Origin of the sequence: Lactiplantibacillus brownii (assembly GCF_031085375.1) — a bacterium.
Classification (GTDB): domain Bacteria; phylum Bacillota; class Bacilli; order Lactobacillales; family Lactobacillaceae; genus Lactiplantibacillus; species Lactiplantibacillus brownii.
Window position 1 is genome coordinate 1 of the sequence record NZ_JAVCWF010000001.1, and the last position, 57,671, is coordinate 57,671.

The following is a 57,671-nucleotide window of genomic DNA, read 5'->3' on the forward strand; positions in this document are numbered from 1 at the left end:
CTGGAACGTAATGACTTATGGAATATCATTAAGTTCTCCATGAAGGGTGATCTTTCATCGATCACTTTTCAGACGTTTGTCGAGCCGGCGAAACCACTCCAACTTAATAATCTACAGATGACAATCGAAGTCCCAACAAAATTGCATCGTGATTATTGGGAAAATAACTTGGCAGCAAAATTTACCGATTATGCCTTTCAAGCTACTAATGAGCAGATTACGCCAGTGATGATAACTGAAGAAGAACGTCAGCAGCTTACGAAAAAATCGCAAGCAACTACCGGTAACGTTGCATCCGGTGAAACGACCGCTGCAACTACCCCCACATTTATGCGGGAAACGAAACTCAACCCAAAGTATACATTTGAAAGTTTCGTCATCGGCAAGGGCAACCAAATGGCTCATGCCGCGGCGTTAGTGGTGTCCGAAGAACCGGGCACGATGTATAATCCGTTGTTTTTCTATGGGGGCGTCGGGTTAGGTAAGACCCACTTGATGCACGCTATTGGTAACAAATTATTAGAGACTGACCCGAGTCGCAAGGTCAAATACGTGACGAGTGAAGCTTTCACCAATGATTTAATTAATGCCATCCAAACTGGGACGCAAGAATCATTTCGTGAAGAGTATCGTAACGTTGATCTCCTGTTGGTCGATGATATTCAATTCTTTGCTAATAAGGAAGCAACGCAAGAAGAGTTCTTCCATACTTTCAATGCTTTATATGAAGATGATAAGCAAATCGTCCTCACTTCTGATCGCTTACCAAACGAGATTCCAAAATTACAAGATCGCTTAGTTTCAAGATTCAAATGGGGCTTATCCGTTGATATTACCCCACCGGACCTCGAAACACGGATTGCTATTTTACGGAACAAGGCTGATTTAGAGAATATCGATATTCCCGATGACACGTTAAGTTACATTGCGGGTCAAATCGACTCCAACGTGCGTGAACTTGAGGGCGCCTTAGCGCGAGTTCAAGCTTATTCGCAGCTAAACAACTCAAAAATCACGACTAGTTTAGTCGCTGACGCCTTGAAGAGTCTCAATTTAAGTAACAAATTGTCGGAAGTTTCTATTCCGGTCATTCAGGAAAAGGTGGCTAAATATTACCATGTCACCATGGCCGAACTAAAGGGTAAAAAACGTAATAAACAGATTGTCACTCCGCGGCAAATCGCCATGTATCTATCTCGCGAACTAACGGATAGCTCATTGCCACGCATCGGGAATGAATTTGGCGGCAAAGATCATACCACCGTCATTCATGCTTATGATAAAATTGCGGCAGCACTAAAAACTGATCCTGATTTACAACAAGCCATTGGCGATTTGAAAAGTCAGCTCAAAGCCTAGTGTGGATAAAAGCTAATAACTCGAAAAGTTTTCCACAACTTATGCACATGTGGAAAACTAATCAGCGCTAGCCTTCAGCGAACTTTTCCACATTACCCACTGCCCTACTATTACTACGATCTTTTAGTACTTAATCTATATATAGACCCGCATCACGAAGAAGAGAGGATTTATCTATGAAGTTCACGATTAACCGATCTGCATTTATTAAAGAATTAAATAACGTGCAACGCGCTATCTCATCAAAAACAACAATTCCAATTTTGACTGGGTTAAAGTTGGATGTTGCTACTGAAGGCATTACTTTAACTGGTAGTGATGCTGATATTTCAATTGAAACCACGATTCCAGCTGACGATGACAACAATACGTTAGTCGTTGAAGATGCTGGTTCAATCGTTTTACCCGCTCGTTTTTTCAGTGAAATCGTTAAGAAATTACCTGAAGATACGATGACCATTGCCGTAACAGATGGTTTTCAAACGCAAATCACTTCTGGCGCGGCTTCGTTTACGATTAATGGCTTAGATCCGGAAAATTATCCGCATCTTCCAGAAATCGACACGACCAATACGATCACGCTAGCCGGTGATGTTTTTAAAGAATTGATTGGTCAAACGGTTATTGCGGTTTCTAGCCAAGAAAGTCGTCCCATTTTGACCGGGGTTCATTTCATCCTTGCAAATGGGGAATTCTTAGCTGTCGCAACGGATTCACACCGTTTGAGTCAACGAAAAATTAAGTTACCAGAAGCGAATAACGCCGACTATGACGTAATTATTCCTGGGAAAAGTTTAACTGAATTATCACGGATGATTGGTGATGGCAATCCTGACGTTCAGATGCGATTGTCCGAAAACCAAGTACTCTTCAAGCTTGGTAACACCTCGTTTTACTCACGATTACTAGAAGGAAACTACCCAGATACATCACGTTTGATCCCTAAAGAATCAAACACCACGGTAGAAATTGAAGCACCAGCATTATCAGCGGCTATTGAACGGGCTTCTTTACTTTCACATGAAAGTCGGAACAATGTGGTGCGTTTTTCAGTCAATCCAACCGATAAAACGATTACGATTTTTGGGAATTCACCTGATGTTGGGGAAGTTACCGAACAGTTGCAACCCGCTGAGTTAGACGGCGACGAACTCGAAATTTCGTTTAACCCTGATTACATGAAAGAAGCGCTCCATTCATTCGGTCAAGCCATGATCAAGATTTCGTTTACGATGGCATTGCGCCCATTCACCTTAGTTCCAACTGAGGAAGGCGAAAACTTTATCCAATTAATCACGCCAGTTCGAACGTTCTAGTTAACTGAATAAATATACAATTGCTAGTAAAAGACCGTTGATTCGTTATGAATTGGCGGCCTTTTTTGTTAGCACTAAAGGCGCGCAAAACAGTAATTAATCAGCGTTACAAAATGGTGAAACTTTTGAAGTTACGAAACATATTTAGTACTCATGCATTTATACATTTAGTTAAAATCAAGCCCTTTTGAACAGAATCGTTGTTGTGTAGTTATCATATTTACTAAAACAATGCATTAATTGTCCGTCTCCGTTGACCAGCTCATTTGCTGTGAGGCAGACCTGCAGCCAAAGAACGGTCTGCAGGGCGCTTTCAAGCCAAAGTACACGTCTTAAAAGTCGGCCAGACACTCACCTGGGTAAAACCACCCAGCTAAGTGTCTCGACACGGCAAACGGGCTGGTCAACTCCGACGTTAAATAGTGATTGTAATCAAAGCATTAGTCATCTTAATATCTCCAAAACTCAATTCATATCATATTGAGATTACTGATTAGTGCAGGGCGGGCTGGATGATGCTCAGTGGTGAAATTTTCCTTTGCTGGTGAACTTCCAGCTTAGGAAAAGCCCGGCTTGTGAGACCGTACTTTGGCTCACAAACGTGGCCACCACGTTCTAGCATCAGTCTAGACCAACCGGAACGGCAAGCTAAACGGATACTTAATAGGACAGATATGATAGCTACGATGTTGGCAGCAACCAAAGTTTTTCAGCACGATTGCGTCAAATTTGATGGTAAGATTGGTATCTAATGGGGATTAGCAACTGTTTGAACGGGAGTAAAAGTTGGGATGGGTCATGCAATCGAACCGATGAAAATGGAATCCAAGCGATTTTTGATGTAAAAAAATAAGCAATTTCGCGAAAATCCGTAAATATTTCGAATTCTAGCAAATTTACCCCTAGGCAAGTACCCCGACATTAGTTTTACTTAAATCGTCTTAAAATGGCTCTGAGCGCGGTTATAAATTGAATTTTCATAGAAAAACAGGTATAATATAAGCTGTTGAGGAGTGTGCAAAAGCACTCGTGCACACGTTTGATAGCTTGTAATTGAAAGTTAGGCAGGTGACATTTTGAAACAGCCAGTACAGATTGACACACCCTTTATTACCTTAGGGCAGATGTTAAAAGAAGAGGCCATCATTAGTTCCGGTGGTCAAGCTAAGTGGTTTTTGCGTGAAACAAAAGTCTTAGTTAATGGTGAACCCGATGATCGGCGCGGTCGCAAGCTCTATCCCGGCGACACGATTGAAATTGCGGATAACGGGTCATTTTTTATTCGCTCAAATCGGACAGAAACGACTGATTAGATGTACTTAGAAAATTTGGAGCTGCACGACTTTCGGAATTACGAGCAGTTAGCGGTGACCTTTAGTCAGGGCGTTAATGTCTTGTTAGGAGAAAATGCGCAAGGCAAAACGAACCTGCTAGAGGCCATTTATGTTTTGGCGCTGACGCGAAGCCACCGGACTGCCAATGATAAAGAATTGATTCGTTGGCAAGCGACGACAGCAACTCTGAAAGGGCGGCTACATAAAGCAACAGGTAGTCTGCCATTAGAGTTGGAGTTAGGCAAAAAAGGCAAGCGGGCCAAAGTGAACCATCTTGAGCAAGCCAAATTGTCGCAGTATATTGGCAATCTTAATGTGATTGTCTTTGCGCCGGAGGATCTATCAATCGTGAAGGGAGCCCCGGCAATTCGGCGGCGCTTCATGGATATGGAATTCGGCCAGATGAGTCCCAGATACCTTTATAACCTTAGTCAGTATCGGGCGATTTTAAAGCAGCGCAATCAGTATTTACGCCAACTCAATCACCATGAAGCTAAGGATAAAGTGTATCTTGGTGTGCTGTCAGACCAATTGGCGGCGTTTGGTGCGGAAATTATTGCTAAACGGCTCGAGTTATTGAAACAACTCGAACATTGGGCACAAGTGGTTCACGCTGAAATTACGCAAGATCAGGAACAACTGAGCTTTCATTATCAGACCCAAGTCGCTGACGAAAATTTGACGTCAGTTGATCAGATTTATCAAACTTTGCAAAAGATGTACGCCCAGCAGCAAGCTAAGGAAATTTTTCAAGGGACCACGTTGCTTGGGCCGCATCGTGATGATTTGCAGTTTAGTGTCAACGGCAAAAATGTGCAGACGTTTGGGTCGCAAGGCCAGCAACGGACCACGGCACTCTCGGTCAAGTTGGCTGAAATTGATTTAATGAAGGCTGAAACGGGTGAATATCCGGTCTTACTATTAGACGATGTGCTATCAGAATTGGACGCTGCGCGGCAAACACATTTGCTGACAGCGATTCAAAATAAAGTTCAAACTTTTTTGACAACCCCAAGCTTAGATGGTGTTGCAAGAAAATTGATCAATGAACCGAAAGTATTTGAAGTTAACCATGGCATTTTACATGAGGAGGAACCGCATTGACCGAAAACGAAAAAGAAACCAAGCTTGAACGCGCTCGTGAATATGACGCCAGCCAAATTCAAGTTTTGGAAGGTCTTGAAGCTGTCCGGAAACGTCCTGGGATGTATATCGGGACGACCAGTAGCCAGGGACTGCATCATTTAGTCTGGGAAATTGTCGATAACGGGATTGATGAAGCGTTAGCTGGTTTTGCTGACAAAATTCATGTGACCGTTGAAAAAGACAATAGCGTTACCGTGACTGATAATGGTCGGGGAATTCCAGTGGGGACGCAAGCCAAAACTGGGAAACCTGCTTTGGAAACTGTTTTCACGATTCTTCATGCCGGTGGTAAATTTGGCGGTGGCGGCTATAAAGTTTCTGGTGGGCTACATGGGGTTGGGGCTTCGGTCGTCAACGCCTTGTCCTCAGAACTAGACGTTAAGGTCTACCATGAAGGCAAAGTTTATTACATGGATTTTGCTCGCGGCAAAGTTAAAACGCCAATGAAAGTCATCGACACTTGTCCTGAAGATGCACATGGGACGGTCGTTCATTTCTTGCCAGATCCAGATATCTTCCAGGAAACCACGACTTATGATATTGATATTTTAACGACTCGGATTCGTGAACTCGCTTTCTTGAATAAGGGATTACAGATTTCGATTCGTGACGAACGGCCTGAAGAACCTACCGAAAAAGATTTCTTGTATGAAGGTGGGATTCGGCACTACGTTGAATTCTTAGATAAAAATAAGACTGTCTTGTTCCCAGATCCAATTTACGTGGAAGGCGAACAAAATGGCATCACCGTTGAAGTTGCTTTGCAATATACGGATGATTATCACAGTAATTTGATGACGTTTACTAACAATATCCATACCTATGAAGGTGGGACCCATGAAGAAGGGTTCAAACGGGCCTTGACGCGGGTTATCAATGATTATGCGCGGAAGAATGGGATGTTGAAGGATAACGAAGCCAATTTATCTGGTGAAGATGTCCGTGAAGGGATGACGGCGGTTGTCAGTGTCAAACATCCGAACCCTCAATTTGAAGGTCAAACGAAGACTAAATTAGGAAACTCGGATGCCAGAGCAGCGGTTGATCACTTATTCTCTGAACACTTTAGCAAGTATTTGATGGAAAACCCTAGCATTGGCCGTAAAGTGGTCGACAAAGGGGCACTAGCTTCCAAAGCACGGGTTGCTGCAAAACGTGCGCGGGAAGTGACGCGGAAAAAGAGTGGCCTGGAAATCAGTAATTTGCCTGGTAAATTAGCTGATAACACCAGTAAAGATCCTGCAATCAGTGAATTATTCATTGTCGAAGGAGATTCCGCCGGTGGGTCAGCCAAGCAAGGCCGTTCACGATTGACACAAGCCATTTTACCGATTCGGGGTAAAATTTTGAACGTTGAAAAAGCCAGCATCGATAAGATCTTGGCTAACGAAGAAATTCGGTCATTATTTACCGCGATGGGAACAGGCTTTGGTGGCGACTTTGATTTAAGCAAGGCCAATTATCACAAATTGATTATCATGACCGATGCCGATGTCGATGGTGCCCATATTCGGACGCTGTTACTAACCTTGTTCTATCGCTATATGCGGCCATTAGTTGATGCCGGTTTCGTGTATATCGCCCAACCACCGTTGTATCAAGTGCGGCAAGGAAAATTCGTTAAATATATTGATTCCGACGAAGAATTGAAAGAAGTCGTTGGTCAATTAGCGCCGTCACCAAAACCAGTTGTTCAACGATACAAAGGGCTTGGTGAAATGGATGCGGAGCAATTGTGGGAAACCACGATGGATCCCGACAAGCGGCGGTTACTTCGAGTACGTGATGATGACGCGGCGGATGCCGATAGCGTCTTCTCAATGTTGATGGGTGACCAAGTTAAACCGCGGCGTGAATTTATCGAAGATAACGCGGTGTTCGTTAAGGACTTAGATGTCTAACAAATCAGGTCAATGATAACGTTCGCTTTGCCGTTCATTAGCCACCGTGACGGGCTGGAACGCTGTGAACACGACTTGAAGCCGTAACCCACGTCTTCAAGCTCGGTTTTCCCTAAGTCACTAAATCGTGACTAAGGGAATTCCACAGCTGAGCCCCGGTGGCTAGTGAACTAATATCCAGTGATGACTTAGGTTGTTGTTCAAAAACCGGTTGGTGAAAGCGACATTCAAAGATAACGACAAAAAATAACGAATTTAAAAGCGAATTGGCAAACACAGATGAAGGAGGATACAAGACTTGGCTGAATCAGATTTACCAAATCGAATAACCGATGTGAACTTGTCCAAGACCATGCGGACGTCATTCTTAAGCTACGCAATGAGTGTTATTGTGGCGCGGGCTTTACCTGACGTACGAGATGGCTTGAAACCTGTTCACCGGCGGATTCTTTACGGTATGAGTGAACTTGGGGTAACTCCCGATAAACCGTACAAGAAATCGGCCAGAATTGTTGGGGACGTCATGGGGAAGTATCATCCTCATGGTGACTCAGCGATTTATGAATCCATGGTTCGGATGGCCCAAGACTTTAGTTATCGCTACATGTTAGTGGATGGTCATGGGAACTTCGGCTCAGTCGATGGTGATGGCGCTGCCGCAATGCGGTATACCGAAGCACGATTGAGTAAAATTGCGGTCGAAATGTTGCGTGATATCAATAAAGATACCGTTAATTGGCAACCTAACTACGATGATACCGAACGGGAACCAGAAGTCTTACCAGCTCGTTTCCCTAACTTATTAGTTAATGGGGCGACTGGGATTGCTGTTGGGATGACCACTAATATTCCACCGCATAATTTATCTGAAGTGATCTCGGCAATTCATTTATTGATGAAAAACCCGGATGCGACAACCGCAGATTTGATGGAAGCTGTTCCAGGGCCTGATTTCCCAACTGGCGGGATCGTCATGGGTAAATCCGGGATTCGAAAAGCTTATGAAACTGGCCGCGGGAATATTATCATTCGCGCCAAGGTGGATATTCAAGAACAAAAGAACGGTAAGCAACGGATCATCGTGACTGAATTGCCATATATGGTCAATAAAGCCAAGTTGATTGAACGTATCGCATCGTTAGCTCGGGACAAAGAAATCGAAGGTATCACGGATATCAACGATGAAAGTGACCGAGAAGGGATGCGGGTCGTCATTGATGTGCGGCGTGATGCCAGTGCATCAGTTATTCTGAATAATCTTTACAAGATGACGTTGATGCAAACTAATTTTGGCTTTAACATGTTGGCCATCGTTAAGGGCGCACCAAAAGTCTTAAGCTTGAAGCAAATCTTGATTTATTATTTGGAACATCAAGAAGATGTCATTCGGCGACGGACGCAATTTGACTTGAAGAAGGCTCAAGCGCGGGCACATATTCTAGAAGGCTTGCGGATTGCGCTGGATCATATTGATGAAATTATCACGATTATTCGCCAATCACAGACGAGTGATATCGCCAAGAATCAGTTAATGGATAACTATGGGTTATCTGACAAACAAGCTCAAGCAATCTTAGATATGCGACTTGTTCGTTTGACTGGTTTGGAACGCGAAAAGATCGAAAGTGAATATCAAGACTTGCTGAAATCAATTGCGGATTACAAAGCAATTTTGGCCAGCAAAGAACGGATTAACCAGTTGATTTACGAAGAACTACTTGAGATTCAACGTAAATTTGGTGATGCGCGTCGGACTGAATTAATGGTCGGCGAAGTCTTGAGTATTGAAGACGAAGACTTGATCGAAGAAGAAGAAGTTGCCGTTACCTTGACGCATAATGGCTACATCAAACGCCTGCCAACGACTGAATTTAAATCACAACATCGTGGTGGTCGTGGGATTCAAGGGATGGACGTTCATGATGATGACTTCATTGAGCATTTGTTGACGACTTCAACACATGATGTGCTGTTGTTCTTCACCAATGCTGGTAAAGTTTACCGGATGAAGGCTTACGAAATTCCTGAATACGGTCGGACTGCTAAGGGGATTCCAGTTATTAATTTGCTGGGAGTTAACTCTGGTGAAAAGATCCAGGCCGTCGTCAATGTCTCTGGTGATGCCAGCGATAGCGACAAATTCTTGTTCTTCACCACGGTCAAAGGGGTCGTTAAACGGACCCCAGTCCAAGAATTCTCGAATATCCGGAGTAATGGTCTCAAGGCTATTACGTTGAAAGATGACGATGAATTGATTGGTGTTACCATCACCGATGGCTCACAAAACATGATCATTGGGACGCATAATGGTTATGCCGTTAGCTTCGATGAAACCACGGTTCGCTCGATGGGTCGGACAGCTGCTGGGGTACGCGGAATTCGATTACGCGATGATGATTTTGTCATTGGGTTCGACATTCTTAAACCTGACAGTAACGTCTTTATCATTACTGAAAAAGGTTATGGTAAGCAAACGCCGGCTGCCGAATACCCAATCAAGGGTCGTGGCGGTAAAGGGATTAAGACGGCTAATGTGACTGAAAAGAATGGTCATTTGGCTGGCTTAACGACTGTCAGTGGGACTGAAGATATTATGGTGATGACTGATCAAGGGGTTATGATTCGCTTTAATATTGCCACTGTTTCGCAAACTGGACGAGCAACCTTAGGGGTCCGGTTGATTCGCTTAGACGATAAAGGCAAGGTTGCCACTATGGCGAAGGTTGATCCAGAACCTGAAACCGATGATGACCAAACTGCAGATAGTCAAGCGGCTGAGACTAGCACCATTGCTGATCCAGCCAGTGAAGCAACTACCGCTGAAGGCGCAACTAATGATTCAGCAGATCAAACACATCCAGATTCAGAATAGGAACTAACGAAAAAGTCGTCACCAGGTTATTTTCACTGGTGACGACTTTTTTTCAGAAATAAAAAGATTTTCCTGAGCAATCGGCGTAAATAATAGGTGTAACGTGATTGGGATTTTTTGTTTTGTCGGCTGCGCCAAACCTTGCAACAAACTAAGTTAGATGTTATACTTTTACTTCGTGAGTATCTAAGCTTGATTAGATTACTTTCCTTGCTCTTTCAAAAGAAGGGGCCTGAAGTCCATAAGGAGGTGCAAATTTCATGAGTGAATCAAAGAAATATGAAATTACTTACATCGTACGTCCAGACATCGATGATGCTGCTAAGACAGCGTTAGTTGATCGTTTTGACAAAATCTTAACCGATAACGGTGCTGAAGTAATTGATTCAAAAGACTGGTCGAAGCGTCGTTTCGCATACGAAATCGGCGGGTTCAACGAAGGTACTTATCATATCGTTAATGTAACGACAACTGATGATGCCCCATTGAACGAATTTGATCGGCTTTCAAAGATCAATGATGACATTTTACGTCACATGATCGTTCGTCGCGAAGACTAATTAATTCGAAATAATTTACGAGAGGAGCACTTCTGTCTATGATTAACCGTTCAGTTCTTGTTGGCCGACTAACAAGAGATCCCGAATTACGATACACTTCTGGTGGTGCCGCGGTGGCATCGTTCACTTTGGCCGTTAACCGGAGTTTTACTAATCAAAATGGGGAACGTGAAGCTGATTTCATCAATTGCGTCATTTGGCGTAAGGCTGCTGAAAATTTTGCAAACTTCACCCATAAAGGGTCACTTGTTGGGATTGATGGCCGGATTCAAACCCGGAACTATGAAAACCAACAAGGGCAACGAGTTTATGTTACAGAAGTGGTCGTTGACAACTTCTCATTATTAGAATCACGCGCAGAATCTGAGCGTCATCAGACTGCAAATGGCGGTAACGGCAGTAGTAATAATGCTGGTTACAATAATAACAATGGGTACAATCGTCAAGACCAAAATGCAGCTCCTCAACAATCTTCATCGAATAACAATAACAATCCTTTTGGTAATGGTAATCCGGCAAGTGCTGCGAGCTCAAATGCGCCAGCTGGTAATGGTAATAATGGTGCCCCAACGAGTGGGTCCAATAATAACCAAGCCGATCCATTTGCCAATAATGGGGATCAAATTGATATTTCGGATGATGATTTACCATTCTAGTAGCTTAGCTACGGATATCGAGGAGGGAAATACCAATGGCACAACAAAGAAGAGGTGGCCGTCGTCGTCGTAAAGTCGACTTCATCGCCGCTAACCATATCGAATATATCGATTATAAAGATACTGATTTATTACGTCGTTTCGTTTCAGAACGGGGCAAGATTTTGCCACGTCGTGTAACGGGTACTAGTGCTAAGAACCAACGTTCTTTAACTATTGCAATCAAACGCGCACGGATCATGGGCTTATTACCATTCGTTTCAGAAGAATAATTCAAGCCAACTAAAAACCACAGAATTCTGTGGTTTTTTATTTTGGCCTAAAATTTGAGTAAAAGCCGGTTAACAACGCTATGTTGCAAGCCAAGTTTGTCTAAAAAATCGTGTGGTAAAAGGAAATTGATTTTACGATCAGGGATAAAGGGTAGTTACGATTGGCTCATGCAGCAGTTGACACTGAATCAATAGACTTTGCCTGAGGCTAATCAATGGCGCCTGATCGTATTTAATTGCCAAAAATTATCGGTTAGCGTGGTTGTGGGCCTTTTCGAGGACAACGCTGAAACGCTACCCTGGTTTGTGATAAAATATAACTATTACTGAGAATACTTGAGGGAATTTCAAATGAAAAAATTTTTTTCGCGCGAAAACATTCCATTTTTCTTACAGAATCAACAATTACGCCTGTTAGCTTTAGTTATTTTGGGCTTGTCGTTGATTACTTTGGTGACCGGTTATTTAATGAATTGGATTTTTGGCACGGTGGTGCTGGTCCTAATTATTATGGCCGGTTTCATGTCGTACAATACGTTAATAGAATTGAGTTCGAGCGCCAATGAGTATATTTCTGACCTGTCATATCGAATTAAACGTGGTGAACAAGAAGCCCTGATTCAAATGCCGATCGGGGTGCTCATCTTTAACGCCGACCAGACGATTGAATGGGTCAATCCGTATTTACAACGTTATTTTGGGAACCAAGATGTCATTGGTTATCGGTTGGAAGATGTTGACGAAGAGCTCGCAGCGGCCGTGAGTGCCAATTCAGAGACGCCCGCGACGATTCGTTGGCAAGATTACCAGTTTGATTTACGCGTCCAACAGAGCACGAATACCCTGTATATGATGGACGTGACTAAATACGCCGAGTTAGCCGACCAATTTGAAGCTGAAAAACTCGTGATCGGGCAGATTTTCTTGGATAACTATGATGAAATCACGCAATCAATGGCCGACACGGATATTTCAAATTTAAATAATTATGTGACCAACGAATTATCTAAATGGACGCAAATGTTTGGGATGTACCTTAAACGATTAGATGATGATCACTTTTTCTTACTTGGCTATGCCAGCAGTTTGCAACGAGTTGAAGCGAATAAGTTCCGCATTTTGGATCGTATTCGTGAATCGACTTCAAAACAAAACTTCCCGTTAACTTTGAGTATCGGGATTGCCTATGGTGAGCGTAACATGAATACGTTGGCCGATCTGGCGCAGAGTAATATGGATTTAGCACTTGGACGAGGCGGGGATCAAGTCGTCGTTAAGGCCGAAGATGAGCCTGCTCGTTTCTATGGTGGTAAAACGAATCCAATGGAGAAACGGACCCGGGTTCGTGCTCGGATGATTAGTCAAACGCTACAAGAGTTGATGAATCAATCCGATCAAATCTTCGTGCAAGGTCATCATCAACCTGATATGGATGCGGTCGGAGCCTGTTTAGGGATTCGCCGGATTGCAGAAATGAATGATAAACAATGTTGGATCGTCTTAGATGAACAAAATCTACATTCGGATATTCAACGGTTATTAGATCAGTTGAAATCAGATGAAAAGATTGAAGCTTCAATTATTTCTCCAGCGGAAGCGTTGGAGAAGGCGACGGATCAAAGCTTATTGGTTATGGCGGATCACTCGAAGCCTAGCATTTCAATGTCCAAGGAACTCTATGAACGTCTTGAAAATCGTGTGATGATTATTGATCATCATCGACGGGGCGAAGAATTTCCGGAAAACCCAGTTTTGGTTTATATTGAACCATATGCTTCTTCAACCTGTGAGTTAATCACTGAAATGTTTGAATATCAATCACATGATGCTGAACCAATCAATAAAATCGAAGCAACCGCTATGTTGACGGGGATTGTCATCGATACGAAGTCCTTCTCGTTACGTTCAGGTTCGCGGACTTTTGATGCCGCCAGTTACCTGCGTTCTGCGGGGGCCGACAGTTTGCTTGTTCAACAGTTCATGAAGGAAAACGTTGATAGTTATTTACAACGGAATCATTTGATTGAATCGGTTGAATTTGTTAATCAGGATATGGCATTATGTGTTGGTGAAAATGATCAAGTCTATGATCCGGTCACGGCCGCACAAGCTGCGGATTCGTTACTCTCGATGTCGGGAGTGGACGCGTCCTTCGTGATTACCCGACGTGAAGATGGCCGAATCGGGATTTCAGCGCGATCTTTAGGTGAAATTAACGTCCAAGTCTACATGGAAAAATTAGGTGGCGGTGGGCATTTGTCGAATGCCGCGACCCAAATTGAAGGTCAATCGGTCGAAGCGGTCAAACAAACTTTGATTGATTTATTGACAGTACCAGATGATAAAAATCCAGAAGCTAATTAGGAGTGAGCACACATGAAAGTTATTTTCTTAGATGATGTACGCGGTAAGGGTCAACGAGGCCAGATCAAGAATGTGCCAGATGGCTATGCCACCAACTTTTTGATTAAAAAGGGTTTGGCTAAAGAAGCCACTAAAACGGCTATTAATACGTTGAAGGCCGAACAAAAATCAGAAGCTGCGCGGGCTGCAGAAGAATTAGCCAACGCGCAGACGACCAAAGCTGCTTTGGAATCTGACGAAACGGTGGTTGAATTAGCAGCCAAGGCTGGGACCGATGGCCGGTTGTTTGGCTCGATCCCTAGCAAACAAATCGCAACGGCATTAGATGATCAATACCAAGTTAAGTTAGATAAACGTAAGATCGAATTACCAGAACCAATTCGGGTTTTAGGTTACAGCAATGTGCCAGTTAAATTGCACCCCGAAGTAACGGCGAAGATTCGCGTCCACGTTGTCGAAAAATAAAAGGACGGACCGCGCATGAACAATGATGGGCTAGATCAAACCCCACCACAAAATATTGAGGCTGAAAAAGCCGTTTTAGGGGCTATTTTCCTAAATAGCGATGCTTTAGTTGAAGCGATGGAATTCGTGGAGTCACAAGACTTTTATCGACGAGCACATCAGATCATTTTTGCCAGCATGGTAACGTTAAATGACCGTGATGAAGCCATTGATGCGGTGACTGTTAGTGATTTATTAACGGCTCAGAATCAATTGGAAGATGTTGGCGGCATGAGCTACATTGCTGAGTTAGCTGGGTCAGTACCCACCGCTGCGAATGCTGGGTATTATGCCAAAATCGTGGCCCAAAAAGCGACGGTGCGGCGGCTGATTAAAACTGCCACAGAAATCACGACGAAGGCTTACACCGAAAATGATGATGTTACCACGTTGTTAGATGACGCTGAACGGGACATTATGAATGTTTCGGAACAACGTAATCAGAGTGGTTTCAAGTCGATCTCAGATGTTTTAAATGCTTCGATTGAAGAAATCGATCGTTTATATCAAAATGATGATGATATTACCGGGCTACCAACTGGGTTTACCGAACTCGATAAGATGACGGCCGGATTGCAACCAGATAACTTGATTATTTTGGCCGCCCGACCAGCCGTTGGGAAAACGGCTTTTGCCTTGAACATTGCCCAAAATGTGGCAACCAAGACGGATACGACCGTGGCTATTTTTAGTTTGGAAATGGGTGCCGAATCGTTGGTCAACCGGATGCTTTGTGCAGAAGGTAGCATCGATGCCGGACATTTGCGAACGGGGCAACTCGATGAAGAAGAGTGGGAACACTTGGTGGTGGCCATGGGGAGTCTCTCTAAAGCCAGCATTTTCATTGACGATACTCCTGGGATCAAAATGTCAGAAATTCGTGCGAAGAGTCGACGATTGGCGAAAGAGCAAGGCAACCTGGGCTTGATCGTCGTCGATTATTTACAGCTGATCGAAGGTGGCAACACTGAAAGTCGGCAACAAGAAGTTTCTGAAATCTCGCGACAAATGAAAAAACTCGCCAAAGAGCTTGGTATTCCTGTTATTGCGCTATCACAGTTGTCACGTGGTGTGGAACAACGCCAAGATAAACGACCAGTATTATCAGATATCCGTGAATCTGGATCAATCGAACAAGATGCCGATATCGTTGCGTTCCTTTATCGTGAAGATTACTATCGCGATGAAGACGGTGACGATGATAACGGCGGCGGTAATTTTGGTGGCAATAGTGGTGGCGGTGACTTCAACGGCGGTGATCCACGTGATGAGGATGACCAAGATGTTGGTGAAGTCGAAGTCATTATTGAAAAGAACCGGGCGGGTGCCCGTGGGACCGTTAAGTTATTATTTGTAAAACCATTTAATAAGTTCTCGTCGGTTTCATATGCCCAAGAGCCACAAGGGTAAGTGTCATAATAAGGATTGAATGATAAGCTGAGTTTGGTTTGCTATAGCCATGACTCAGCTTTTTTTAGTGTTTAACTAAAGGTTGGAAGACTCAAAAGCATCACAAATGTTGTCGTACCGGTAACCTATAAGCCTAAAGTAGACTCACCTAAATTTAGCGCTCCGTCAGTCAAAATCGGTGTGCTGTGGGGGACGGCGCCAGCCAAGGTACGGTCTGACGCCTCAATTCCAAGCCGACAAAACACGTCTTTGAATTGCCCCGCGAGATTAGTCAGCAAAGAACGCCGATTAATCTCGCCGACACTGCACACCGATTTTGATTGACTCCGCTAAGCGTAAATAACTACTGACTTAGCTGGAGGTTGTTGCTGATAGCATCGGACGTGCAGGTAGTGTTTGACCGGCGTTCTTTTGCCGGCCTTACACCACGGACGGTCCGGGAGATTTGCGGCTTTGGCAAAGCTTCCGGACGAGGTTCAAGACGTTTCTATGGCTTGAACCGGTCCCTCGTCCGCATGTTATCGGCAACAACCGGAAGCGGCAGTAGTCGACTAGTTTTCATTACCTGATTGTTGACGTGGTGGCCACGTTTGTGAGCCAAAAGACGGTCTCACAAGCCGGGCTTTTCCTAAGCTGGAAGTTCACCAGCAAATGTGCTGATTCACGAAGTCGGGAAATTAAAGACATATTTTAATAAATATGAACGTTACGGTGCATTAGCAACTGTTATTTTTATTTAATTTTGCTATGATGAAATTAGTGTTTTAAAAAAGGTGGCGATGTAATGGGGCGAAAACAAACGATTGGCATTCCTTGGTTAATCGTGGGACAGTTTATGAATAACATCGGAATGAGCTTTATTTGGCCGTTGACGACGATCTACATGCATAATGTGTTAGGGAAGTCGTTGACTGAAACTGGGGTCGTTCTGATGCTCAATTCCATCGCTAATGTCTTGGCTAGTACAATTGGTGGGCGTGTTTTTGATCGTAGTAATCCCTACATACTGCTATTGATGGGAATTTTGATCAATGGGGTGGCTAACTTTAGTTTGATCTTCTTGCATGGTTGGCCCATGTATCCGCTGTTGCTAGTCGTGACTGGTTTTGCAAGCGGCTGGTTAAATACGATGTTTAATGCCCTCGCGGCGAGTGTGCCACATGATAAAGTCCGCCGAACCTTTACTTTTATGTATTTGGCGGCTAATTTAGGTGTGGTCTTCGGTACCATGTTTGTTGGGATTGTTTATAGCATGGGGATGGCGTTATTATTCAGTATGGTGACCGGCTTGTATGTGATTTTCCTGGTCATTGCTTTTCTGGAATATAACGTCGATTCGTCAGGGGTGACGGGGGTCGATCCGCGTCAAGCCCGGCATATTCCCTTACCTAAAGCGAATGCTCGGATGGTCTGGACTTTCTTTATTAGTTTATTTGTAATTTGGCTATTATATGAACAATGGGTCAGCAATTTATCCGTTCACATGACTGATTTAGGGATGCCCTTACGGAATTACAGTTTCTTGTGGACGATTAATGCCGGGTTACTTGTCATTATTCAAAGCATTCTAAGTTTACTTGGTGATCGGATTAAAAATTTATATTATCAATTTTTCTTTGGCATGTTATTTGTAGGGTTATCATTTTTATCACTCGTAAGTGCACACGACTATTTGCATTTCATTTTTGCGATGGTCTTGTTGACGATTGGAGAGGCGACTTGGTCGCCGGCGATGCCGACACTGGTTAGTCAACTCTCACCGGTCAGTGCTAAGGGACGTTACCAAGGATTAGTGCAAGCGTTCAGTGCACTTGGTCGATCATTAGGCCCGCTATTTGGTGGGGTCGTGATTGATCAATGGTCCTATAAGGCCTTGTTCTTACTAGCCTTTGTGGTCCTATTGATTGTTTTAGTGGTCAACATCGGTGTCGTCCACGTCAACCAACAGCATGCCAAGAATTATTTGAATACTGAAATCAAACAAGAGTGATTGTTTCACGTGAAACAAAATAACGAAAAAGTTGGTGCAAATTTTGAAAGTCATGCGAAAATTGAAGGCTAAGCGAGTCGTCATTAAGGTTGGGACCAGTACCTTGGTTTATCCGGATGGCGCCATTAATTTACGAGCTATCGACCAGTTAGCCTTTGTCATTAGTGCGATGCGTCATCGTGGTCGAGAAGTGGTACTCGTTTCTTCAGGAGCCATTGGCGTTGGCTTGAATTATATGGGATTGAAGCAGCGCCCTAAAGCTATTCCAGAGCAACAGGCGGTCGCAGCAATTGGTCAGACCGAGTTAATTTCGATTTACAAAGAACGTTTTGCGGTTTATGAACAAAAGATCGGCCAATTATTATTGACTCGCGATATTTTCGTTTATCCGAAGAGTCATCATAATGTGCTCAACACGTTTGAATCGTTGTTGGCGCAAAATATTGTCCCAATCGTAAACGAAAATGATACGGTGGCAGTTGATGAGTTGGATCATGAGACGAAATTTGGGGATAACGATCAGTTGTCGGCCATTGTGGCAACGAATATTGGTGCGGACCTATTGATCATGTTGTCAGATATTGATGGCTTTTATGATGGTAATCCGAATGGTGATGCGCAAGCGAATTTATTACCTCATATTGCGCAAGTCGATCAACACACGTATGACTTGGCTGGTGGTAGTGGCAGTCGCTTTGGCACTGGTGGCATGGTGACCAAGTTGAAAGCTGCGGAACGGATGCTAAACGCTGATGGTCAGATGATTTTAGCGAATGGCGCCGATCCAACAATTATTTTTCAAATTTTAGCAGGCGAACCAATTGGCACCCTATTCGGCTAAGACAGTAATCACAACGAGGAGGAAACAACATGGATGTGGCAAGTACGACGTTACAACAGCTCGGTCAACAAGCCCAAACGGCGAGTTATGAGCTAGGTTTATTAAGTACAGCAAAGAAGAATGCCGTGTTATTAGCAATGGCTACGGCGTTAATTGACCAGCAGGCTGAAATTTTAGCCGCAAATGCGGTGGATCTTAAAAATCCGCAGATTGAATCAAAGTTTATTGATCGGTTAACGTTAACGGCCGACCGAATTCAAGCGATGGCGACCGGTTTGAGACAAGTGGCGGCTTTGCCAGATCCAATTGGTAATGTTGATCGGGCTTGGCGGAATGAGGCCGGATTGATGATTGCCAAACAACGCGTGCCGCTAGGCGTTATTGGCATGATATTTGAAGCCCGGCCAAATGTGACCGTTGATGCGTCTGCATTATGTTTCAAAACCGGCAACGCTGTGATTTTGCGCGGCGGAAAAGAAGCTTTACAGTCTAATCAAGCACTGGTTAAGGTGTTACGGACGGCATTAGTTGCGGCTGACGTTGATGAAAATGCGATTCAATTGATTCAGGATACTTCGCATGAAACTGCGGCTAAATTTATGCAATTGACGGACTATATTGATGTGTTGATTCCAAGGGGAAGTGCGCGTCTGATTCAAACGGTGCTTGCAAAAGCAACGGTACCAGTTATTGAAACTGGCGCGGGCAATTGTCATGTTTATGTCGATCAAGCAGCGCAATTACCAATGGCGACCGCTATTGTGGTTAATGGGAAAGTCCAACGTCCCTCGGTCTGCAATGCGACCGAAAAACTGCTGATTCATCGTGCAGTGGCGGCTGATTATTTACCAACCATAATTACTGCGTTGCGTGATCAAGGCGTTGAGGTTCGTGGCGATGCCGCTACCCAAGCAATTGTTCCTGATGTGGTGCCCGCAACCGAAGCTGACTGGGGCACGGAATATAATGATTTGATCATCGCAGTCAAAGTCGTTGATTCTGAAGCAGCGGCCATTCAGCATATCAATCACTACAACACGCAACACTCAGAAGCAATCGTGACTGATAATTATCAAGCTGGCAAATTGTTCCAACAACGCGTTAATGCAGCCTGTGTCTACATTAATGCGTCAACGCGATTTACGGATGGTTTTGAATTTGGCTTTGGTGCCGAAATTGGGATTTCTACTCAAAAATTACATGCGCGGGGACCAATGGGCTTGGCCGAACTGACCTCATATAAGTATGTCATTGATGGCAATGGTCAAGTGCGAAAGTAATTAAAATAGTTATAAAGTGATCGATAACCGGCAGTGAGCTGCGGTGTTATCGATCACTTTTTTATTCCGGAGCGGCAACGCAAACGAATAGCTGTAAATGTAAGCGCTACAAAAAGCTAAGCTATCACATTTAACCTTTGTAAGGATATTGAACGAATCACCTCAAAAAAGGCCCTTATAAAGGGTCTTTTTTTGGTTTAAAGAGATAAGCGTTAAAACCCTTATCAAGACCGAGTTCCTGTGAATAGAGTCCTGGCAACAGTTTGCAGAATTCGGCCCCAAAACCGACAGGAATACTATTAGACCGGCATTCATTCAAAAATTTTGCCTTTAATAAGGCCACCTTATCAAGGATAGTAAAGGGCTGAAACTGGCCGTATACTAAGGTTAAGTTATGATTGTTCAATGTATCACATGCAGGAGGTGGGATTATTTTGGCAGAGACAGAACTAACCACAACTGCCACGCAAAGTTATTTATTCAATACGGGACAGGGGTTTCAAAGTCAGGATTATTTAGGCTGTCACGTGGAAGCAGACGGTCGAGTGAGTTTTCGTGTCTGGGCGCCGCAAGCCCAAGCGGTCGGGGTTGTTGGGACGTTTAATCAGTGGAAGCCAACGGCGTTAACACCGGTTGGTACGACCGGTATCTGGGCCGGGGAGTTAACACAAGTCAAAGTGGGTGAGTTATATAAATTTGAAATCACGAGCGCTGACGGGGCCAAGCAACTTAAAGTTGATCCATTCGCACAACAGTTTGAACGTAAACCGGGTGATGCGGCTGTGGTGCTCGCGCCTATCACGAAGCAATGGCATGACAGCTTATGGCTGGCGCGCCGGAAAAAATCCAATCCAGCCAATCGCCCCATCAATATTTACGAAGTTCATCTGGGATCTTGGCGACGACATTCAAATGGGGATTATGACACGTATGCCGAATTAGCGGCTGAATTAATTCCGTATGCTCATCAAATGGGTTATACACATTTAGAACTCATGCCGGTAATGGAACACTTATTGGACGCCTCTTGGGGCTATCAGCAGTTTGGTTATTTTGCGCCAACGAGTCGTTTTGGCAGTCGCGAGGATTTCTTGAGTTTCATCGATCAATGTCATCAAGCGAATCTTGGCGTCATTGTGGATTGGGTGCCAGGCCATTTTATTCGCAATTATGATGCCTTATATCACTATGACGGCACCCCGACTTACGAATATGCAGATCCCGATCAGGCTGACAATCATCGTTGGGGCGCGTGGAATTTTGATCTCGGTAAAACTCAAGTTCAAAGCTTTCTGATATCGAGCGCTTTATATTGGCTTGGAACGTGTCATTTGGACGGACTACGCGTCGATGCCGTCTCAAACATGCTGTATTTGGATTACGACGAAGGTCGTGAAGGCCAAGTCAATCAATATGGCGACAATCGTAATTTAGCCGGCATCGCGTTCTTACAAGCCTTGAATACCGCCGTTTTTGAGCGGCATCCTGATGTTTTAATGATTGCTGAAGAATCATCCTCGTTTCCACAAGTTACTGGTCCCGTTGCCCAAGGCGGATTGGGCTTTAATTACAAGTGGAATATGGGCTGGATGCACGACACTTTGGATTTTTTTGAAATGGATCCCTTATATCGGCATGATCATTACAAATTGCTCACATTTGCGTTTGTTTATATGTTTGACGAGCAATTTATTTTACCGTTCTCACATGATGAAGTGGTTCATGGCAAAAAATCGTTGATGCACAAAATGCCAGGTGATCGGTATAACCAATTTGCGAATTTACGGACGATGCTGACTTATATGGCGGCATTTCCAGGCAAACAGTTGAACTTTATGGGATCAGAATGGGGGCAATTTTTAGAATGGCGTGATTGGGATCAATTGGAATGGGTCGATTTGAAGGACCCGCTCAATCGGCAGATGCAACACTTTACTGCTGCCTTGAATCAAGTCTATACGGCCAATCGACCGTTGTGGGAACTGGATCATGAACCGCGTGGCATCGTTTATAGCAATACGGATGACGCGGCGAGTTCGACGCTAGGCTTTATTCGTCAGGCCAAACGGAAGTATAGTTTCGTCATCGCTGCTTTTAATTTCGTCCCGGTGGAGCGGCGTCGATACCGTATTGGCGTCCCGTATTCTGGGGAGTACGAACTATTGTTAAACACTGAAGCTAAAGCATTTGGTGGGACTTGGACCAAGCTGGAGACGACTTTTATTGCAGTTAACCGACCGCATAAAGGTCAGCCGGCCAGCTTCGAAGTGACGCTACCCGCGATGGGCGCTTTGCTGATTCGGCCACGTCAAGTGAAAAGGGAGTCGAAAAAATGAATGAGGATATGTTAGGCATTATTTTAGCTGGGGGTCAGGGGACTCGTTTAGGTAAACTGACAAAGGGCACGGCGAAACCTGCAGTCCCATTTGGTGGCCGTTACCGGATTATTGACTTTACCTTGAGTAACTGCGCCAACTCCGGCGTCAAAACGGTCGGTGTAATCACCCAGTATCAACCGTTGGAACTCAACGCGCACATTGGTAATGGGTCCAGTTGGGGACTAGATGGTTTAAATGCTGGTGTGACGGTTTTGCAGCCCTATTCATCAACTGAAGGCGAGAAATTTTTCGCTGGGACTGCGCATGCCATTTATCAAAATATTGAGTATATTGATCAACAAAATCCAAAATATTTATTAGTTTTATCTGGTGACCACATTTATAAGATGGACTACGATGCCATGTTGGATTATCACAAAGCTAAAAAAGCGTCGTTGACTGTCGGGGTGATTCCTGTCACCAAGCAAGAAGCGCAACGGTTTGGGATGATGAATACGGATGAGACCGACCGCATCATCGAATTCGAAGAAAAGCCGGAACATCCTAAGAGCGACAAGGCCTCCATGGGGATTTACATCTTTAATTGGCCAACCCTTCGGAAATATTTAGTGAATAGCTATGCCACGGACAAATCAATGGAAGACTTCGGTAAGAATGTCATTCCAGCTTATTTAGCACACAATGAGTCAGTGTATGCCTACGCATTTAAGGGTTATTGGCGAGATGTGGGGACAATTCAGAGCTTGTGGCAAGCGAATATGGAATTCTTGTCACCACATAACCGCTTGAATATTGGCGATAACAGTTGGCGTATCTATTCGAAGGCCCAAGTTTTACCGCCGATGTTTTTGACCGAGACGAGTCAAGTCAATAATTCGATGATTGTTGACAGCTGTTATGTTGCTGGTGAAGTTGATCATTCAATCTTGTCGCAACGAGTCTCCGTTGGGATGGGTAGCCGAGTGGTCGATAGCATGGTGATGCCGGGTGCCACGATTGGTAAAAATGTGGTGATCGATCACGCGTTGATCGGTGAAGAAGCGATTATTGGTGATGATGCAGTAGTGAAAGGGACCGCGACAGATATTGCGGTCGTTGGCTATGATGAAGTTGTGGGGGTGGAGAAACCATGAAGCGAGGCAGTGTCAGTGCAATTATTAATTTGGTGGAACCTTGGGAAGCATTAGAACCTTTGACGACGAATCGACCCGTGGGGATGTTGCCATTTGGTGGCCGTTATCGGCTATTAGATTTTCCATTATCGAGTGTGATCAATGCCGGCATTCAAAATGTGATGGTCACGTCGCCGCGGTCTGGGCGTTCTGTTTCCGACCATTTGCGGAGTGGTCGTGACTGGAATCTCGATACGATTCGGGGTGGCTTGTTCATGTATCCGTACAACGACTTAAAGTTAGTCGCCCCCGAGAAACGTGCAACGTTGATTCATCATTATTATGATAATTCGATTTTATTTTTAAAACGCAGCCATAGTGAATATTCCGTCATTATGAGTACGCGAAATGTGGGAAACATTGATTTGAAGGCGTTACTCAGATATCACGAAGAACGTGACAACCCAGTGACGACCGTGTATAAACGGGTGGACCCACAAGTATTGGCACCACAAAATACCGTCTTACAATTGACGGATAAAGGCATGGCAACCGCAGTGATTCAAAAAGCCCAAGCAAAAGTGCCTAAGACGGCAACGACTGTGGCGAAGAATATGGATATTTATTTAATGAGTACTGTGGACTTAATTGAAATTTTACAAGAAGCTAATCGGCGTGGTGACTTGATTGGTTTGGAAGAATTGATGAAACAAGCGGTCATTCAGCATAATGCAAATGCGTTTGAATATACTGGTTTTCAGGCTAATATTCATGACTTATCCAGTTACTTCGCTGCGAATATGGCAATTTTAGACGAAGCTAAATTCCGGGCACTTTTCTATAGTTCGCGGCAGATCTATACGAAGGTCAAAAATGAGGTGCCAACATTTTTTGCGGAAGGCTCGCAATTCCGAGCAAGTTTATGTGGGACTGGTGGCTATATTGAAGGTCAAGTGGCTCATTCCGTCATCTTCCGCAATGTGCTCATTAATCGCGGCAGTCAGATCAAGGATTCAGTGATCATGCAAGGAACTCGTATTGGCGCCGGCACGAAGGTGGAGAACGCCATCGTGGATAAGAACGTGGTCATTGGCCCTAATCTGATTTTGAAAGGAACCCCAACGGAACCATTAGTGATTGGTAAGGGGCAACATATCTTTCGCCAAACGGAGGTGGTCGCCAGTGTCTAAAGTCTTATTTGCTGCTGCGGAAGCCGCCCCATTTTACAAAAGTGGGGGTCTAGGTGATGTGAGTCTGGCGTTACCACGGGCGTTGAAGGCCGCGAAAACCACGGTGCGAGTCGTCATTCCTTATTATGAAAAATTATTTCCAGCGCAATATCGCGACCAAGTCAAAGACGTCTTGCACTTTACCGTCCAAGTTGGTGACACCCCGCGCTATTGTGGGATTAAAACGATTAAGCTGGCCGGCCTGACGTATTATCTGATCGATAACCAAGATTATTTTGGTCGCGAGAACATGTACGGCTATTGGGATGACGGCGAACGGTTTGCCTTTTTCCAAATGGCAATCTGCGAAATGATGGAACGGGTGGCCTATATTCCAGATGTGCTGCACCTGAATGACTGGCACACTGCCTTTATTCCAGTTTTACTGAAAGAAAAATATTATTGGATTCAGGCCTACCGGCAGATCAAAACGTTACTGACGATTCACAATCTACAATTTCAGGGTATCTATGATCCGATTATTTTGGACAGCTTGTTTAAGATCGGGTGGCAAACTTTTAACGAAGAAGGCATCGCCTTTTATGGTCAGGTCAACTTTTTAAAGGCTGGGATCAATTTTGCGGATGCGGTCAATACCGTGTCACCCACTTACGCGCAAGAGATTCAAACGCCACAGTTTGGTGAACGCTTAGACGGGGTGTTACGGGCTAATCAAGGTAAACTGAGCGGAATTATGAATGGTATTGAGACACAACTCTATGATCCAGCGACGGATGCTGCCTTAGCGGCGACTTATACGGCTAAAGACTTAGCACCCAAAAAAGTCGATAAAGCCGCACTTCAACAGGCTGTTGGGTTGCCGACTGCGGATGTGCCAGTATTGGCAGTGGTTTCTCGTCTAACAACGCAAAAAGGCATGGAACTCTTATTGGATGCGTTAGATGACTTCTTGAAAGTTCAGTCCGCGCAAGTCATCATTCTAGGGACTGGTGATCCAACTTTGGAACAGGCCTTTAGAGTTTATCAATCGGCTTATCCAGATCAAGTAGCCGCGCAAATTAAATTTGATGTGACATTAGCGCAACAAATCTACGCCGGCAGCGATATCTTTTTGATGCCGTCTGCGTTTGAACCATCTGGCTTGTCACAAATGATGGCGATGCGCTATGGAACCTTGCCACTCGTTCATTTAGTGGGTGGTTTGAAAGATACCGTTGTGCCGTATAATCAATACACTGGTGCAGGGACCGGTTTTGGCTTTGAAGCTTATCAACCAGACGTGTTACGGCAAATCATGACAATGGCCGTGACCCTCTATGACCAGAACCCGGCTGCTTGGCAGCAATTGCAGCAGCAGGCGATGGCCCCAGATTTTGGTTGGGAGCGGTCAGCCCAAAAATATCAGCAAATTTATACGACGATCACGAGTTAGGATTTAGGGGGGACGAGCCTTGAAGTTAACACGGGCACAATTTAAAGAAGATTTTTTAGCGGAAATTAAGACGTTGTATGCGACAGATTTAAGTGATACCTCGGCACTCAATCAGTTCATCGCACTCGGTCACCTGGTACGCCGCTATGATGGGTCAAATTGGAAGCAAACTGGTGACCGCTATCGGCAACACGATGACAAACAAGTTTATTATTTTTCAATTGAATTTTTGCCAGGTCGATTATTAAAATCAAACTTACTCAATTTGGGATTACTAGACACGGTGCGCCAAGGCCTGACTGAACTCGGCTTAGACTTTGCGGCAATCAGTGCGGCCGAACCCGATCCAGGCTTAGGCAATGGCGGCCTCGGGCGATTAGCAGCCTGTTATATGGACTCGATGGCAAGCTTAGGCATCGCCGGTAATGGTAACGGGATTCGTTATCGTTACGGTCTCTTCAAGCAAGTATTCATGGATGGCTATCAGGTGGAATTGCCTGACGATTGGTTACGAAACGGGAACGTCTGGGAGATCCGGCGAGAAAATAAAGCCTGTCTGGTTCGTTTTGGTGGGAATGTCTGGATGCAACCACAACCGGACGGCAGCTTAAAGGCCATATCTGAAAATACCGATGACGTCTGGGCGGTTCCTTACGATGTCGGCATGGTCGGCTACCACAACGATGTCACGAATACGTTGCGGTTATGGTCGGCAGAGTTACCGCCTAGTGCGGATAATACCACCTTTTCACAAGCACGGCGAGATCGGATTGACGACATTACTAAGGTCCTCTATCCAGATGATTCGAACTCTGAAGGGCAAGCATTGCGGCTACGGCAAGAGTATTTCTTCTCATCCGCTGGGGTCCAAAGTATCATCCGCCATTTTGGCTTGCATCATCAAGGGGTCAAAGAACTCGCGAATAAGATCGCCATTCATATCAATGATACACATCCGACGTTAGTCATTCCTGAAATGATGCGGTTGCTGATGGATGAACATCATTGTTCTTGGGAGGTTGCTTGGGCGTTGACGACGCAAGTCATGAGTTATACGAACCATACGATTATGCAAGAAGCGCTCGAAACATGGCCAATTGAGATGTTCAAAGGATTATTACCACGGCTCTATCAAATCGTGGCTGAAATCGACCGTCGTTACCGAGTTGCTAAAACACCGATCTTTGGTGAGGAGCTGGTTAATCGGACGGCGCCACTTGGAAACGGACAAGTACGGATGGCCTTTTTAGCGGTCATTGGCAGTCATAGCGTCAATGGCGTGGCACCGCTGCACACGGAATTACTCAAAGAAGATGTTTTGCGCGACTTATATCAAGTTTACCCAGAACGCTTTAACAATAAGACTAATGGGATTGCGACGCGGCGTTGGGTGCAATTGGCTAATGAACCTTTGGCCAATTTGATCGATTCGAAGATCGGGTCAACTTGGCGCCAGCAACCGAATGAGTTGAAGACGCTAACGGCTTATCAGCACGACGCGAAGTTCTTAAAACAGTTAATGGCGGTCAAAGTGCAAAATAAGGCCGCACTAGCGGCGTATATCAAGCAGACGCTGGGCATCGACATCAGGACGGATGCGATTTTTGACGTTCAGATCAAGCGACTCCACGCCTACAAACGGCAACTGTTGCATGTTTTTGAGATTATTCGTGAGTATTTAGCAATCAAAGATCAGCCTGAAGCAGTGGAACCAGCGCGGGTGCATATTTTTGGCGCTAAAGCCGCTCCCAGCTATCATTACGCGAAGTCGATTATTAAATTGATCAATGCGCTGGCTGATCTCGTCAATCACGATCCAGCCATTGGAGACCGGTTGAAGGTAGCGTTTATCCCGAATTACGGCGTTTCCTTAGGTGAGTTGATCATTCCTGCCGCGGACGTCAGCGAACAGATTTCGACGGCCTCTAAAGAAGCCTCCGGGACGAGCAACATGAAGCTGATGGCTAATGGGGCCGTTTCCCTGGCGACACTTGATGGTGCGAACATTGACATTATTGAGGCTGCGGGTGAAGCCAACGAATACGCCTTTGGGCTGACGGCTAAGGCGGTCTACGGTTACTATCAGCGCGGTGATTATCAGGCCGCGGACTTTTACAATGCGGACCCTGAATTGAAACGGATTTTGGACACGCTAATTGATGGCACGATTCCGGGGATCAGTACTGAGGGTCGTGAAATTTACGATTCCTTGTTAAAGTATAACGACGAATTTTTCGTACTAGCCGATTATGAAAGCTATGTCCAGCAACAACGGCAGATCGCTCATGATTATGAAGATCAAACGCAGTGGCAAGGTAAAGCCTTAGCCAATATTGCGGCATCTGGCGTTTTCTCGGCTGATTTAGCGGTGGCTCGCTATAGCGATGATATTTGGCAAGTGCCACACGCTAAATTAGGCCAATAAAAAAGGGGTGTGGGCAAGTGCAACTTGATTATGATTCTTTTCAACATCAATACAAAACCCCCTTTGGTGCGGTAACACAGCACACCCCGGTGCACTTTTCATTAGCCGTTAAAGCCAATGCGGCGATTCGACAGGTGATCTTGTGCATGGTACAAGACGGGCACTGGGATGAAGAACAACCTTTAACGATGACGCGGATTGAACCGACCCGCTATCAAGTGACGTTCAGTCCCACTGACGCCGGACTTTACTTTTACTATTTTTGCGTCGTCACTGATAACGATACAGTCTTTTATGGCTGTGTAGATGGCGGTTACGGAGGCCCAGGCGTCCAATATGCACGGCGTGAACAAGTCCAAATGTACCAGTTGACGATTCTGGCTGCTGTTGAGAAATTACCGCGTTGGTATCGTGAGGGCGTGGCCTATCAGATTTTTGTGGATCGTTTTTATAATGGCAATGCAGATGGGCACGTCAATGCGCCTAAACCGAATAGTTTTATTTATGGGCGAACGAGTGATCTGCCCATGTATATTCGCGGCGCAGATCAAGCTATTTTACGCTGGGATTTCTATGGTGGTAATTTGCGCGGGATTGAAGCCAAAATTCCGTATCTGAAAAAGTTAGGCGTCACGATCTTGTATCTAACGCCCATCTTTCAAGCAACGAGCAATCATCGTTATGATACCGGCGATTATTTGAAAATTGATCCCATTTTGGGTGATTTAGCTGATTTTGACCATTTAGTCCACGCCTTGCATCATGCGGGCATGCGGCTGATCTTAGACGGCGTCTTTAACCACGTTGGGGTGGAATCACGGTATTTTAATCGCAGTGGTCACTACGATACGGTGGGGGCCGCACAATCACGGACGAGCCCGTATTATCCTTGGTTCACCTTCACTAATTACCCGAGCGACTATGACAGTTGGTGGGGCGTTGGCGATCTACCAACGGTTGATAAAACCAATCAGAGTTATCGTGAGTTTATTTTTGGCTCCTCAGAGTCAGTGATTGATTATTGGACGGCTCGTGGTGTGGATGGTTGGCGGCTAGATGTCGCGGATGAGTTACCGGATGACTTTATTGCCGGTATTCGTCAAGCACTGGATCACTATGCGGATAAAGTATTAATCGGTGAAGTCTGGGAAGATGCTTCTCACAAGCTCGCTTATGGTCAACGCCGGCATTATTTAGAAGGTGGTGGGCTGCAAGCAGTGATGAATTATCCGTTACGGCAGTTAATTATCCATGTTTTAACGGGGACCATGGCGCCGGCTGATTGGTGGCGCGAGTTGATGACGCTGAAAGAAAACTACCCGCAAACGACGTTCCAGTTTAACTTTAATAATCTTGGTAGTCACGATACGCCGCGAATTTTGACGATGTTGCAGGACGACTTGGCGCGGTTACGCCTAGCATTCGGCATGCTACTGACATTGCCCGGCGTGCCTTGTCTCTATTATGGGGATGAAGCGAAGATGACTGGTGGCAAAGATCCCGACAATCGGGCGTTTTACCCGTGGGCGCGAGCTGATCAAGCTGAGATTCAAGTCGTTTCGCAATGGACTCATTGGCGACAGAATCATCCGTGGCTCAATACCGCAAATTTTGCGCCATTCTACTTGGCGGATTACGGCATTGGCTACGTGTATTGGCAAGGCCATGCTCAAGTGTTGGTGGTCATCAATGTCACGACGATGACCCAGCAAATGACTGCGGCCGACTGTGAACTTGAAGTGGTACCAGACCAACTCGCCACTGCGATCAAACAGCAGTTAGTTGGAAAAAAGTTGCCGGGCAGTCAGCTACAAGTTATTGAAAACTTTACTTGAAGTTTACATGAATGCGATAGTTCGGTATGACGGGGTTCGCTATATTATAACTGTACTTCTTAATCAGCACCCCGCGATTATGTCATTAAGAAGTATCCCCGTCGATCCTTAAGAGACGTAGAAAAAGCCATGACTTTCCTTGATTTAGTCATGGCTTTTTTGAGTTGTCTAGTTTTTCAGAAAACACCCCAATGTTTCAAACCCGATTTTCATGGTTAGTTAAGTTACGCGGTATAATGAGAACAGAGAGAACTAGTGCATTGTCATGATTTATGCTTAACTTGCCGCTTCGGTTGGTCTGGACTGATGCTGGAACGTGGTGGCCACGTTTGTGAGCCAAAAGGCGGTCTCACAAGCCGGGCTTTCTCTAAGCTGGAAATTCACCAGCCAAGAGAAATTTCACCACTGAGCATCATCCAGCCCGCCCTGCGCTAAATCAAAAAGTCTAATATCAATTGGCTTTCATAAAACACTATTTAATGTCGGAGTGGACCAGCGATATTTTTTTGGCGTATGAACACAACAATGTGCTGATGGTTCATGGAGATGAAGCATTGGCCAATTTAGTTTAGTGCTTCAGGCAATTTGAATAAGTATTAGGAGGTAATCGAGTGTATCAAGCAGTAGTATTTTTCGACCTTGATGGCACTTTGATGCGTGATGACAAAACAGTCGCACCAAGTAGTGTCGCGGCGATTAAACAATTAAAAGCCAATCAAGTTTTACCGGTCATTGCAACGGGTCGTAATGTGTTTGAAGTTGCCGATATTATGCGGCAAACGGGCATCGATTCGATTGTGAGTGCGAACGGGAGTTACGTGCAATATAAAGGAAAATTTTTAGCAGCACATGAGATGGATAAGGGCTTACTGGCCGATATTACCCACTATGCGAATCAGCATCAGGATGCGTTGGCATACTATAATAACGCCGGTTTTGCGTTGAGCCATCGCGATGCATTAACCGTGGCAAATTATCGTGGGTTACATCAGTATGCGCGTGTTCAACCGGATTTCTATCGGCGTCAACACATTAATTTCCTGCTGACGTTTGATCCGATTAGCGCCGAGAAGTATCAATGGCGTTATTATGGTCAATTAACGTTTGTCCGCAACAATCCGCGGGCTTTGGACACCATGATCTGGGGTGTTTCTAAAGCAACCGGGATTCATGATATTCTAGTCAATGCTGGTTTAACAGGCATTCCAACTTATGCTTTTGGGGATGCGGCTAACGATCTTGAAATGTTTCAGATGGTCGATAAGCCGGTTGCGATGGGAAATGGCTTAGCCAGCGTGAAACATTTAGCGGCGTACATTACTGCCGATAACATGCACGATGGTATTAAAAAAGGCTTAGCCCATTTTGATTTAATTTAAGCAAGTAAAAATCAATTTAATTGAAGATTGTAAAGCAGTCGCGATGACCTGATCCGAATTTTGGGTTCAGGGCATCGCGGCTTTTTATAAGACAAAACTTTGAGTGGCAATGTCAAAGTTGGTCACGATTGCTATAATTAAATAAAGGGGATGCCAGCATGAAATTAGTCGTTTTACGTGGAAATTCTGGTGCGGGAAAGACGACAACCGCGAAAGCCTTGTTACGAGCTTTAGGGCCGACAACGTTACTGCTCAGTCAGGATACCATTCGACGCGTCATTTTACAGGCGCCTGATCATGTGGGGACGCCGGCTATTCCACTCATGCAGGCGTTGATTGTTTGGGGACAAGCGCAACAATTTGAAACGATTCTGTTAGAAGGTATTTTGAAGAAGTCGGTTTATGGCCCCATGTTGGCGGATCTCAAACACCACTGGCAGTCACAAATGATCACTTGTTACTTTGAATTACCATTCGAAACGACTTTTAACCGCAATCAAACGAAGTCCGGCGCCTTTGATCGAGCGACTTTAGCCAGCTGGTGGCAGGCTGATGACTTGTTGGGGTATGAAGACCTCTGTTTTGATCAAACGGCTAGCCTTGAAACACAAGTCAATCAAATTACGATAGCCTTGACTAAAGCTTAAGTCTTGGGCGATATCAGCACGACAAAACGGGCCTGGAAAAATCCAGACCCGTTTTATCATGCTAATTACTGTAACTGAGCACTTAGTTCAGTGCTTTTTTGATATTGGCTAAGGTCAATTGTGCGGTTTCAGTGAAGTTGATCGTAGCGGCTGCGAGGACCTTAGGATCACCAATCCCGATTGAAGTTTCGCCCGCGCCATTGATTGATTGAACGCCCGCGGCAGCATCTTCGACCCCGATACATTGTGCTGGATCTAAGTTGAGAATTTCTGCACCTCGGCGGAAGATTTCTGGATCTGGCTTGCCGTGTTTCAAGCTAGCTGGGTCAACTGACTTTGTGAAATAGTCGCCGAGACCAAGATGCTTGAGCACTAATGGTGAGTTTTTGGAAGCGGAAGCTAAGGATAACAAGTAACCTTGAGCTTTTAAATCGTCCAAGAAAGCTTGGATCCCTGGCAAAATGTTAGCTGGGGTCATTTGAGCCACCAACTTTAAATAATTATCGTTTTTTTCGGTTGCTAAAGCTTCTTTTTCAGCTGTTGTGAAATCATTTTCTTTATGATCTTTGGCTAAAATTAAGTTTAGTGAATCCATCCGGCTAATGCCTTTCAAAGCATCCGCCAAGCTATCATCCCATTTAACGCCGACCTTATCGGCAACTTGGTGCCAGGCTTGGCTATGAAAAACGGACGTATCCGTAATGACCCCATCTAAATCAAAAACAAATCCTTTAATATCTGCAAATTTTGCCATTTGTAACGTCCTCCTAGTTAGATGCATAGGCCACTGTGAGTGGCTTTTTAGCTTGTAATTGATGTTTCTTACCAGCAATTGTAATTGACCGTTTTTGGTCAGCCGTGACCGTGATCTTTTCATGATTAATCACAAACGTATATTGGGCGCCGCGGAATGTGTGCTTGAACTTCAGTGACTGCCAATGCGCTGGTAGCTGTGGGTTGACTTGTAACTGATCGGCTAACGCACTGACTCCACCAAAGTTGCGGGTCTCAAGTAAGAGTGTGGCACACATCACGCCAAGATGGATCCCTTCGGCGGTCGTTCCACCCTGAATGTCGTAATAGTCTGAAAACAGCGCTTCTGAGAAGAGTGACCAAGCTTGATCGTAGTTTTCATCCAGTTGATTTAAAACGGCGTACACGATGCGTGACAAGGTTGAGCCGTGGGTCGTCCGTTCCAAATAATACTGGATGTTATGGGTCAAATATTCCTTTGGTAGCTTATAGCCCAGCTTTTCAATCAGTTTTTGAACGGTAGGGACGTCGAAGTTATAAAAGGCCATCAACGTATCCGCTTGTTTTGCCACTTGATAGGCATCCGGCGTTTTACCTTCCGCTTTGAGAATACGATCCATCCGTGAAATATCACCATATTTTTGACGATAAGCTCGGAAATCGAGAGTCGGTAAGTTGAAATAACCTTCAAATTGAGCGATAATCCCACTCTGGTTAATGTCCAAGGTCAACTTGTGACTGATATCAACCATTTTATTGGCTAACTCGGTATTGAAATTGGCGGCCGCCGCGGCTTTTTGATAATCCGCATTAGCCAACTTTTCCCGTAACTGTGCAATGATATCGAATAACCAAGCCACCATCATATTGGTGTAGGCGTTATTCTTTAAACCCGGCGTTTTACTATTAGGGTAGTTTTCATGGAACTCATCTGGGCCCATGACCCCGGCGATACTATAGCGGCCAGTTGCTTTATCAAAAGTGGCCTTACTGATCCAAAATTCGGCAATTGACAGTAACATTTCCATGCCGTATTTTGCTAAGAACTCGCCATCTTGCGTCACGTGGGTGTAAGTCCAAATATCATAAGCGATATCCAATGACACGTGGCGTTGCAAGCGACTGTTATCGGGATCCCAAGCTTTGGTGATCGGATTCAAATGGGTAAATTGCGCCTGTTCGTCACCCTTTTGTGCAGATTGCCAAGGATACATGGCCCCTGCAAAACCAGCCGCCTTCGCGTTGGCCCGGGCCGCTGGTAGGCGACGATACCGATACAGTAACAGTTGTTTAGCTAATTCTGGTCGGTGTAGCACGTAGAATGGCAACATAAACATTTCATCCCAAAAAACGTGTCCGCGATAAGCTTCGCCATGTAAACCACGTGCCCCAGCAGAAGCGTCTAGTTGACCACTTTCAAGTGCGGCAGCGGAAACCAAGCTATGAAAGATATTCACACGAGTCAGTCGTTGACTTGTTAAGTCTCCATGAATCTTGATGTCTGCGTCATGCCAAGCCTTTGTCCAATAAGTTTCGCTAGTCTTAACGGTATCTTTGAAGCTGGACTTGGCTAGTTCGGTATCCACGTGACTCAGTAAGTCATCGTTTTTAACGTTACTCGTGGCAATGACGACATCCTTATCAAAGGTATAAGTTTGACCGGCTTTAACGGCGAGTGAAAGGGTCTGTTGAACGCCTTGAGGCTGATTCTTCAAGTCAATCAGCTGGCTAGTATCACAATCTGGGCTCGTTAATTTGGCCCCAAACGTATAGTTGATCTTAGAAGTCTTCGTTTGACCGGAAAGATACATCGCATTCGCACAAGATTCCATGCCCAACGTTTGTAAATGATGCTGGTCAAAAACATTATACCGACTAACGTTGCCGTTGACAACGCTTCCATCGATTTCGGAGTAGATTTGCAATGAACCAGAAAAGTTAATTGGTGTGACCGTGTAGCGAATGCTGAAGCGATGCCAAGCTTGCATATTGGCAATTTTTTGGGATTGGACTTGAAGCATATGTCCGGATGGCAATTGAATGAGCATGGTCGTTGTCAGTAGACCAGTTTTTAAATTGAGACTTCGATAAACATCTTGAACGTCACGTTCATTGATGCTGAAAGGTTGCTGATGATCCACACCAAAAGTCATGAACTGTGCATTAGGAAGGTTGACTAAATCTTCGTTAACGACGGCGTGATCTTTAATCGTCGTGGTTTCCTGATCAAAGACGCCAGCGACGTAAGTTCCAGGATAATCGTTTTTATCGGCATGTGATTCAACATAGGCGCCACGGATGCCAAAGTAACCATTCCCAACGGTTAACATGGCTTCTTGTCCGTTATTACGGACGCCTTGATATTGACCATAGTAGTCAAGGTGCCAGTTTAAATAAGCTTTTTTAGCTTTAATGGCGGCAGTGAGGCCATCGCGATCAACGGCTGCGCGACTCACAACCGGAATGTTAAGCAGGTTTGTTAACGCGAGCCCCACGTCGATCCGATCATAATTGACCCCCACAATGGTGTCGGAAAACGCGTAGTCTAAACCATTTTCAAGGATGGCGGCATCAAATTTTAAGCCGGCCAACCTCACTTTAATATTTTCTAGATTATCATTGATCGATTGGTCAGGATTGTAGGCAATCGCGTAATGAGTCGTTGCAGGCTCGTCTGCGACTGGGTAGTAAGCAATGTCCATGGCATCGTTTTCAATTCGTAATTTAATCAGTTGCATCGAATAACCACTCCTTAGTTAGTTGACTAAAAAAATGTCATAAATAGGTAGAAAATACTTATCCCACTTTCAAGCCTAGACCAGATTTTTACGTGATACAAATATTGTCACCGTAAGCGTTGTTATACTTGCGAAAAGATTAAATTAATAATTAAGTTGAATAAACTAGTCCTTTTACTTGCTTTTAAGGTAGGTTTTCCGGACAATTTGGTAGCGTGTTAGGCGTGAAAATTAGCACCTTTGGATTGTTGAATGCGCCGCCAGCCAGGATCAGGGTGCCATGGGGACCGGTCCCAGCCACAATGCGGTCTGGAACCTCGCTTTGAAGCCTAAAAAGCAAGTCTTCAAAGTCGTCCCGCAAAGTCAGGTGGCAATGGTGCGCCACCTGACTTTGCCGACACGGCACCCTGATCCTGGCTGGCTCTGCTTGGCCGTATATTCAAATGAAGCTAACTATTTAATGAGGACAAGGAATTTTACTTGCTACTGTGATTAATCATTAATAATAGCTTGAAAAGGGTCGTTTCGATGGCTATATTTTTGTGTTCAGGTTCACTAATCGAAAGCGTTTGGCGTTTTATTTGTTGGCAAGTGATCAACTTAATCTAAGTCTTAGTGGTAGTTTGTTGCGCGGAGCCAGTTAGGTTGAGAGTCCCGTGGCGGTGAGGTTAGCCAGCGTTTTGAGCTGGCTTAGCTCACGGGGCGACCTTAAAGACGTGAAGTTTCGGCTTTGAGGCGAGGCTTCAGACCGCTTTATGGCTGAAGCCGGTCCCCACAGGACACCCGACCTAACTGGCGGAGCGGAACCCATCTTTAAACAGTAAAAAACGCCTGAATATAATCGCCAGACGTTAATTAGGGGCTTATTCACTTGATTCTGGTAAAAGTTCTAAATGATCCATAGCCATCATTTCTCGGATCTTAATGCTGCTGGTTTGAAATTTTAAGATGACGGGATCGTGATAGTTTAAACGGCGTTGGAAAGGGCTGAGCTCCTTACGCCAATCAGTGGTGAACTCCTCATGACCAACTAAAGTGAGATGTCCCTTTAACATTAAGGAAGCGTAGTCGGCAAGGTGGTAACAAAACAGCGTTGCGCGGTTGCAACGCTGAATATTTTTTACCGTTGTTGTTTGTCGACTAGTGTAGAAGAAAAGTTGTTCTAAGTTACGATCTAAAGGCAAGGGGCTTAACGCTACCGTGGTTGGGAAACCACTGGCATCAATCGTGGCAACGGTGAACACCGCCGTCGTTTGAATCATATGTAGCGCAGCCTGACGCGTTGTGTGTTGCATGTTAGCCACCTTCTTTTAGGTCTAGTATGCCGGATAAGGAAGGGCCTTGTCACCTGTTATGCTCAAAAAGGAAATTAGCCGTTTTTTAGATACAAAAAAATCAGCTCTCACGGTGGATTATCACGGCGTGAAAACTGATTAGTGGTTTGGTTATAGATGGGCAGTCAGGGGATCGAACCCTGGACCCACGGATTAAGAGTCCGTTGCTCTGCCAGCTGAGCTAACTGCCCATAACTCAACAAAAAATATAATATCATGAAACGAAGCCCGTGACAACACTATTTTGCGTTTTTTTTCAAAAAAAGTGACTTTTTCTGTAAAAAGCTTGTTTCATGATGGTTTCAAAACGAGATTTAGTCGCCGTTAAAACGCGGTGTCATGCGGATTGGCAATCAAAGAAAGCCAAGGTTATTTGTGATATACTAAAAATAGTGCTGAAAAGATTTTTCAGCCGTCCAGACGCGGGTCAAGCTTCAGCGGACCCGTATTAATCGAAGTTTACTAAAATTGACTGCAACCTGTTTTCCCCTAAGGAGGAAGAAGCGTTATGAAAAAAATATTAGTTGTTGATGATGAGAAACCAATCTCAGATATTATGAAGTTTAATTTAACCAAGGAAGGTTACGAAGTCCACGTCGCCGCTGATGGTGAAGAGGCTTTGCAAAAAGTGGATGAAGTTCATCCAGACCTGATTCTCTTAGACTTAATGTTGCCGAAAATGGATGGGCTTGAAGTTGCCCGCCAAGTTCGAAAAAATTATGACATGCCAATTATTATGGTTACCGCCAAGGATTCTGAATTGGACAAAGTGCTTGGTTTGGAACTTGGTGCGGATGATTATGTCACTAAGCCATTTTCAAATCGTGAATTAGTGGCGCGGGTTAAAGCAAACTTACGCCGCCAAGGGACTCCAGCGGCACAACCTGCTGAAGAAGAAACCAATTCAGATATTGAAATTGGTGATTTGGTGATCCATCCAGATGCTTATATGGTCTCCAAACGGGGCGATAACATTGAATTGACCCACCGTGAATTTGAATTACTTCATTATCTTGCTCAGCATATTGGCCAAGTGATGACTCGTGAACATTTATTGCAAACGGTTTGGGGTTATGACTATTTTGGCGATGTGCGAACCGTTGATGTGACGGTGCGGCGTTTACGTGAAAAAGTTGAAGATAATCCTAGTCATCCGAAATGGTTAGTGACACGGCGGGGTGTCGGGTATTATCTCCGCAATCCTGAAAATGAGTAGAGGTTAAATCGCGTTGAAACTTAAGCGAAAGAATTTTTTTAAGTCGATTAATTTTAAAATTGCGCTCGTTTTTGCGTTGCTACTGTTAATTACGCTGGAAATTGTTGGCGCAATCTTTGTCCGGCAACTGGAAACTGAAAATTTGCAGCAATTTAAAACGCAAGTTCAGATTCCGACTTATATTGATAATTCGTTGGCAGAACAACTCTCAGGAAGTAACACGACCAAAGCCAATGCCCAAATTAAAACGATGTTATCGGATATCAATAATTCAAATATTGACGAAGTCCGGGTCATCGATAGTAAAGGGACGATTCGTGGGACTAATGATGTGAATGATCAAGCCGTAGTTGGTCAAAAAACAACGGATCGTAATGTCAAAAATGCGATATATAATAATCGTTCTTATACTAAGAATACGTATGATACGTCGAATAATAGTCAGTACTATATTTCAATCGTGCCATTGTATAGTTCTAACACAACGGGGAACAACAGCCAGTTAGTCGGGGTGTTATACGTTCGGGCCAACATGAAGTCGGTCTATAACACGATCAATTCAATTATGAAGATTTTCGCGGTCGCTTCGTTGGTGGCAATGGCCTTAGGATTAGGGATTGCCATCATCATTGCCCGGGCAATTACGCGACCAATTGAAGAAATGAAACGTCAGACACAACGGATCGCGCGCGGCGATTATGCTGGGCAAGTTCGTGTTTATAGTGATGATGAACTGGGTCAATTGGCTGGTGCCATTAATAACTTGTCGATTCGCGTTGAAGAATCACAAGAATCGACCGAAGCGGAACGCCGTCGGTTAGACAGTGTCCTTGCCCACATGAGTGACGGGGTCATTGCGACGGATCGTCGTGGGAATATCACGATTATTAATGAAACAGCTTCAGATTTTGTTGATGTGACCGCTGAAAAGGCGATTGGTAATTCAATTTTGGATATGTTGCAGATTCGTGATGATTATTCCTTACGTGATCTGATTGAAAATCAAGATGAACTCACTCTGGATTTCTCATCGAATGAACGAGATTTAATTTTAAATGCGTATTTCTCATTGATCCAACGTGAATCTGGGTTTATCAGTGGCTTAGTCTGTGTTTTGCACGATGTCACGGAACAACAAAAGATCGATAATGACCGTAAACAATTCGTTTCCAACGTGTCGCATGAATTGCGGACACCGTTGACCAGTCTGCGGAGCTATATTGAAGCCTTGAGTGATGGCGCCTGGAAAGACCCTGAAGTCGCCCCAGGTTTCTTAAAAGTTACGCAAGAAGAAACGGACCGGATGATTCGGATGATCAACGAGCTTTTAAGCTTGTCACGAATGGATTCTGGGACGACTCGGGTGGACATGGAGTTGGTCAATATCAACGAAATGTTTAACTATGTTTTGAATCGGTTTGATATGATCCTGAAAAAAGATGACAATCCGGCTAAATACTACACGATTAAACGGGAATTTACGAAACGCGACCTTTGGGTTGAAATTGACACCGATAAATTCACGCAGGTTTTAGATAACATTATGAATAATGCAATCAAGTATTCGCCCGATGGTGGGGTCGTAACTTGTCGCCTACTAGAAACGCATAACCAAGTCATTATCAGTATTAGTGATCAAGGTCTTGGGATTCCACGGGCTGACTTGACGCACGTTTTTGACCGGTTCTTCCGAGTCGATAAGGCGCGTTCACGAGCTCAAGGTGGGACTGGCCTTGGTTTAGCGATTTCTAAGGAAGTCGTGCAAATGTTAGGTGGTCGTATCTGGGTCGATAGTGTTGAGGGTCAGGGCTCGACTTTCTACATCTCGTTGCCATATGAACCTTATGAAGAGGAGGATCTTTGGGATGACGACTCGCAAGCTTAGACACCTCATTTTACCCATTACCCTGACCCTACTAATCTTCCTCAGTGTGGGCTTGTCCATGTATATCTGGACCAATCCATCACGTTATGAACGGGAAAATAAGGTTAGTACCGCTTCTTCAAACTCAACTTTGGCGACGCGCACGATCGATGATATTTATTTGCCAACTCAATTGGTACACACAGATTCGGCTGGCAAACAAACGTTATTAATTAATAAAAATGTCAGTCTGGTCAGTCAATTTAAAGAACAGATTAGTCGATGGCAGGCGACGAGTATCGTAAAGGTTCGCGTCACCTCAGCTAAAAGCTACGAGGCCTTGTTGAATGGGCAAGATTCGTACGTGCTGAATTTTCCTGATAGTGTCACAGTAGCGATGTTTAACACAATTTTTAATCAAAATTTGAAGAACTATCGCTCCTCTGAATTCAGTCGGATTGTCGTGCCAGTCAATGACGTTGATCACTTATATTTACTCAATGATAGTAAGCATCAGATTTATAGTGTCCGACTAAAAAAGAAGTCGTTAAAGTTGATGCGTAAGGTTTTACAGGCTAACAAAGTCACGGCGATTGCGGTGAAAATGACCTATGAAGCAAATGAAACGTATCTGGATTACACCCAACCAGTGACGATGCAACATTATAGCTATTTAATGAACGAGCAATCAGCTAGCGAACTCGCGAACCGTTTATTAGATGCGGATGGGAATTCGTCCGTGTCCGTCCGAACGCATAATGGTGAACAGATTTACACGACTGGGGCGTTTAAACGGATGACGGTCAACAATAAACTGGGGACGGTTTATTTTGAAGATTACAGTGATTCTGGTGACACGCGGCAAATTTCATTTACCACGCAGCTGCAGAAGAGCTATAGCCATCTGGTCAGTCTCGGCGTGCCGATGGATAATATTCGCTACTATGGCTATGACACGACTAGCAGTAGCGTCATTTACCGCAGTTACGTTGAAGGTTTTCCAATTTTCAATCAAACGGAAAATGGCGATGTTCGTATTCAGATGACGTCTAATGGACTGGATCGTTACTACTTCTCACTGGATAGTTTACAAGTGCCAGTACCAACGACCGGTAAGCAAACGGCGGTGACACTACCAAGTTCCACTAGTGTCCTCAAGCAGCTTATTGCCGCTGGTTATAAAGATAATAAGATTGGTAGCATCGAACTCGGTTATCAGTGGTCGCAAAATAAGTCGTCCAAACTCGTGATTGACTTAACGCCGACATATTACGTCAACTACAATGGCAGTTGGCGGACTTATACGTCGATGCTGAGCGGATCGTAAGGGGGCGGCGGAATGAACTTTCGAAGAATTGAATGGATTTTCGTGACGGCCTTCGTGGTGCTCGATATCTTCTTGGTCTACATGTTTGTTCAGACCAGTTCAAGTGATACGAGCACTAAGTCATCAAGTGATACGGCAACGACGGTTATTCGTGAAATGCGGGATGACAATATTAGTTTCAGCGACCCGAGCAGTAAAGAGGGCACCGGCTATTACATTGCTGGCAATAATGACAGTGGTTTGAAACAACATTTAGATCAGTTAACTGAACAGACGGCGCGATTATTGACGAGTAGTAAATTGACCAGTACGTTGCATACCACGATGACCATTGATAAAGATCATCCACAAGTTGATCTCGATAGTTTCGTGAAACAATCGGCTAACGTGATCCATGGGGATGAATACGTCTATTCTGCCGCTTTGTCGTCTACGGGCGACTATGTATACGTCCAAAAAGTGGCGGATGGTGAAATCCTGACGGCGACTGGTCAATTACATTTGATGGTCAACAAGAATCGGCAATTAGTGAGTTACACGCAGTCTTACGTGAATAGCGTGAAAACATTGCGTGAAAAAGCGGTCACGATTAGTGAAAAGAAAGCTTTAGTGGCTTTGTACCAATATAATCAAGTTTCCAATAATTCCCGTATCGTGTGGGGCAAGTTGGGCTATTCACGGCTATTGAAGTTGAAAGATAGTAGCGTGTACGTGCCTACTTGGATTTTCGCGGTCAAAAGCAAGAACAGTGCCAATTACAGTGTGCACCGCATCAACGCCTTTACGGGCGCAGCGATGAAGAACGGTAGCACGGAAACAACGACGGAAGCTGCGAGTGTGGAAAGTAGCACCGCTGGGATGATTTGGCATGCAGAATAAGATTGAGTTGAAGACGTCGGGAATTTTGGTTCCGGCGTTTTTTTTGATGGCAGTTGGTTCTAATATTTATAGTCGAAACGTGCAACTTGCGGCAACGACCTCCGCTTAGCTACGCCAATGACTAACTCGGAACAACGCCGAGTGAGCCATTGGCTAGGCTATGCTCGGTAGTTGGGCGCCGCAAGTTGCACTCTAGCCCTAAAAGCGTGTATCATAACTAAGAGTAGTCACTGAATTCAGAGATGGGAAGAACCTAAATAATGGTATTAAAATTAGCAACAGATCAAATGCAAGTTAGTGTGTTGGCTTCTGGGAGTACTGGGAATGTCACTTATATCGAAACGCCAGAACATAAAGTGTTAGTCGACGCTGGTTTGAGTGGGAAAAAGATCGCCAATTTGATGAGTTCGATTGGCCGTGATATTAATGAAGTCGATAGTTTGTTTGTCACGCACGAACATACCGATCACTGTCATTCAGCGGGCATTTTGGCACGAAAATATGGCCTAGATGTGTACGCTAATCAGGGGACTTGGGACGCCATGGCGCACAAAATTGGTGAGGTTCCGACTGAGCTTAAACATGTCTTTGATCCCAATACCACCCTTGGTTTGGGAGACTTGGATATCGAATCCTTCAGTGTTTCCCACGATGCTGCTGAGCCGCAATTTTATGAATTGCACCACGCCGGCAAATCCTTCGTCATTATCACCGATACGGGTTACGTTTCTGAACACGTCGAAGGGGTCATTAGCGATGCCGATGGCTATTTATTTGAATGTAACCACGATTTAGAAATGTTGCGGATGGGCCGCTATCCTTGGCCACTAAAACAACGAATCCTCGGTGATGAGGGGCATTTATCAAATGAAGATAGTGCGAATGCATTAATGGATGTGATCGGTCAACGGACGAAGCGAATTTACTTAGGTCATCGGAGTCAAGATAACAATATGAAGACTTTGGCGCATTTGACGGTTGCCTCGATGATGAAAGCACACGACTTCGGGGTAGAACACGATTTCCAAATCTATGATACGGATCCTGAAACGGCGACTAAACTAGTGACGCTCTAGTAACGATTTAACAGTTACACAATCATTCAGTCATAGAAAAATCACACTTTTTAGCTAAAATAAACTTAAAACTTAGTACTAAGTAGGGAGGGATCGCGTTTCGACGCGAAATTATGACAAACAACTCATTAGTCAAGGTCGCTGTAACTGCTCTCATTGCCGGCTTGTTAGGTGGCGGGATCGCTTACGGTGGCATCAATTATTTCAGCAATAATAATGTCACAACATCTTCGACCAGTGTTCCAACCGGGTCCAATAAATCGGGTTCAACGGGTACCACCAATGTGAAAGTTAATGTCAGTTCCCAAGCCACGAAAGTCTTTAAGAATAATAAAGCCGCCGTGGTCTCCGTAATCAACTTGCAGAAGCAAAGCACTTCGAGTGGTTGGAGTGGGATTTTGGGCGGTACGGATGGTTCGAATAGCGATAGTTCTAGCTCCAGCTCATCTAGCAGCAGTAAGTTGCAAGAGTACAGTGAAGGCTCTGGGCTGATTTACAAGAAGAGTGGTAATGTGGCTTACATCGTGACGAATAATCACGTGGTGAGCGGCTCAAACGCCATTCAAGTGATCATGAGTAATGGGACGAAGTTGTCAGCTAAATTGGTTGGGACCGATTCAGTGACCGACTTGGCCGTTTTGAAGATTAATTCTGCCAAAGTGACGAAGACGGCTAGTTTCGGTAACTCCGATAATATCGAAGTTGGTGAAAATGCCTTAGCCATTGGGTCACCATTAGGTTCTAACTATGCGACGACCTTAACGGAAGGGATTATTTCCGCGAAGAAACGGACGATCGCGACGACGAATACATCTGGTCAACAGACAGGGTATGCGACGGTTATTCAGACGGATGCAGCGATTAACCCTGGGAACTCTGGTGGGCCGCTCTTCAATTTAGCGGGCCAAGTCATTGGGATCAACTCAATGAAGTTGTCTTCCGATAGCTCGGGAACGAGTGTCGAAGGCATGGGCTTCGCGATTCCAAGTAACGAAGTGGTTAAAATAATTAATGAGTTAGTTGAAAATGGTGAAGTTGTTCGGCCAGCGTTAGGGGTTGCGACATATAATTTGTCTAATATCTCGGCCAGTGATCGGAAGTCAGTCTTGAAGTTGCCAGCCAGCATGACTAAAGGGGTCGTTATCATGAAGACCTATGCGGGTTCACCGGCAAAAGCAGCTGGATTAACAAAATATGATGTCATTACGGAGTTAGGCGGTAAGAAGATTACCAGTCTAGCAACCTTACGGACGGCACTGTATGAGCATCAGGTCAATGATACGGTAACTGTGAAGTATTATCATAATGGGTCGTTAAAGACCGCAAATATGAAACTAACAGAAACGACTAAAACATTAACGAAGCAATCTAATTAAAGATTAAGCTTTCATAAGAGCGTCAAGATGCCGATCGCGTCTTGACGCTCTTTTTAGGCTTAAATTGGAAAAACCGAAGAAACGTTTTTCAAAACAGCCTGTTAGTGGCGTGTCATGGTCGTTGGTGCAAATAAAGCCGAACGAAATCAGAATTAGGCGTGAAAACCATTTTTACCCGGGCAACGGGTTAGACATAAATTGTGCATAACTTCGGGGATAACTTTTGAGTTTGGTTGTGGTAATTTATTAACAAGCGCCAGAACGGCAATGGGGCTTGTTCAAAAGTTATCCACAGGTGGTGCTTTTGGTTGTGGACTAAATTTTCAAAATTTATTTTAATTTGTTGTGATTGTTGATATAATGGGATTTGTAACCGGCGTCTACGAACGAATGTTGCTGTGGAAAACTGTGGATAAGTTCCGGCTAACTTGACAAAACGACCCTAAATAAATGTTGTGGCAAACATACGTTCAACACAATATATAGGAAACTGAGTTATACACCTGTGGATAACTTTGTTGATAACTTGTGCAAAGGTGGTAAATTATGAACATCAAAATTATCTGTGTTGGTAAATTAAAGGAAAAGTACTTCAAACAGGGGATTGCGGAATATGCGAAACGGATGAGTAAATTTGCAAAATTCCAGATTGTTGAAGTTCCTGATGAAAAGGCACCAGAGTCATTAAGTAACGCAGAGATGGCTAATGTCATGGAAAAAGAAGGCGATCGGATTTTAGATAAAATCAAGGATCGCGATTACGTGTATGCGTTGGCTATTCTAGGAAAGGAACGTTCTAGTGAAGAATTTGCTGCTGAAATAGATAAACTAACGACTTATGGACACAGTGATATTGATTTTGTCATCGGTGGCTCGTTAGGATTGGCTCCGGAAGTCTTAAAACGTGCGGATACGCAAATCTCATTCGGTCGCTTTACGCTGCCTCATCAATTGATGAGGTTGGTGCTGACGGAACAGGTGTATCGGGCGTTTATGATTAACATTGGGTCACCCTACCATAAGTGACGCTAAAAAAGCGTCTTATAGGCTTGGCGCTTGGGATGCATGAAGTCGTAAATTAGTTGGTAATTCGGCGTTTATAGCTACTTATATCGTTAGAGAAGTCCTTATCACAAGTGACGCTAAAATGGCGTCCCACAGGTTCAGTGTTTGAAATTCATGGAGTTGTAAATTGGTTGATATTTCGGTGTCTATAGCTAGTTGCGGTACCATAATCATAAATAAACAAATTAACATTAATAAAAAGAAGTTAGATGGTATTGGCGAGGAGAAATATGATGGAAAGTAAAGAATCGTTAGATGTTATACAATTGAATATTCAGAGATTTATTGATTCGAAATTTACAGATCAAAAAGTTTTGGAAGTAGTGTTGCAGCAATATGGAAATCTTACTGAAGTTCAACAGGGGATGATTGAACCTAAAATGTATGTCATATATAGAGGAAAATATGACTATCTTTTTACAGGTGGACAATATAATGATTCATGTGTGTGGATGAATAAAACAATTCAACATACTAGATTTGAAAGGGAATTATCTAATAATAAAGTACATTTTTATATAGAAGCAGTAAAGATATTGTTAATGTTATTTCTAGAAAATGGTGATGAAACCAAATTAAAACGAGCAAGAAAGTACTTTCAATTTATTACGGATCTTAATGAATATCCAGAGACGTCAGCTTTGAAGGATATCTATAGAGAAGATATTGAAATTTTAAAGGCGGTTAAAGATGGCCAAGGCTTGTGGACGGAAACAAAATTTACTGTACCTATTGCAATTAAAAGTATTAGTAATGTTGTTCACGTAGAACTAGAGAAAGAAAACATTATAGCAGAGGTAACTTGTGAGTCCGGAATGGTTAATAATACGCCAATTCAGACAAATGGTGTATTGATACGCAATCAGGATCGGGAATCCCAGGTTGGCAATTCAACATGGAATATCAAGATTAATAGGTATCTTTCGTGTGAGAAAGTGAGTCCAATTGATAAGACGGCATCTGTTATGCAAGAAAAGGTTTGCAAAATTGTTAACTTAGTAATTGACAGATATAGATTGAAGACTAATGAGTATTGGGTAAAAAAGATATATCCATCAATGGTAGATGGCCATTCGATTAATTACGGTGCAGATGATGTAATATTTCGAAAGATTTTAATGTATGACAGAGGAGAGTACATTCTGTCAACAGATTCAACATCAGTTGAAATTGGTGATATTAGTGAGGAAAAACCAATTGAATTATACAAAAAAATGTTTTTAGGTGCGCAAACATATTTATTAACAGAAGATTTGCGCGAATGTGTTTTATTGTTAAATATTGCATTTGAAAATTTCACTTACAGTGTAGTTTGCCCCCAAATAGTTTCTTTGAGTGAGGGAAAATATGAAGCGAATTTTTACTTTGGTCTAAAACCATATCAGGACTTCTTTTTACGTGATTATTTAACGGAAGAGCAATATAAGACGGCTGTACAGCGGAAAGATATAAAGCCCTCGGGAACTTCCATGTATGCAATTTATAAAATCCTCTGGACTGAATCTAAAACTTTTTCCGGAAATATTTCAAAAACAGAAATGAATAAACTAATTTCTACTATACGTCATAACCGAAACGAGTTTATACATGGCAGCTTATCAGATAGAAAGAGAATATCGGTTAATAATGTTAGGGGACAGTTAGATGCATTTGATAAACTAATGTCGTTAATTAGTTCTTGATAGGTCTATTATTTATTACTTAGGGTTCATATCGACTTGTAGAGATAGACTATGCCGATATTATAAGTGCTGTGGTTTTAACCACTAAGTTATTAGTTACCCGATTGTAAACAGCGCCTAGGTATGATATGGATCGCCGTATCATAAATGATGCGGTTTTTCCTAGGATTAATCGTTGCTAGGCATATATCGCAAGTGATATGTTGACGATATTCAATCTTGACGATGTGTTTTTAAGGTATGATAGGGCTGGAGGTGTCTTTAATGGCCGATTTGCGTAAGTTTAAGAGTCAACGGGATATTCAAATGGGTTTGATCGCTTGCCTTAAGAATAAGCGATTCAACGAAGTCACTGTCAATGACATCTGTACGCAAGCATTGGTGGGACGTAGTACGTTTTACCATCACTATGCTGACAAGTATGCGTTGCTTGAAGAGATGGTGACACAGCGTGTAGACGTATTTGATCGGTTATTAGACCAACGAGTAGCGGGCATTACGGAAGATCAGCCATTGTTGGTATTGTATCGACAACTCGAAGGCGATGCAGGGGCCATCACATGCTTACTACAGATACACGAAAAAGATGGCGATCTAAGTGATCGCTATCTTAATAGCCTTGCCCGTCATGCGCGGACTTTGTTTCCCAAGGTGACTTTAGCAATCCCTCAAGGCTTTGCGTTGGAATTATATTCAACCACTGCTTTGACTGCAATCAGCTGGGCGTTGCGTCATGGGGAACCTGAAGCCATTTCACATTTTATGAATCAGTTAATGAAATTGGTGCTTAATACGGAAGCGTGATCACATGTTGATCAGTATTGGTATCGTGATTGGCAAGTGCTTCAATACAGTTTGGATCATGGGCCATCTCACGCACCCAACCAAGGCTAGTGATGGCAGCTTTACGACTGGTGCAGATGCCGGGTGTTAGCATCTCTTCCCATGAACGATTAGCGTAACCGACGTCTGCTGCGAGTAAGACGTAACGGCCATCGCAACCGCGGACCAACGTTGCTGACATGCCAGTCGCGTGACCTGCAGTATGAATTTGTAAGACACTGCCATCACCAAAGATATCATAACTTTCGCCTGTGGGACCAAAGCCGGTGTTTTGGTATTCGTAAGTTTGAACGTTGACACCGTGCCATTCACTGGGCAGATAGACCATTGGTGTGTGATTGGCAACGCGCCATTCAGGAGCGGATACTAGGATCTTCTTGGCATTGGCGACGTGCTTGAGGCCACTGACGTGATCGCAGTGTAAGTGGCTTAACAACACATAGTCGAGGTCCTCAGGACGATGTCCTAAGGCCTTCATGCGCTCATCGACTGCCCAGCCAGTCGGGAGATAGCCCGTATTGATCTGAACCTGCAAACCTAGTTCTTTCCAGTTGCTGGTGCGGATTTGTTTGTTCCAGCCGGTATCAATCAAAATTAGGCCCCGGGGGTGTTCAATCAAGTAACTAGAAACTGGTAATGTGGTTTGATTCTTCTCTGAACGAAATAAACCAGTAAAGGCCAAGGGATTACGGTATAGACCGTGAAACGGCAAAGCCTTGTCGACCTTAACGAGCCCGGTGTGTAAAACGTGAATTTTTATTTGATCAGTCATGATGTGATGTGCCTCCAATTCGTATGTCTTTAGCATACGGGGAAGACAAGTGTATGGGTAGAATCACTTTGACGGCAGGTGTGTCAAAAGGGACAATCATACCAGTAAGTGTCTCGTAAGGCACAAAATTAGATATATTGATTGAGGCATTTCCACAGTGTGTGTCTGCTGTTTAGGAATAATGAATTCATCATTTACCATAGAAACGATTGATATGGAAGTCCTTACCACAAGTGATGCGATTAAACCTCAAGTGATATATTGGGTTAAAGGGGGTCTGCGTATTTTTTAAATCCTAGTGGGTAATTGCTGACATATTAGGACCATTCGCGTCAGACTGCAGACGTTTCTACTCCTTACGAAATGAATGTGACCTGTTTATTCCTTAGAACGATGGAATTGAGTTCATTGTATAAAAAATGAGCTAGTAGTTAAACTAGCCCAGATCCATTAGCTATGAGTGATTTACAAATTACCCCTGCACCGGATTAAGCATCCTGCTGGCAAGTAAACCAGAGACACAGCTAAGATGGAGAGTAAAATATGCATATCCATTACCTCTTTCAAGGAATCGTAGAGACAACTTAAGAATAGAGATTGGAGCGCGGTGCTTAGAGCCGGTAATATCAGATAGCAGGAGTGGGAATCGAACCCACGAGCTCTAAGGCTGTATGCATAGTTTACTTTTGAGAATCAGTATACCATACTTAAATCAATTGATTGAAATAATTTCAGATTAGTATGATACGGATCTCCGTATCATAAGTGACGCTAAAAAAGCATTTCATATACTGGCTCTTGGAATTCATGGCGTTGAATTATTTACTGCAAATTGCAATCATAATGCGAATTGAATGACGAGGAGATAGATGCTTTTGAGTAGTTGGTTAAAAGTGTACGTAAGTCGTCTAATCAGTAGTGTTACTTGGTTTGAGCATTAACGCAATCACAAATCGAATGAAGCCAATTATGATAATGCTGGCAAAAAAGGCTCGGGCTCCGGTAAATTGAGACGTTGTGCTAAAGAAAGCCTGAATGACGACTAATAGGCTGGTTCCAATTGAGCCACCAACTTGTCGGAAAGTGTTGACCATCGCAGTACCATGTTTTAATAATGCTGCTGGTAAGACGTTTAGCGCTTCTGTTGTTAAAGGGGTCATCACTAAAGAATTGCCGATCATTTTTAGAATCAAGCAAAAAGTCATCAAGAGTAATGAAGTATGCGCTGTTAGAAATAGGAATGGTATCATTGAGATGGCTACGGTGAGACTACCGATGATTCCTAGTATTTTACCGCCAACATGATCATATAATTTCCCCGCAACCAGCGAAGTTAAGCCACTAGCGAGGGCTCCTGGTAATAAAACGAGCGCTGACGTCAGGGCAGTGTGGTGCATGGCCGATTGTACTAAAGTTGGAATAATGGCTTGTGGTCCAATCAAGGTAACGAACGATAAAACGACTAGGATTAGTGATAAAGTGAATTGGCGATTTTTAAAAATGTGAAAATCTAGCATCGGCTTAGTCAGCTTCATTTGACGATAAATGAAGCTGGCAATAACGATTAGGCCGCTGACAATCGCGATGAGCCCAAGCTGTTTATTTTGGCCGAGGCTACCCGTACCGTAAAGTAATAAGCCAAATCCGACTGTTGAATAAGTGACTGAGCGATAGTCAAGTTTATTGTCAGGACTAGGATGACCAACGTTTTGCATGCCAAAAATTGTGGCAATGATCAAGCCAACGCCAATAGGGAAAACTAACCAAAACAGAAAACGCCAGGACAGCTTGCTAATGATGAAACCGGCGATAGTCGGACCGATCAAAGGGGCAAAGCCAGTTGTTAGGCCAATTATTCCCATAACGGTGCCATGCTGGTCTTTTCTGACGATTGTAAACATCACCACTTGCATTAATGGGATGATAATTCCAGCGCCGATCGCTTGGATGAGTCGAGAAATCAGTAGCATACTGAAATTAACGGCTATTGCCGATAGTAAGGTGCCCAGTGTAAAAGTACCAACTGCAAATAGGGTGAGTTGGCGTGTCGTAAAGCGACTAATCAAAAATGCGGTGACCGGGATCCACACACCATTTACAAGCATGTAGGCAGTTGTCAGCCATTGAACAGTATTATTGCTGACGCCAAAAGTGGCCATAATGTCAGGAAATGCAGTGAAGAGCAAGGTCTGATTGAGAATCGAAATGAATGCGCCTAGCATAAATATGATAAGAATGGTTTTGATGTGATAGCTTTTAGTGTCAGCCATGATGGACCTCCTCGGAGAATTTGTTTAAGTTGTAGTTACAACTTAAACAACAAAAATGCTACACCACTTAATTTTATAAGTCAATCAAACTATATTTTAATTACAATATGAAGGTGAGATGGTCAGATGTCCTTGCAACATCCAGTAACAACGGCAGAACTAATTTATCAAGTTGGTCAATTAGAGGGCCAGATTATTCAACGTCGGTTGGCGGATATTGGGATTCGAATGGATCACGCCCGACTCCTGCATTATGTGAGTGATGTCGCTGGAACTAATCAAGCTAATTTAGCTGAATATTTAAATGTGCAGCCGGCCACGCTAACTAATATGATCAAAAAATTGGAGAAGCAGAATTTAATTATTCGACGCGTTAATCCAATTAACTCACACATGAAGCAGATCTTTTTGCTGCCAGAAGGCGAAAAAGCAGCGCATAAGATCAACGAGGTTTTCAACCAATTGAATCGTATTGTTGCGTCTGTGCAGCTAACGGATGTCGCACAATTTCAGCAGTTATTGGCACGATTAGAAGCTAAATATAAGGACTAATAGTGGGCTTGAAAGTTTGATTGCGCCCTATTACAATAGGATCGAACGTACCAAATTGAATTTTGAAAAGTGAAAGAACGTGAAAATATGCCAGAAAATGCAGCCATGGAAATATTAATTCGGTTAAAAAATGTTGCACCCGCAGTCTCACGAAAGCTGATCGTGCCTGTGACGATCCGTTATGACCAGTTACATGTGCTGATTCAGCTCGCGTTTGGCTGGACTAATTCTCATTTATATAAATTCGAATTACCGCAACAACCGGATCTTGAATATGTTGGCTATGTGGATGATATGAGTCTCGTAGCTGAACAGATTCCAGCGGATCAAGCGTATCTGTTCCCTGATTTACAACAAACTAAGCTGATTTATACTTATGATTTTGGTGAAAGCTGGGAACATGAGATTATTTTGAAGCGGATGCTAACTTTCGATGAAATTAAGCACGTTCAAGTGCCAAGTTGTACCTGGAGTCGGGGCGCTAATTGTGCCGAAGATGGGCAGGATCCTAAATATGCCTTGCCATTTAATCGGCAAGACTTGAATAGTCGTTTGAAACTGTGGTCACGTGCGGGCGAGCAACTTATTCGTGCAGACGATATGGGATTGAATCCTGAAAGTGATTACTAATCGCGCAAATTATTTTTACTTGCGGTATATTATAATTATGTTCCCCAGCTATGGGGGTGATCCAATGATTAGGAAGGTAAAGCCTGATTTTTAATAGTATTCCCCACGGATGTAGGGCTGATTTTAATGATACCTTGGTGTTGGGAGTCGACAAGTCGTACTTCTCACGTGTGAGGGCATATAAAAAAGCTGATTTTGTCAAAAGGTTGTGCCATGACCTGACAAAATCAGCTTTTTTTAATGATTTTAGCGTATCTTTGGACGACTTATTTTCAAAATTAAGTCTTACTGAGTGAATAAACTGCGGCGGATTCCAAGCAATAGCAATTTGATTTCAGTGATGGCGAAACTTGTTTTAGGCTCGTATTCACATTTAAATTCCTAATCTATTCACGAAGCTCAAAAACAGTCAAAAAAACAATCACGGCCAAATTCTATCTACAATTAGAAAATCAACCAAGTGTTTTATCGTCTAACGACTCAAGGTACTTGGTTGATTTTTGTGCATATATTTGGCCGTAAAATAATATTCAAGAGTTGCGGCTTATTGATTCAATGAAGTGTGGGGCACTGATCGTAATGATTCAATCAAAAATCAAGTATCCACGTTGAAACCTAGAACCGCTTTTTTGGTGATTGCTCAATACATGAAAGTATGTCAAAGAGCGTCCAATGGCGTTGTTACCGCACAATTGGACGCTCTTTAGTTACTATTTTTTATTTCCGATTTCGACGTTGTGGCTGTACCACAGTCAAAAATTCGGTTAAAGTCTCTAGATTAGTCAGTTGTCGATTACATTGGTTGCTATCACGGCAAATATAGTTGCCTTTCTTGGTATAAGTTCCCAAGCCAGATGATTTAGTCGTTGAGAGAAACAAGGCGACATTACCGATTGTTTGGCAAATGGCACAGACCCCCTTAATGGTTTGCGGGGAGAATTCACCTTGAATGCCGATTAAACGGTCTTCAAAGGGTGCCACGAGATATTTCTTTTGGTTACCACCGTCATTCCATCCCAAATAAGTTAATTCATGTAACTGTAAATTGGCCCATTCTGGCTGCTTCAACTTTTTAACTTTTCGAAAAATCTTGCTCAGTTGTTTAGTTGAGAGTGTTGGAAAAGGTTCTACCAATGGGACTAATAATTCAAGCAATTTTGTAGCAGCCGTTCGTGAGAGTCGGTCAGTTGCTAAGCCGGTTAAAAATTGTTGCGCATCTAGACTTTCACTAGGAAGCAATGGTGTTATCTGAGCAATCGTCTTGGCCCGTATGGCGAGTCGAATTTGAGCATCATTGACCGCTAGATAGGCACTAGTCAAATTGTTAACTTGTTGGGTGATATAACTATATTCATAGGTGGTAATTGTCGTTTTCATAAATAAATTTCCTTTCAGATTCAAACTAGACACTTCTCTGAAAGGTTTTGCAGAAAAGTGTCGCTAACAAGCAGCACTCTTCTGTACTAATAATGACGCCATCATTGTCAATCATCTCCTTGCTTTACCAATGGGGCGAAGTGATAGTAGTATACAAAAATTCAAGTTGAATAGCAATATTGTTTCACGTGGAACATCGTCTATTAAAGAAAAGCCAAACGACAATGCCGTTTTTAATGGGCATCGGGATCGTTTGGCTTTTATGTTAGTGATTTAATAGTTGATCCAGCATGGCATTGCCAGCGCTCAAATCTTCATCCAAATAGTGTTTTGAACGAATCCGCATCGGGTCACCACCATGATAATATTCATACATTAGTTGTCGTTGACCAAAGCCAGAACTCGACAAATCAAAGGCCAGGTTGAGCAATTTTGAACGATCCTGAGCCCCAGCTAAACTGGTTGTCAGGGCTTGCTCTAAAATGGCGCCATTTTCACCATCAAATTCACCAAACCCAGGTACGCCAACCATTGAGCCGGCCGCTAATCTTTGTGTTACTTGCAGGGCTTCTTCATAAAACCCAGGTAAACTGGCTCGGACAGCTAATAGCGCTTGTAAGTCTGGCGTATAGATTCCGAACTCATCTAAATGACCATTATCCTCGGAACGCGTGATTGTCCCTTTGATCAATTCCAAATTAGCGGTCAAATGGCCTAGCTTTTCTTGTACACCTAGAAAATGATCCAAGCCTAAGGTGTGCGCAACCCGAATCGCCAAGCTGGTGGCAAATTCAAGCTTCGTAATCCCGCGGACTTCATCTTGATGTGAGGTGTGCGCGAAAATACCAGTCTCAATGAAGAAACGGTTACTCATTTCGTAGTCATTTTCCACGAAAACTTTGTCCCATGGAATAAAAGCATGGTCAAAGATAATGTAAGCGTCAATCTCATCAAGTGCATTGCTGAGGGGATAGTCATCTTCAGTATAGCCCGGATGATCGAGTAACTTACGACAAATAATTTTGACACCAGGGGTATTTAATGGCGTGGCAAAGGCAACACCATAACTAGTGTCACCTTTTTCTAACAATAATTCTGGTGGATTGAAGATCAACAAATCATCGGCAATTGGCGCCATAGTATTCACCATCTTAGCACCGGAAACGACGATGCCATCTGGCCGGCGTTCAATGGTATGTACCCCAGCGTAGCCATTGGGAATGCCGTTAATCGGTTTGGTCCGATCAAGTTGAGGATTTTGCAAGGCATGACTAATGAAGATGTCGTTAGTTTTGACCCACTCAGCGTAGTGTTTGGCGTTAGCCGCAAAATCGGTCCACTGATTATGACCCAAGAAGGCGCTGCGCTCAGCCAAGACTGCCATGCCAGTATTCAAAAAGTCTGGCGTTCGACCTAACATCCCATTGTTCGTTTGAGCAATTTCTTGGTAAGCTAAGTGCTTTTGGCGTAGATCGGCGACCGTGCGGGGAACTTTAAAGGTAATATCATAGCGTTTACCGTCCTCAACATAAGTGTGAACTGCCGGATGAGTTTTTTGGAGTGTGTAGTATTGGTTATTTAACGCTAACGTTTTTCGAAAGATTGGAACATCAGAGACTTTAAGTTGTTTCCCATTCAAGTAGACGGCTCGGCCGTCATCGAGTGCTTCAATTGTGTGCATTTTAGTTTTCCTCCTTTTGAGAGCCACATTCAGCATAACAAATTAAGCGCTTTCTTGTCTCTGCATCGCGTAAACGATGAAAATAATGGTTTTTTCGTTGAAATTAGCTGCATTTAGCGGTTAGAAAGACGAGTTATGGTACGCTATAGATAAAATTATTAAAATTGGGGACGGTTACTCATGACTGCTGATGAATTGTTTCAAGCGATTCAAGCCGATCCGCAAAACCAAGCGTTCACTGCGGCTGGTGTCCAACCGTTATATCATACTGATCCGGAGGCGGAGATTCTCTTGATTAGTCAAGCTCCCAGTCGTCAAGCACAGGCTTCCATGACATTTTGGGATGATGCAAGTGGGGATCGACTGCGAGCTTGGTTGGGTGTGACTAAGGATCAATTTTATCATTCTGGTAAGTTTGCAGTCTTACCGTTAGATTTTTACTATCCTGGCAAACAGCCCCATGGTGGTGATCTGCCACCGCGGAAAGGCTTTGCCGAAAAATGGCATGCGCCGCTGCTAGAGCTGATGCCAAAGATTCAACTGACACTATTGATTGGGGCATACGCCCAGAAGGCTTATCTGCCGTCACGACCAAAAACGTTGACGGCAACCGTTGAAAATTACGCAGCTTATGAGCCAACTTATTTTCCAGTTGTTCATCCGTCACCATTAAACTATGGTTGGCTGAATCAGCATCCCTGGTTCATGACCAAAGTAGTGCCAGCGTTACAGCAGCGTGTCGCGACGATTATGACTCAAAACTAATTTATTCGAGGTGTACTAATGACTAAACAAACTAGACTTTCAAAATATTGGTCGGGCTTTCGTCATTCAGCGGAGTACCAAGACTGTTCAGACTATCCCGCTGACATGATTAAGGAAGGCATTGAGGGCGGCTTGCACGCTATTCCAACTAGTGTGTCGAAATGGGATTTGCCAGATCTCACTGATTTCTTAGTGGGAATTCGTGATTTAGCGTTCAATGATAAAAGTGCAGGGAACGATGAGACTTTTCAAGCGATTTATACCATTGTCACGGCCTTTTGGCGCTATTTAGCACGTGAAAAAATGATTAAAGCGTCGTCGACAGCTTTAGAGGCTTACTTGAAAGATTTTGAAGCACAGCCGGCCCAATCATTTGATGAACCATCAGATGATGATTGGGCAGCTGGGATTAATGACGATCCTGAGTTGCCTATTTGGCAAGAACGGACATCACTTGATATTGCCAATTACACTAAGGATTGGTTAACAGCCTATAACCACAGTTCAGCGTGGCGACAACGACCAACGGGAGTCACCGAAGCTTTGTTAACCGCTGTTTTCAATGAGCTGGTTGAACGTGGTTACGATTATTATCGAAAAACACCGAAATCTTGGAACAAGCGAGTCTTGACGGCGATTCTGCGGTCAACATTGGTAACTGAATATGATTTTACCGCGGCTGAATATAAGCTAATTGTGCCGATGCTCAAGGCTTTCTTGACATTTGTAGCCGATCAAGGCTGGCTCAATAGCAAACGCGCAACCGATTATCAGCGTTATTTGCAAGCTGGCGAAGCCGAGATGTTAGCTAACGCTAAGAATGGTGCGTTGCAGCCTAACACGTTGTCACTAATCAATCAGAAAATGACTGCGGCAGGGATTGACCCAGAAGATCCAGACGCAGTGGACAAATTCATGGCTCATGTGGAAAACAGTGGCGAATTGGATCAGTTGTATGAGCAACTATTTGGTGATGACGATGAGCCATTTGATGACCGTGATGATGAAACTGGTTTGTCTAAAATTAAAACGCTACCCGCTAATCGGGATCCTTTTGCGGATACCGCGTCAGCGGCGAAGTCTCAAAAGGGTCCGGGTAAAGTCATCTCGATGAAACAGGCCCGTGAGCTTTTGAAAAATAAAAAACGACGTTAGAAGGGGGAGGTGTCACTAATGAAAAAGCTGGTTGCTGGGGTCATTGCGCATGTTGATGCTGGAAAAACGACCCTTTCGGAGGCGCTACTTTATCGAACGGGTGGGTTGCGGCAGCTGGGGCGTGTCGATAATGGTGATGCATTCCTTGATCC

At 43.9% G+C, this 57,671-nt stretch carries 44 protein-coding genes and 1 tRNA gene (1 of these 45 running past the window's edge); 37 read left to right on the forward strand and 8 right to left on the reverse strand.

Annotation, left to right across the window (positions count from 1 at the left end; genetic code table 11):
* The 23 genes from dnaA (at position 1) to RA086_RS00115 (ending at position 32,164) form a co-directional block, all read left to right on the forward strand.
* Positions 1 to 1,359: a chromosomal replication initiator protein DnaA gene (dnaA, locus tag RA086_RS00005; RefSeq protein WP_308701880.1), complete on the forward strand. Its 1,359-nt coding sequence runs from the start codon at positions 1 to 3 to the stop codon at positions 1,357 to 1,359.
* A 176-nt stretch (positions 1,360 to 1,535) separates the two neighbouring features.
* A complete protein-coding gene (gene dnaN, locus RA086_RS00010; protein ID WP_308701881.1) occupies positions 1,536 to 2,675 on the forward strand; it encodes a DNA polymerase III subunit beta in 1,140 nt (379 codons plus the stop codon).
* A gap of 1,076 nt (positions 2,676 to 3,751) precedes the next feature.
* The gene (yaaA, locus tag RA086_RS00015) at positions 3,752 to 3,988 is read left to right on the forward strand and encodes a S4 domain-containing protein YaaA (RefSeq protein WP_308701882.1); all 237 of its coding nucleotides are present in this window, start codon (positions 3,752 to 3,754) and stop codon (positions 3,986 to 3,988) included.
* On the forward strand, positions 3,989 to 5,113 hold the full coding sequence (gene recF, locus RA086_RS00020) for a DNA replication/repair protein RecF (protein WP_308701883.1): 1,125 nt from the start codon (positions 3,989 to 3,991) through the stop codon (positions 5,111 to 5,113). It begins immediately after the preceding gene.
* Positions 5,110 to 7,056, forward strand: a complete 1,947-nt coding sequence (gene gyrB, locus RA086_RS00025) for a DNA topoisomerase (ATP-hydrolyzing) subunit B (protein ID WP_308701884.1) — start codon at positions 5,110 to 5,112, stop codon at positions 7,054 to 7,056. The genes recF and gyrB overlap by 4 nt, the downstream gene beginning before the upstream one ends.
* Positions 7,057 to 7,354: 298 nt before the next feature.
* A complete protein-coding gene (gene gyrA, locus RA086_RS00030) occupies positions 7,355 to 9,928 on the forward strand; it encodes a DNA gyrase subunit A (RefSeq protein ID WP_308701885.1) in 2,574 nt (857 codons plus the stop codon).
* 260 nt (positions 9,929 to 10,188) lie between these two features.
* Positions 10,189 to 10,488, forward strand: coding sequence for a 30S ribosomal protein S6 (gene rpsF, locus RA086_RS00035; protein ID WP_308701886.1), 300 nt, complete (start codon positions 10,189 to 10,191; stop codon positions 10,486 to 10,488).
* 38 nt (positions 10,489 to 10,526) lie between these two features.
* Positions 10,527 to 11,144, forward strand: a complete 618-nt coding sequence (ssb, locus tag RA086_RS00040) for a single-stranded DNA-binding protein (protein WP_308701887.1) — start codon at positions 10,527 to 10,529, stop codon at positions 11,142 to 11,144.
* Positions 11,145 to 11,179: 35 nt separating this feature from the next.
* Positions 11,180 to 11,416, forward strand: coding sequence for a 30S ribosomal protein S18 (rpsR, locus tag RA086_RS00045; protein ID WP_057705745.1), 237 nt, complete (start codon positions 11,180 to 11,182; stop codon positions 11,414 to 11,416).
* 351 nt (positions 11,417 to 11,767) lie between these two features.
* Positions 11,768 to 13,780 (forward strand): DHH family phosphoesterase, encoded by a 2,013-nt coding sequence (locus RA086_RS00050; protein WP_308701888.1) that lies wholly within the window; start codon positions 11,768 to 11,770, stop codon positions 13,778 to 13,780.
* A 12-nt stretch (positions 13,781 to 13,792) separates the two neighbouring features.
* Complete coding sequence (gene rplI, locus RA086_RS00055) at positions 13,793 to 14,245, forward strand: 50S ribosomal protein L9 (protein WP_308701889.1); 453 nt, start codon at positions 13,793 to 13,795, stop codon at positions 14,243 to 14,245.
* Between the two features lie 15 nt (positions 14,246 to 14,260).
* The gene (dnaB, locus tag RA086_RS00060; protein ID WP_308701890.1) at positions 14,261 to 15,694 is read left to right on the forward strand and encodes a replicative DNA helicase; all 1,434 of its coding nucleotides are present in this window, start codon (positions 14,261 to 14,263) and stop codon (positions 15,692 to 15,694) included.
* 784 nt (positions 15,695 to 16,478) lie between these two features.
* A complete protein-coding gene (locus tag RA086_RS00065) occupies positions 16,479 to 17,684 on the forward strand; it encodes an MDR family MFS transporter (protein ID WP_308701891.1) in 1,206 nt (401 codons plus the stop codon).
* Positions 17,685 to 17,727: 43 nt separating this feature from the next.
* Positions 17,728 to 18,525 (forward strand): glutamate 5-kinase, encoded by a 798-nt coding sequence (gene proB / locus RA086_RS00070; protein WP_308701892.1) that lies wholly within the window; start codon positions 17,728 to 17,730, stop codon positions 18,523 to 18,525.
* 29 nt (positions 18,526 to 18,554) lie between these two features.
* On the forward strand, positions 18,555 to 19,805 hold the full coding sequence (locus RA086_RS00075; RefSeq protein WP_308701893.1) for a glutamate-5-semialdehyde dehydrogenase: 1,251 nt from the start codon (positions 18,555 to 18,557) through the stop codon (positions 19,803 to 19,805).
* A gap of 434 nt (positions 19,806 to 20,239) precedes the next feature.
* Entirely contained in the window at positions 20,240 to 22,141 is a 1,902-nt protein-coding gene (gene glgB / locus RA086_RS00080) for a 1,4-alpha-glucan branching protein GlgB (RefSeq protein WP_308701894.1), read from the forward strand.
* Positions 22,138 to 23,277: a glucose-1-phosphate adenylyltransferase gene (locus tag RA086_RS00085; RefSeq protein WP_308701895.1), complete on the forward strand. Its 1,140-nt coding sequence runs from the start codon at positions 22,138 to 22,140 to the stop codon at positions 23,275 to 23,277. The genes glgB and RA086_RS00085 overlap by 4 nt, the downstream gene beginning before the upstream one ends.
* Positions 23,274 to 24,446, forward strand: coding sequence for a glucose-1-phosphate adenylyltransferase subunit GlgD (gene glgD, locus RA086_RS00090; protein ID WP_308701896.1), 1,173 nt, complete (start codon positions 23,274 to 23,276; stop codon positions 24,444 to 24,446). Before RA086_RS00085 ends, glgD begins: the two co-directional genes overlap by 4 nt.
* Complete coding sequence (gene glgA / locus RA086_RS00095) at positions 24,439 to 25,878, forward strand: glycogen synthase GlgA (protein ID WP_308701897.1); 1,440 nt, start codon at positions 24,439 to 24,441, stop codon at positions 25,876 to 25,878. Before glgD ends, glgA begins: the two co-directional genes overlap by 8 nt.
* Positions 25,879 to 25,897: 19 nt before the next feature.
* Entirely contained in the window at positions 25,898 to 28,303 is a 2,406-nt protein-coding gene (locus RA086_RS00100) for a glycogen/starch/alpha-glucan phosphorylase (RefSeq protein WP_308701898.1), read from the forward strand.
* Positions 28,304 to 28,320: 17 nt separating this feature from the next.
* Positions 28,321 to 30,138, forward strand: a complete 1,818-nt coding sequence (locus RA086_RS00105) for a glycoside hydrolase family 13 protein (protein WP_308701899.1) — start codon at positions 28,321 to 28,323, stop codon at positions 30,136 to 30,138.
* 611 nt (positions 30,139 to 30,749) lie between these two features.
* Entirely contained in the window at positions 30,750 to 31,517 is a 768-nt protein-coding gene (locus tag RA086_RS00110; protein WP_308701900.1) for a Cof-type HAD-IIB family hydrolase, read from the forward strand.
* Positions 31,518 to 31,675: 158 nt separating this feature from the next.
* Entirely contained in the window at positions 31,676 to 32,164 is a 489-nt protein-coding gene (locus RA086_RS00115; protein WP_308701901.1) for an AAA family ATPase, read from the forward strand.
* 82 nt (positions 32,165 to 32,246) lie between these two features.
* Here RA086_RS00115 and pgmB read toward each other — a convergent pair whose 3' ends face one another.
* The 4 genes from pgmB to RA086_RS00135 all read right to left on the reverse strand — a co-directional run bounded on the left by pgmB (position 32,247) and on the right by RA086_RS00135 (position 37,180).
* Positions 32,247 to 32,918 (reverse strand): beta-phosphoglucomutase, encoded by a 672-nt coding sequence (gene pgmB / locus RA086_RS00120; RefSeq protein ID WP_308701902.1) that lies wholly within the window; start codon positions 32,916 to 32,918, stop codon positions 32,247 to 32,249.
* A gap of 13 nt (positions 32,919 to 32,931) precedes the next feature.
* Positions 32,932 to 35,655, reverse strand: a complete 2,724-nt coding sequence (locus RA086_RS00125; protein ID WP_308701903.1) for a glycoside hydrolase family 65 protein — start codon at positions 35,653 to 35,655, stop codon at positions 32,932 to 32,934.
* An 863-nt stretch (positions 35,656 to 36,518) separates the two neighbouring features.
* Complete coding sequence (locus RA086_RS00130; protein WP_308701904.1) at positions 36,519 to 36,950, reverse strand: pyridoxamine 5'-phosphate oxidase family protein; 432 nt, start codon at positions 36,948 to 36,950, stop codon at positions 36,519 to 36,521.
* Positions 36,951 to 37,107: 157 nt separating this feature from the next.
* Positions 37,108 to 37,180: transfer RNA gene (locus tag RA086_RS00135), tRNA-Lys, on the reverse strand.
* Between the two features lie 317 nt (positions 37,181 to 37,497).
* Between RA086_RS00135 and yycF the strand changes: the two genes are divergently transcribed.
* The 9 genes from yycF to RA086_RS00180 all read left to right on the forward strand — a co-directional run bounded on the left by yycF (position 37,498) and on the right by RA086_RS00180 (position 48,278).
* Positions 37,498 to 38,205, forward strand: a complete 708-nt coding sequence (gene yycF, locus RA086_RS00140) for a response regulator YycF (protein WP_308701905.1) — start codon at positions 37,498 to 37,500, stop codon at positions 38,203 to 38,205.
* Positions 38,206 to 38,218: 13 nt separating this feature from the next.
* The gene (walK, locus tag RA086_RS00145; protein WP_308701906.1) at positions 38,219 to 40,090 is read left to right on the forward strand and encodes a cell wall metabolism sensor histidine kinase WalK; all 1,872 of its coding nucleotides are present in this window, start codon (positions 38,219 to 38,221) and stop codon (positions 40,088 to 40,090) included.
* The gene (locus RA086_RS00150) at positions 40,071 to 41,396 is read left to right on the forward strand and encodes a YycH family regulatory protein (protein ID WP_308701907.1); all 1,326 of its coding nucleotides are present in this window, start codon (positions 40,071 to 40,073) and stop codon (positions 41,394 to 41,396) included. Before walK ends, RA086_RS00150 begins: the two co-directional genes overlap by 20 nt.
* 12 nt (positions 41,397 to 41,408) lie before the next feature.
* Positions 41,409 to 42,275 carry a two-component system regulatory protein YycI gene (locus tag RA086_RS00155; RefSeq protein ID WP_308701908.1) on the forward strand — a complete coding sequence of 289 codons (867 nt, stop codon included), beginning with the start codon at positions 41,409 to 41,411 and terminating at the stop codon, positions 42,273 to 42,275.
* Positions 42,276 to 42,535: 260 nt separating this feature from the next.
* Entirely contained in the window at positions 42,536 to 43,351 is an 816-nt protein-coding gene (locus RA086_RS00160; protein WP_308701909.1) for an MBL fold metallo-hydrolase, read from the forward strand.
* A 113-nt stretch (positions 43,352 to 43,464) separates the two neighbouring features.
* Positions 43,465 to 44,727: a S1C family serine protease gene (locus RA086_RS00165; protein ID WP_308701910.1), complete on the forward strand. Its 1,263-nt coding sequence runs from the start codon at positions 43,465 to 43,467 to the stop codon at positions 44,725 to 44,727.
* Between the two features lie 546 nt (positions 44,728 to 45,273).
* On the forward strand, positions 45,274 to 45,753 hold the full coding sequence (gene rlmH, locus RA086_RS00170) for a 23S rRNA (pseudouridine(1915)-N(3))-methyltransferase RlmH (RefSeq protein WP_308701911.1): 480 nt from the start codon (positions 45,274 to 45,276) through the stop codon (positions 45,751 to 45,753).
* A gap of 269 nt (positions 45,754 to 46,022) precedes the next feature.
* Positions 46,023 to 47,474 carry a hypothetical protein gene (locus RA086_RS00175; RefSeq protein WP_308701912.1) on the forward strand — a complete coding sequence of 484 codons (1,452 nt, stop codon included), beginning with the start codon at positions 46,023 to 46,025 and terminating at the stop codon, positions 47,472 to 47,474.
* 264 nt (positions 47,475 to 47,738) lie between these two features.
* Positions 47,739 to 48,278, forward strand: coding sequence for a TetR/AcrR family transcriptional regulator (locus RA086_RS00180; protein WP_308701913.1), 540 nt, complete (start codon positions 47,739 to 47,741; stop codon positions 48,276 to 48,278).
* Here RA086_RS00180 and RA086_RS00185 read toward each other — a convergent pair.
* The gene (locus RA086_RS00185; RefSeq protein WP_308701914.1) at positions 48,262 to 49,089 is read right to left on the reverse strand and encodes an N-acyl homoserine lactonase family protein; all 828 of its coding nucleotides are present in this window, start codon (positions 49,087 to 49,089) and stop codon (positions 48,262 to 48,264) included. The two genes, RA086_RS00180 and RA086_RS00185, sit on opposite strands and share 17 nt — an antisense overlap.
* A gap of 908 nt (positions 49,090 to 49,997) precedes the next feature.
* Positions 49,998 to 51,359 (reverse strand): DHA2 family efflux MFS transporter permease subunit, encoded by a 1,362-nt coding sequence (locus RA086_RS00190; RefSeq protein ID WP_308701915.1) that lies wholly within the window; start codon positions 51,357 to 51,359, stop codon positions 49,998 to 50,000.
* 126 nt (positions 51,360 to 51,485) lie between these two features.
* Here RA086_RS00190 and RA086_RS00195 point away from each other — a divergent pair, with 126 nt between their 5' ends.
* Both RA086_RS00195 and RA086_RS00200 read left to right on the forward strand, forming a co-directional pair.
* Complete coding sequence (locus tag RA086_RS00195; protein ID WP_308701916.1) at positions 51,486 to 51,911, forward strand: MarR family winged helix-turn-helix transcriptional regulator; 426 nt, start codon at positions 51,486 to 51,488, stop codon at positions 51,909 to 51,911.
* A gap of 87 nt (positions 51,912 to 51,998) precedes the next feature.
* Positions 51,999 to 52,541, forward strand: coding sequence for a plasmid pRiA4b ORF-3 family protein (locus tag RA086_RS00200; RefSeq protein WP_308701917.1), 543 nt, complete (start codon positions 51,999 to 52,001; stop codon positions 52,539 to 52,541).
* Between the two features lie 717 nt (positions 52,542 to 53,258).
* Here the strand turns inward: RA086_RS00200 and RA086_RS00205 are convergent.
* Positions 53,259 to 53,918 (reverse strand): FusB/FusC family EF-G-binding protein, encoded by a 660-nt coding sequence (locus RA086_RS00205; RefSeq protein ID WP_308701918.1) that lies wholly within the window; start codon positions 53,916 to 53,918, stop codon positions 53,259 to 53,261.
* Between the two features lie 265 nt (positions 53,919 to 54,183).
* Positions 54,184 to 55,599: a 4-hydroxyphenylacetate 3-hydroxylase N-terminal domain-containing protein gene (locus tag RA086_RS00210; RefSeq protein WP_308701919.1), complete on the reverse strand. Its 1,416-nt coding sequence runs from the start codon at positions 55,597 to 55,599 to the stop codon at positions 54,184 to 54,186.
* A 180-nt stretch (positions 55,600 to 55,779) separates the two neighbouring features.
* On the opposite strand from RA086_RS00210, the gene RA086_RS00215 reads away from it, so the two are divergent.
* The 3 genes in view from RA086_RS00215 to RA086_RS00225 are tightly spaced (at most 18 nt apart) and all read left to right on the forward strand, a layout consistent with a single transcriptional unit that may run on beyond the window.
* Positions 55,780 to 56,364, forward strand: a complete 585-nt coding sequence (locus tag RA086_RS00215; protein ID WP_308701920.1) for a uracil-DNA glycosylase family protein — start codon at positions 55,780 to 55,782, stop codon at positions 56,362 to 56,364.
* Positions 56,365 to 56,382: 18 nt separating this feature from the next.
* Positions 56,383 to 57,519, forward strand: a complete 1,137-nt coding sequence (locus tag RA086_RS00220) for a hypothetical protein (protein WP_308701921.1) — start codon at positions 56,383 to 56,385, stop codon at positions 57,517 to 57,519.
* Between the two features lie 18 nt (positions 57,520 to 57,537).
* Positions 57,538 to 57,671 carry the beginning of a TetM/TetW/TetO/TetS family tetracycline resistance ribosomal protection protein gene (locus RA086_RS00225; RefSeq protein ID WP_308701922.1) on the forward strand. 1,828 nt of this gene lie beyond the right edge of the window, so 134 of the gene's 1,962 nt are visible here — the first part of the coding sequence; it begins with the start codon at positions 57,538 to 57,540; the stop codon falls past the right edge of the window.

Bases quoted from the DNA above. Each gene is read 5' to 3' on its own strand.
- RA086_RS00130 (WP_308701904.1), bottom strand. From the start codon at position 36,950: ATGCAACACACAACGCGTCAGGCTGCGCTACATATGATTCAAACGACG.
- RA086_RS00155 (WP_308701908.1), top strand. From the start codon at position 41,409: ATGAACTTTCGAAGAATTGAATGGATTTTCGTGACGGCCTTCGTGGTG.
- RA086_RS00165 (WP_308701910.1), top strand. From the start codon at position 43,465: ATGACAAACAACTCATTAGTCAAGGTCGCTGTAACTGCTCTCATTGCC.
- rpsR (WP_057705745.1), top strand. From the start codon at position 11,180: ATGGCACAACAAAGAAGAGGTGGCCGTCGTCGTCGTAAAGTCGACTTC.
- RA086_RS00150 (WP_308701907.1), top strand. From the start codon at position 40,071: ATGACGACTCGCAAGCTTAGACACCTCATTTTACCCATTACCCTGACC.
- rplI (WP_308701889.1), top strand. From the start codon at position 13,793: ATGAAAGTTATTTTCTTAGATGATGTACGCGGTAAGGGTCAACGAGGC.
- RA086_RS00125 (WP_308701903.1), bottom strand. From the start codon at position 35,655: ATGCAACTGATTAAATTACGAATTGAAAACGATGCCATGGACATTGCT.
- glgD (WP_308701896.1), top strand. From the start codon at position 23,274: ATGAAGCGAGGCAGTGTCAGTGCAATTATTAATTTGGTGGAACCTTGG.
- RA086_RS00180 (WP_308701913.1), top strand. From the start codon at position 47,739: ATGGCCGATTTGCGTAAGTTTAAGAGTCAACGGGATATTCAAATGGGT.
- RA086_RS00160 (WP_308701909.1), top strand. From the start codon at position 42,536: ATGGTATTAAAATTAGCAACAGATCAAATGCAAGTTAGTGTGTTGGCT.
- RA086_RS00210 (WP_308701919.1), bottom strand. From the start codon at position 55,599: ATGCACACAATTGAAGCACTCGATGACGGCCGAGCCGTCTACTTGAAT.
- RA086_RS00065 (WP_308701891.1), top strand. From the start codon at position 16,479: ATGGGGCGAAAACAAACGATTGGCATTCCTTGGTTAATCGTGGGACAG.
- RA086_RS00185 (WP_308701914.1), bottom strand. From the start codon at position 49,089: ATGACTGATCAAATAAAAATTCACGTTTTACACACCGGGCTCGTTAAG.
- RA086_RS00195 (WP_308701916.1), top strand. From the start codon at position 51,486: ATGTCCTTGCAACATCCAGTAACAACGGCAGAACTAATTTATCAAGTT.
- RA086_RS00075 (WP_308701893.1), top strand. From the start codon at position 18,555: ATGGATGTGGCAAGTACGACGTTACAACAGCTCGGTCAACAAGCCCAA.
- RA086_RS00200 (WP_308701917.1), top strand. From the start codon at position 51,999: ATGCCAGAAAATGCAGCCATGGAAATATTAATTCGGTTAAAAAATGTT.
- RA086_RS00190 (WP_308701915.1), bottom strand. From the start codon at position 51,359: ATGGCTGACACTAAAAGCTATCACATCAAAACCATTCTTATCATATTT.
- dnaN (WP_308701881.1), top strand. From the start codon at position 1,536: ATGAAGTTCACGATTAACCGATCTGCATTTATTAAAGAATTAAATAAC.
- RA086_RS00085 (WP_308701895.1), top strand. From the start codon at position 22,138: ATGAATGAGGATATGTTAGGCATTATTTTAGCTGGGGGTCAGGGGACT.
- recF (WP_308701883.1), top strand. From the start codon at position 3,989: ATGTACTTAGAAAATTTGGAGCTGCACGACTTTCGGAATTACGAGCAG.
- rpsF (WP_308701886.1), top strand. From the start codon at position 10,189: ATGAGTGAATCAAAGAAATATGAAATTACTTACATCGTACGTCCAGAC.
- dnaB (WP_308701890.1), top strand. From the start codon at position 14,261: ATGAACAATGATGGGCTAGATCAAACCCCACCACAAAATATTGAGGCT.
- RA086_RS00215 (WP_308701920.1), top strand. From the start codon at position 55,780: ATGACTGCTGATGAATTGTTTCAAGCGATTCAAGCCGATCCGCAAAAC.
- ssb (WP_308701887.1), top strand. From the start codon at position 10,527: ATGATTAACCGTTCAGTTCTTGTTGGCCGACTAACAAGAGATCCCGAA.
- yycF (WP_308701905.1), top strand. From the start codon at position 37,498: ATGAAAAAAATATTAGTTGTTGATGATGAGAAACCAATCTCAGATATT.
- pgmB (WP_308701902.1), bottom strand. From the start codon at position 32,918: ATGGCAAAATTTGCAGATATTAAAGGATTTGTTTTTGATTTAGATGGG.
- RA086_RS00205 (WP_308701918.1), bottom strand. From the start codon at position 53,918: ATGAAAACGACAATTACCACCTATGAATATAGTTATATCACCCAACAA.
- RA086_RS00050 (WP_308701888.1), top strand. From the start codon at position 11,768: ATGAAAAAATTTTTTTCGCGCGAAAACATTCCATTTTTCTTACAGAAT.
- rlmH (WP_308701911.1), top strand. From the start codon at position 45,274: ATGAACATCAAAATTATCTGTGTTGGTAAATTAAAGGAAAAGTACTTC.
- RA086_RS00115 (WP_308701901.1), top strand. From the start codon at position 31,676: ATGAAATTAGTCGTTTTACGTGGAAATTCTGGTGCGGGAAAGACGACA.
- RA086_RS00175 (WP_308701912.1), top strand. From the start codon at position 46,023: ATGATGGAAAGTAAAGAATCGTTAGATGTTATACAATTGAATATTCAG.
- RA086_RS00220 (WP_308701921.1), top strand. From the start codon at position 56,383: ATGACTAAACAAACTAGACTTTCAAAATATTGGTCGGGCTTTCGTCAT.